The organism is Cryptosporangium minutisporangium, assembly GCF_039536245.1.
GTDB classification, from domain to species: Bacteria; Actinomycetota; Actinomycetes; order Mycobacteriales; family Cryptosporangiaceae; genus Cryptosporangium; species Cryptosporangium minutisporangium.
Genome location: NZ_BAAAYN010000043.1, coordinates 56,976 through 114,646 on the forward strand (window position 1 = coordinate 56,976; position 57,671 = coordinate 114,646).

At 71.8% G+C, this 57,671-nt stretch carries 45 protein-coding genes, 3 pseudogenes and 1 riboswitch (1 of these 49 only partly in view); of the genes and pseudogenes, 35 read left to right on the forward strand and 13 right to left on the reverse strand.

The genetic code is table 11. The annotated features are described in order from the left end of the window. Positions 1–8 precede the first annotated feature (8 nt). Complete coding sequence (locus ABEB28_RS29610) at positions 9–731, forward strand: ATP-dependent Clp protease proteolytic subunit (protein WP_345731531.1); 723 nt, start codon at positions 9–11, stop codon at positions 729–731. A gap of 126 nt (positions 732–857) precedes the next feature. Here ABEB28_RS29610 and ABEB28_RS29615 read toward each other — a convergent pair whose 3' ends face one another. Then, the gene (locus ABEB28_RS29615; protein WP_345731532.1) at positions 858–1,067 is read right to left on the reverse strand and encodes a hypothetical protein; all 210 of its coding nucleotides are present in this window, start codon (positions 1,065–1,067) and stop codon (positions 858–860) included. A gap of 263 nt (positions 1,068–1,330) precedes the next feature. Between ABEB28_RS29615 and ABEB28_RS29620 the strand changes: the two genes are divergently transcribed. The 8 genes and pseudogenes from ABEB28_RS29620 to ABEB28_RS29655 all read left to right on the forward strand — a co-directional run bounded on the left by ABEB28_RS29620 (position 1,331) and on the right by ABEB28_RS29655 (position 14,565). Further along, a complete protein-coding gene (locus ABEB28_RS29620) occupies positions 1,331–1,990 on the forward strand; it encodes a TetR/AcrR family transcriptional regulator (RefSeq protein WP_345731533.1) in 660 nt (219 codons plus the stop codon). Beyond that, the gene (locus ABEB28_RS29625; protein ID WP_345731534.1) at positions 1,975–3,663 is read left to right on the forward strand and encodes an acyl-CoA dehydrogenase family protein; all 1,689 of its coding nucleotides are present in this window, start codon (positions 1,975–1,977) and stop codon (positions 3,661–3,663) included. Before ABEB28_RS29620 ends, ABEB28_RS29625 begins: the two co-directional genes overlap by 16 nt. 207 nt (positions 3,664–3,870) lie before the next feature. Next, entirely contained in the window at positions 3,871–4,482 is a 612-nt protein-coding gene (locus ABEB28_RS29630; RefSeq protein WP_345731535.1) for a GNAT family N-acetyltransferase, read from the forward strand. Positions 4,483–4,686: 204 nt separating this feature from the next. Then, positions 4,687–6,294, forward strand: a complete 1,608-nt coding sequence (locus tag ABEB28_RS29635) for an HNH endonuclease signature motif containing protein (protein WP_345731536.1) — start codon at positions 4,687–4,689, stop codon at positions 6,292–6,294. A gap of 273 nt (positions 6,295–6,567) precedes the next feature. Further along, positions 6,568–7,281, forward strand: coding sequence for a single-stranded DNA-binding protein (locus tag ABEB28_RS29640; protein WP_345731537.1), 714 nt, complete (start codon positions 6,568–6,570; stop codon positions 7,279–7,281). A gap of 253 nt (positions 7,282–7,534) precedes the next feature. After that, positions 7,535–8,476: pseudogene (locus tag ABEB28_RS29645) on the forward strand (cobalamin biosynthesis protein); the annotation flags it as partial. A gap of 254 nt (positions 8,477–8,730) precedes the next feature. Then, the gene (locus tag ABEB28_RS29650) at positions 8,731–10,269 is read left to right on the forward strand and encodes a cobyric acid synthase (RefSeq protein ID WP_345731538.1); all 1,539 of its coding nucleotides are present in this window, start codon (positions 8,731–8,733) and stop codon (positions 10,267–10,269) included. A gap of 297 nt (positions 10,270–10,566) precedes the next feature. Beyond that, entirely contained in the window at positions 10,567–14,565 is a 3,999-nt protein-coding gene (locus ABEB28_RS29655) for a hypothetical protein (protein ID WP_345731539.1), read from the forward strand. A 59-nt stretch (positions 14,566–14,624) separates the two neighbouring features. On the opposite strand, the gene ABEB28_RS29660 is transcribed toward ABEB28_RS29655, so the two are convergent. Genes ABEB28_RS29660 through ABEB28_RS29670 form a run of 3 tightly spaced genes read right to left on the reverse strand, consistent with a single transcriptional unit; the run spans position 14,625 to position 17,232 of the window. Next, positions 14,625–15,419 (reverse strand): dienelactone hydrolase family protein, encoded by a 795-nt coding sequence (locus tag ABEB28_RS29660; protein ID WP_345731540.1) that lies wholly within the window; start codon positions 15,417–15,419, stop codon positions 14,625–14,627. Positions 15,420–15,428: 9 nt separating this feature from the next. Further along, the gene (locus ABEB28_RS29665) at positions 15,429–16,232 is read right to left on the reverse strand and encodes an SURF1 family cytochrome oxidase biogenesis protein (RefSeq protein WP_345731541.1); all 804 of its coding nucleotides are present in this window, start codon (positions 16,230–16,232) and stop codon (positions 15,429–15,431) included. Positions 16,233–16,263: 31 nt separating this feature from the next. Continuing rightward, on the reverse strand, positions 16,264–17,232 hold the full coding sequence (locus tag ABEB28_RS29670; RefSeq protein WP_345731542.1) for an alpha/beta hydrolase: 969 nt from the start codon (positions 17,230–17,232) through the stop codon (positions 16,264–16,266). A 204-nt stretch (positions 17,233–17,436) separates the two neighbouring features. Here ABEB28_RS29670 and ABEB28_RS29675 point away from each other — a divergent pair, with 204 nt between their 5' ends. The 13 genes and pseudogenes from ABEB28_RS29675 to ABEB28_RS29735 all read left to right on the forward strand — a co-directional run bounded on the left by ABEB28_RS29675 (position 17,437) and on the right by ABEB28_RS29735 (position 33,340). Next, positions 17,437–18,135, forward strand: coding sequence for a hypothetical protein (locus ABEB28_RS29675; RefSeq protein WP_345731543.1), 699 nt, complete (start codon positions 17,437–17,439; stop codon positions 18,133–18,135). Between the two features lie 182 nt (positions 18,136–18,317). Then, positions 18,318–20,498 carry a sensor histidine kinase gene (locus ABEB28_RS29680; protein WP_345731544.1) on the forward strand — a complete coding sequence of 727 codons (2,181 nt, stop codon included), beginning with the start codon at positions 18,318–18,320 and terminating at the stop codon, positions 20,496–20,498. After that, positions 20,495–21,139, forward strand: a complete 645-nt coding sequence (locus tag ABEB28_RS29685; protein WP_345731545.1) for a response regulator — start codon at positions 20,495–20,497, stop codon at positions 21,137–21,139. The genes ABEB28_RS29680 and ABEB28_RS29685 overlap by 4 nt, the downstream gene beginning before the upstream one ends. A gap of 61 nt (positions 21,140–21,200) precedes the next feature. Beyond that, complete coding sequence (locus tag ABEB28_RS29690) at positions 21,201–21,875, forward strand: phosphoribosyltransferase (RefSeq protein WP_345731546.1); 675 nt, start codon at positions 21,201–21,203, stop codon at positions 21,873–21,875. Between the two features lie 390 nt (positions 21,876–22,265). After that, a riboswitch (cobalamin riboswitch) is annotated at positions 22,266–22,392 on the forward strand. A gap of 95 nt (positions 22,393–22,487) precedes the next feature. Further along, positions 22,488–24,608: a putative cobaltochelatase gene (locus tag ABEB28_RS29695; RefSeq protein ID WP_345731656.1), complete on the forward strand. Its 2,121-nt coding sequence runs from the start codon at positions 22,488–22,490 to the stop codon at positions 24,606–24,608. Further along, positions 24,608–25,222: a cob(I)yrinic acid a,c-diamide adenosyltransferase gene (gene cobO / locus ABEB28_RS29700; protein ID WP_345731547.1), complete on the forward strand. Its 615-nt coding sequence runs from the start codon at positions 24,608–24,610 to the stop codon at positions 25,220–25,222. Before ABEB28_RS29695 ends, cobO begins: the two co-directional genes overlap by 1 nt. Beyond that, positions 25,219–26,559, forward strand: a pseudogene (locus ABEB28_RS29705) (cobyrinic acid a,c-diamide synthase CobB); the annotation flags it as partial. The gene cobO and the pseudogene ABEB28_RS29705, both read left to right, overlap by 4 nt. 640 nt (positions 26,560–27,199) lie before the next feature. Continuing rightward, the gene (cobI, locus tag ABEB28_RS29710; RefSeq protein WP_345731548.1) at positions 27,200–27,919 is read left to right on the forward strand and encodes a precorrin-2 C(20)-methyltransferase; all 720 of its coding nucleotides are present in this window, start codon (positions 27,200–27,202) and stop codon (positions 27,917–27,919) included. 13 nt (positions 27,920–27,932) lie between these two features. Continuing rightward, on the forward strand, positions 27,933–28,331 hold the full coding sequence (locus ABEB28_RS29715) for a cobalamin biosynthesis protein (protein WP_345731549.1): 399 nt from the start codon (positions 27,933–27,935) through the stop codon (positions 28,329–28,331). Further along, entirely contained in the window at positions 28,328–29,359 is a 1,032-nt protein-coding gene (gene cobC, locus ABEB28_RS29720; RefSeq protein WP_345731657.1) for an Rv2231c family histidinol phosphate aminotransferase CobC, read from the forward strand. Before ABEB28_RS29715 ends, cobC begins: the two co-directional genes overlap by 4 nt. Positions 29,360–29,491: 132 nt before the next feature. Next, positions 29,492–30,649, forward strand: a pseudogene (cobT, locus tag ABEB28_RS29725) (nicotinate-nucleotide--dimethylbenzimidazole phosphoribosyltransferase); the annotation flags it as partial. Continuing rightward, positions 30,646–31,893: a uroporphyrinogen-III C-methyltransferase gene (cobA, locus tag ABEB28_RS29730; RefSeq protein ID WP_345731550.1), complete on the forward strand. Its 1,248-nt coding sequence runs from the start codon at positions 30,646–30,648 to the stop codon at positions 31,891–31,893. The pseudogene cobT and the gene cobA, both read left to right, overlap by 4 nt. A 1,117-nt stretch (positions 31,894–33,010) precedes the next feature. Next, the gene (locus ABEB28_RS29735) at positions 33,011–33,340 is read left to right on the forward strand and encodes a hypothetical protein (protein ID WP_345731551.1); all 330 of its coding nucleotides are present in this window, start codon (positions 33,011–33,013) and stop codon (positions 33,338–33,340) included. 185 nt (positions 33,341–33,525) lie between these two features. Here ABEB28_RS29735 and otsB read toward each other — a convergent pair whose 3' ends face one another. Both otsB and ABEB28_RS29745 read right to left on the reverse strand, forming a co-directional pair. Next, the gene (gene otsB / locus ABEB28_RS29740) at positions 33,526–34,296 is read right to left on the reverse strand and encodes a trehalose-phosphatase (protein WP_345731552.1); all 771 of its coding nucleotides are present in this window, start codon (positions 34,294–34,296) and stop codon (positions 33,526–33,528) included. Further along, the gene (locus ABEB28_RS29745) at positions 34,293–35,684 is read right to left on the reverse strand and encodes an alpha,alpha-trehalose-phosphate synthase (UDP-forming) (RefSeq protein ID WP_345731553.1); all 1,392 of its coding nucleotides are present in this window, start codon (positions 35,682–35,684) and stop codon (positions 34,293–34,295) included. Before ABEB28_RS29745 ends, otsB begins: the two co-directional genes overlap by 4 nt. A 391-nt stretch (positions 35,685–36,075) precedes the next feature. On the opposite strand from ABEB28_RS29745, the gene ABEB28_RS29750 reads away from it, so the two are divergent. From ABEB28_RS29750 to ABEB28_RS29775, 6 genes are all read left to right on the forward strand, one after another. Continuing rightward, entirely contained in the window at positions 36,076–37,422 is a 1,347-nt protein-coding gene (locus ABEB28_RS29750) for an ABC transporter substrate-binding protein (RefSeq protein ID WP_345731554.1), read from the forward strand. 208 nt (positions 37,423–37,630) lie between these two features. Next, positions 37,631–38,602, forward strand: a complete 972-nt coding sequence (locus ABEB28_RS29755) for a carbohydrate ABC transporter permease (RefSeq protein WP_345731555.1) — start codon at positions 37,631–37,633, stop codon at positions 38,600–38,602. Continuing rightward, positions 38,599–39,552 (forward strand): carbohydrate ABC transporter permease, encoded by a 954-nt coding sequence (locus tag ABEB28_RS29760; RefSeq protein ID WP_376980957.1) that lies wholly within the window; start codon positions 38,599–38,601, stop codon positions 39,550–39,552. The genes ABEB28_RS29755 and ABEB28_RS29760 overlap by 4 nt, the downstream gene beginning before the upstream one ends. 146 nt (positions 39,553–39,698) lie before the next feature. After that, positions 39,699–41,369 carry an energy-dependent translational throttle protein EttA gene (gene ettA, locus ABEB28_RS29765; RefSeq protein ID WP_345731556.1) on the forward strand — a complete coding sequence of 557 codons (1,671 nt, stop codon included), beginning with the start codon at positions 39,699–39,701 and terminating at the stop codon, positions 41,367–41,369. Positions 41,370–41,412: 43 nt separating this feature from the next. After that, positions 41,413–41,820 carry an acyl-CoA thioesterase gene (locus ABEB28_RS29770; RefSeq protein ID WP_345731557.1) on the forward strand — a complete coding sequence of 136 codons (408 nt, stop codon included), beginning with the start codon at positions 41,413–41,415 and terminating at the stop codon, positions 41,818–41,820. Then, the gene (locus ABEB28_RS29775) at positions 41,817–42,449 is read left to right on the forward strand and encodes a DUF8185 domain-containing protein (RefSeq protein ID WP_345731558.1); all 633 of its coding nucleotides are present in this window, start codon (positions 41,817–41,819) and stop codon (positions 42,447–42,449) included. Before ABEB28_RS29770 ends, ABEB28_RS29775 begins: the two co-directional genes overlap by 4 nt. A gap of 54 nt (positions 42,450–42,503) precedes the next feature. Here ABEB28_RS29775 and ABEB28_RS29780 read toward each other — a convergent pair whose 3' ends face one another. From ABEB28_RS29780 to ABEB28_RS29790, 3 genes are all read right to left on the reverse strand, one after another. Then, complete coding sequence (locus ABEB28_RS29780) at positions 42,504–44,066, reverse strand: glycoside hydrolase family 13 protein (protein ID WP_376980971.1); 1,563 nt, start codon at positions 44,064–44,066, stop codon at positions 42,504–42,506. Positions 44,067–44,215: 149 nt separating this feature from the next. After that, positions 44,216–44,641: a globin gene (locus ABEB28_RS29785; protein ID WP_345731560.1), complete on the reverse strand. Its 426-nt coding sequence runs from the start codon at positions 44,639–44,641 to the stop codon at positions 44,216–44,218. 30 nt (positions 44,642–44,671) lie between these two features. Beyond that, on the reverse strand, positions 44,672–45,733 hold the full coding sequence (locus ABEB28_RS29790; protein ID WP_345731561.1) for a mechanosensitive ion channel family protein: 1,062 nt from the start codon (positions 45,731–45,733) through the stop codon (positions 44,672–44,674). Positions 45,734–45,921: 188 nt separating this feature from the next. Here ABEB28_RS29790 and ABEB28_RS29795 point away from each other — a divergent pair, with 188 nt between their 5' ends. Together ABEB28_RS29795 and ABEB28_RS29800 are read left to right on the forward strand one after the other, a co-directional pair. After that, positions 45,922–46,440, forward strand: coding sequence for an HNH endonuclease (locus tag ABEB28_RS29795; RefSeq protein ID WP_345731562.1), 519 nt, complete (start codon positions 45,922–45,924; stop codon positions 46,438–46,440). A gap of 110 nt (positions 46,441–46,550) precedes the next feature. After that, positions 46,551–48,383, forward strand: a complete 1,833-nt coding sequence (locus ABEB28_RS29800; RefSeq protein WP_345731563.1) for a protein kinase domain-containing protein — start codon at positions 46,551–46,553, stop codon at positions 48,381–48,383. A 37-nt stretch (positions 48,384–48,420) separates the two neighbouring features. Here the strand turns inward: ABEB28_RS29800 and ABEB28_RS29805 are convergent, their stop codons facing one another. Together ABEB28_RS29805 and kynU are read right to left on the reverse strand one after the other, a co-directional pair. Continuing rightward, positions 48,421–48,759 (reverse strand): cupin domain-containing protein, encoded by a 339-nt coding sequence (locus ABEB28_RS29805; protein ID WP_345731564.1) that lies wholly within the window; start codon positions 48,757–48,759, stop codon positions 48,421–48,423. A gap of 241 nt (positions 48,760–49,000) precedes the next feature. After that, complete coding sequence (gene kynU, locus ABEB28_RS29810) at positions 49,001–50,245, reverse strand: kynureninase (protein ID WP_345731565.1); 1,245 nt, start codon at positions 50,243–50,245, stop codon at positions 49,001–49,003. 180 nt (positions 50,246–50,425) lie between these two features. Here kynU and ctaJ point away from each other — a divergent pair, with 180 nt between their 5' ends. Then, entirely contained in the window at positions 50,426–50,740 is a 315-nt protein-coding gene (gene ctaJ, locus ABEB28_RS29815) for an aa3-type cytochrome oxidase subunit CtaJ (RefSeq protein WP_345731566.1), read from the forward strand. A 25-nt stretch (positions 50,741–50,765) separates the two neighbouring features. Beyond that, positions 50,766–51,179, forward strand: a complete 414-nt coding sequence (locus ABEB28_RS29820) for a DUF5130 family protein (RefSeq protein WP_345731659.1) — start codon at positions 50,766–50,768, stop codon at positions 51,177–51,179. A gap of 208 nt (positions 51,180–51,387) precedes the next feature. Here the strand turns inward: ABEB28_RS29820 and pepN are convergent, their stop codons facing one another. Next, complete coding sequence (pepN, locus tag ABEB28_RS29825) at positions 51,388–53,931, reverse strand: aminopeptidase N (protein WP_345731567.1); 2,544 nt, start codon at positions 53,929–53,931, stop codon at positions 51,388–51,390. Positions 53,932–54,223: 292 nt separating this feature from the next. Between pepN and ABEB28_RS29830 the strand changes: the two genes are divergently transcribed. Then, the gene (locus ABEB28_RS29830) at positions 54,224–54,853 is read left to right on the forward strand and encodes a mycothiol-dependent nitroreductase Rv2466c family protein (protein WP_345731568.1); all 630 of its coding nucleotides are present in this window, start codon (positions 54,224–54,226) and stop codon (positions 54,851–54,853) included. Positions 54,854–54,917: 64 nt separating this feature from the next. Here the strand turns inward: ABEB28_RS29830 and ABEB28_RS29835 are convergent, their stop codons facing one another. Beyond that, entirely contained in the window at positions 54,918–55,562 is a 645-nt protein-coding gene (locus ABEB28_RS29835; RefSeq protein ID WP_345731569.1) for a hypothetical protein, read from the reverse strand. Between the two features lie 200 nt (positions 55,563–55,762). Here ABEB28_RS29835 and ABEB28_RS29840 point away from each other — a divergent pair, with 200 nt between their 5' ends. Together ABEB28_RS29840 and ABEB28_RS29845 are read left to right on the forward strand one after the other, a co-directional pair. Continuing rightward, positions 55,763–57,055, forward strand: a complete 1,293-nt coding sequence (locus ABEB28_RS29840; RefSeq protein ID WP_345731570.1) for a DUF1015 family protein — start codon at positions 55,763–55,765, stop codon at positions 57,053–57,055. Continuing rightward, positions 57,052–57,671: the 5' portion of an alpha/beta hydrolase gene (locus ABEB28_RS29845; protein WP_345731571.1), read on the forward strand. Its footprint extends 334 nt past the window's final position; only the first 620 of its 954 coding nucleotides appear in the window; it begins with the start codon at positions 57,052–57,054; its stop codon lies beyond the right edge, outside the window. Before ABEB28_RS29840 ends, ABEB28_RS29845 begins: the two co-directional genes overlap by 4 nt.

Sequence of the window (57,671 nt, forward strand, 5' to 3'; positions counted from 1 at the left end):
TCAACGATATGAAAAAGACAAATATTCGGACGCCGGACGCGAGGCGCGCGGCGGCGCCCGACCGGGCGTTGGACACCGTGCCGCACTGGTCGTCCGCGCCGGTGATCGGACCGGTCGTCCGGGCCGGGATCGCTCCGGACACCTGGGCGTCCTCGCCGGTTCCGAGCGGCGGCGGGGGCCTGGACGACCAGGTCTTCTCGCGCCTGCTGCGGGACCGGATCGTCTTTCTCGGCAGCGAGGTCACCGACGCGGTGGCGAATGCGCTCTGTGCGCAATTGCTACTACTCAACGCGGAGGATCCGGAGCGGGACATCTGGCTCTACATCAATTCGCCGGGCGGCTCGGTGACCGCGGGCATGGGAATCTACGACACCATGCAGTGGGTGAGTAACGACGTCTGCACGGTGGCCCTCGGATTCGCGGCTTCGATGGGCCAGTTCCTGCTTTGTTCCGGCGCGCCAGGAAAGCGGTACGCCTTACCGCACTCCCGAGTCGTCATGCACCAGCCGCACGGTGGATTCGGCGGCACCGAGACCGAAATTCGGATCCAGGCCGAGCAGATGCTGCACACCAAGAAGACGATGGCCGAGCTCATCGCCTTCCACACCGGTCAGTCGCTGGAGACGGTGGAGCGCGACTCCGATCGGGATCGCTGGTTCACCGCGGACGAGGCGCGGGAGTACGGCTTCGTCGACCAGGTCGTCCGGACGCTCGACACGGTCACGGCCTGAGTAGCTAGGGCGGTGGAGCCCGCTGCGGGCGTCGCCGGCGGTCGAGCGAGGCCGTCGTGACCTGTGCCGGGTCTCAAGGCCGCCGCAGCTGCCTGCCGGCGGCGTCAGCAGCAGCAGGCCTTGCGATCAAGCCGCGTTGCCGGTGTCTCCGGGGTGCTGGTTCGCTCGCCTCGGGGCGCCGGTGCTGTGGCAGCGGGAGGCGGTCGGCTCGGCCGACCGGTCGTGTTCCGCGGCGGTCTGCTGACGAGTCGCCGCGGTAGCGAGCAGGCGGATCCGGAGCTGGTCGAGCACGCGGTCGAGTGCGTCGCCGTCGGCACCGGATAGGGGCGCGATCATGGCCAAAATTCTACGCGGCGTAGACGAGAAAATCCACGAGACGAAGGCCGGGCATCGGCGCGCGAGTTCCCCGAGAAGTGTCGTGACTGATCGTGGTTCTGGCAACGGAACCGAGCGCATTTTCTTTATCGATACCGGGGTGATGCGCCTTTCGGGGTTATTTGTCGCCGGCGCTCCCGCTCGTCGGGTGACGCTGTGAACGTCCTCACGTCGGGCTCTCCGAGGTGCTGTACGGAAGCTTTGAACTCTGGTTCACTACTTCCGTGCCGTACCGCCAACCCCCTCGGGTCGCGCGCCGCCGCGCCGCGGTGCGCGAGCGGCTCGTGGCCGAGGCGACCGGGATCGTCGCCGCCCAGGGCTGGGCCGGCGCGACGGTCGCGGCCGTCGCCGCAGCGACGGGAATCTCCACCGGCGCGGTCTACCAGCACTTCCCGAACAAGGGCGCGCTCGCGGCCGAGGTGTTCCGCCGCGCCACTCAGCGGGAGCTGGAGGTACTCGCCACCGTCCTGGCGGCGCCCACCCCCGCCTCTTCGGCGGACCGGCTCGCGCAGGGTGTCGGGCTGTTCGCGCAGCGAGCCATCCTGGGCCGCCAGCTGGCGTACGCGCTGATCGCCGAACCCGCGGACCCGCTGGTCGTGACCGAGCGACTGGCCTACCGGCGGCGCTACCACGAGGTTTTTGCGGCGCTGATCGTCGAGGGCGTCCGGGCGGGGGAGATGGCGCAGCAGGACCCGGCCGTCACCGCGACGGCGCTCACCGGCGGCGTCGCCGAAGTGCTGATCGGTCAGCTCTCCGCGCCGGTGGACGGGCCCGCCGCCCGCTCGCTGGTCGCGGAGCTCACGGCGCTCGTGCTCCGGTGTGTCGGGGTGCCCGCGACGCAGTTCGCCCCACCCGCACTGGAGGCAGCATGTCCGAGCTCGTGACGTCCCACTCCCCGGCCCTCCCGGCAACCGTCCCGGCCTCCGGCGCGGCGACGCACGAGGTCACCAACCAGCCTCCGCCGCTGGTCGGCCACGACGTGGCGGACGATCCGGTGCTGCTCGCCGGGGTCGTGCGGGAGGGCGCCTCCTGGTTCCTGCCCGAGCTGCACGAGCTGGGACGTCTCGCCGGTAGTGCCGAGGCGCAGACCTGGGCCGACGAGGCGAACCGCTACGAGCCGGTGCTGTGCACCCACGACCGGTACGGCCACCGGGTCGACGAGGTGGAGTTCCACCCGTCCTGGCACCGGCTGCTGGAGGTCTCGGTCGGTGCCGGGCTCGGTGGCACGCCGTGGGCCGACGACCGCGTCGGCGCGCACGTGGCCCGAGCCGCCGGGTTGCTCGTGCAGGGGCAGCTGGAGGCGGGGCACCTGTGCCCGCTCTCGATGACCTACGCCGCGGTGCCTGCGCTGCGCGCGACGCCCGATCTCGCTGCGCTCTACGAGCCGCTGCTCACCAGCCGGGTCTACGACTTCGGCCTGCGGGTGCCGACGACCAAGCGCGGACTGCTCGCCGGCATGGGCATGACCGAGAAGCAAGGCGGGTCCGACGTCCGCTCGAACACGACGACGGCCCGCCCGGCAGGCGACGGCACCTGGCGGCTGCGCGGGCACAAGTGGTTCACCAGCGCGCCGATGAACGACCTGTTCCTCGTCCTGGCGCAGGCGCCGGACGGGCTGTCCTGCTTCCTGGTGCCGCGGGTGCTGCCGGACGGGACCCGCAACACGTTCCGAATCCAGCGGCTGAAGGACAAGCTCGGCAACCGGAGCAACGCCAGCTCCGAGCCGGAGTTCGACAACACAGTCGCCTGGCTGGTCGGGCCCGAGGGGCGAGGGGTTCGGACGATCATCGAGATGGTGTCGCTGACTCGCCTGGACAACGTCGTGGGCTCCGCGGCCGGAATGCGCGCCGCGCTGACCCAGGCACTGCACCACACCCGCCACCGGTCGGCGTTCGGGCGCCGGCTGGTCGACCAGCCGCTGATGGGCAACGTGCTAGCCGACCTGGCCCTGGAGTCGGAAGCGGCGACCACGCTGGCACTCCGGCTCGCCGGCGCGGTGGACCGGTCTTTCGCCGGCGACGAGCAGGAGCGGGCGTTCAGTCGGCTGGCGACGGCGATCGGCAAGTACTGGGTGTGCAAACGGCAGCCCGCGTTCGTGGCCGAAGCGCTCGAATGCCTCGGCGGCAACGGCTACGTCGAAGAGAGCGGCATGCCTCGGCTCTACCGGGAGGCGCCGCTGAACGGCATCTGGGAAGGGTCCGGCAACGTCAACGCGCTCGACGTCCTGCGGGCGCTGGGGCGCGAGCCAGCCGCGTTCGACGCATTCACCGAGGAGATCGAGCAGGTGCTCGGCGCCGACAGCCGCCTGGACGCGGCGTGGGCGGCGCTGCGCCGCGAGCTGTCCGACACGCACGAGTGGGAGTACCGGGCCCGTCGGCTGGTGGAGCGGTTCGCGCTCGTCCTCCAGGGCGCGTTGCTCGTGCGGCACGCGCCGGACGAGGTCGCGAGCGCGTTCTGCGGCTCCCGGCTCGGCGGGGAGAGCGGCTACGCGTTCGGGACGCTGCCGCGCGGAACCGCGATCGAGGTGTTGCTGGCCCGCGCCGCGGCCTCCGAGTGAGCTACTTCTCATTGTGGACTCACCGGAGGTGAATTCGCAGGTACCGGCCGTGGTCGAGACGATGGACGGATCGGCCGGATCGTACTTATCACCCACGTGTGACGCCCCTGAAACACCCGCCACGGACGCTGACGTCGACCCCCCATGACGCGGAGGTGACACCCCGTGGCAAGCGACCGGGCGCGCCGGCCATCCGGAGCGGCAGGCATGGCCCCAGTGGCCCGTACGGTCGCGCATGCGGCGCTGGTGGGGGGTGCGGTCGTCGCGATCAGACCGGCCCGGCCCCGGGACGCCGCGGCAGTCGCCGACCTGCACCAGCGCTCGACGCCCGGGTCGCTGCGAGATCGGTACCCCGGCGCGCTGCCGCCCGCGCTGACCGATCCGGATCAGTGCCTCGCCGCCGCGCCCGGTAGTTGCACGCTGGTGGCGTTCAGCGGTTTCCGGTTGGTCGGGATCGCGCAGATCACCGGGCACGTGCCGGTCGCCGACTTCGGCGTGCTGGTGCGCGAGGACCATCGGCGCCGCGGGCTGGGCGCGATCCTGGTCAAGCACGCGCTTCTCGTCGCACACGAGCTGGGGCATCGGGAGGCGGTCTCGTTCGGCGGGCCGGAGAACCGCGCGCTCCGGGCGATGCTGCACCGGCTCGGGTTGGAGCGCCGTACCCGGTACACCGGCGATCTCCTGGTGACGCGGATCCCGTTGCCGTACGAGGGTGAGCCCGCGCTCGCCGAGCCCGGCGTGGACGACAGCTCGCTGGTCGAGCCGGCCGTCCGGATGCCGTACCCGGCCGTCGCCCGCCCCCGCATCGCCACCGTCTGAGCCCGTAGTCCGTTACCGCAGGTCCGGTACTTCCCGCGCCCGTTCGGTTGGGCCAGCGGGCAGCAGCGCCTTCCGCCGCGTCACGGCCCACGGTGGCGGTCATCTAGTCCGAACGGTGTAGGGATCCGCACGTCACAGGTGCCACGGCCTGGTACGCCGCTTACCCTATTCCTGAACATACGTTCGATGATTAGGTTCGTTGGCATGGAGACGGGTCTGGGACGGCTGACCGCAGCGGCGGACGAAGTAGTCACCGCTGCAGATTTGGCCGGGTGCTCGGACGCGGCACTGCTCGAGCGGCTGCGATCGCTGGCGCGGATCCGGTCGCAGGTGGACGCGGCACTGGTCGCTGCAGTGGGGATGGTGCATCAGCGGGGCGCGGTGGAGTACGACGGGGCGTTGTCGACGAAGTCCTGGCTCCAGGCCCGGCTACGCCTGGCGCCGGTGGAGTCCTCCGACCTGGTGGAGGTGGCCCGGCACTTGGCCGATCATCCGACCTTCGCCGACGATTTCCGGGCCGGCCGGGTGTCGCTCGCGCATGTGCGGGTCGCGGCGCGGCTGGCGAAGAAGATCGGCCCGGACCACGCCGCGGACGCGCTCGAGGCGCTGCTGGGCCCGGCGTTGAGCATGGACCCGGCGGCGTTGAAGCACGTCGCGAAACGCATCCACGTATACCTGCGCCCTGAAGACGACGATGACCCCGCGCCGGATGAGGCCGACCGAGCGCTGTACAACGCGCAGACTTTCGACGGCACGTGGGATCTGGCCGGGACCCTCACCCCCGAAGTCGGCGCACTGGCGCAGACCTACCTGACCGCCGCCGCGGCCAAACGTGGCCCCGAGGATGACCGCGCGCCGTGCCAGCGTCGTCACGACGCGATCGCGGAGTTGTTCCGGGCCGGCCTGGACGCTGGGCACCTACCGACCCACGGCGGTGAACGACCCCACCTCGCCGTCCTGGTCCACGCCCACGATCTCCAGCAGCAGAACACCCCGCACCGCAAGCGGCGACGGCTGGCCCCGATTCGGTTCGACGGCGACGACGCCCTGACCGCGCTGCACGCCTACCCCGACGACGACCCCACCCCGATACCCCCGGACTGGGCTACCGACCCCGACCCCGGTCTCGACACCGCCGCCGTCGACTGGGATGCCCTACTGGCGATCTGGGCCGACGACGCCGACCACAACACCGCACCCGACGCTGGATTCCCACCAGACACCGGTCTGCCAGACACCGGCCTGCCGGGCACGGGCCTGCCGGGTACGGGCCTGCACGGTGCCGCGCTGCCGGAGTCTGGGCTCGCACCGGGCCCCGCGCTGCCGGAGTCTGGGCTCGCACCGGGCCCCGCGCTCGGCGAAGCGATAGCCGCTGCAGTTGCCGGGACCGGCCGCCGATCCCACTTACCCACCCCCGGCATGGGCGGCCTCACCGAATACGGCGGCTTCCTGTCTTCCGAGGCTGTCCGGCGGCTGGCCTGCGACGCCGGCATCAACCGCGTCGTTCTGGATCCCCACGACATCCCGATCAACGCCGGACACCGCAACCGCCTTCCCAGCCCCGGTCTCCGCCGGATTCTCGCCGCCCGCGACGGCGGGTGCCGCTTCCACGGCTGCGATCGGCCACCCGCTTGGACCCAGGCGCATCACGTCGTGCACTGGGCCGACGGCGGACCCACCAACCTCGACAATCTGATCCTCGTCTGCGGCTACCACCACCACCTCGTCCACGACCACCACTGGTCACTCACCTTCAACGGACGAGAACTCACCATCCGTCGCCCCGACGGCACCACCCTCGACCCACCCTGACACCGATCACGCCGAACCACCCGGAGTGCCCCGGCGCTCCGGGCGATCGGCATACCCTTGGCGCCAGGTCCTCTGACCAGCCAAGGCGTTGCGGCCGGCACCGAGCAAATCGTGGGGCCATAACACGGGCGGGATCGGGCCGAGCCGAATCCACAACAGGACCACTTCTCCACAGCCGGGTCGGCAGGCGCTGCTCGGCGACGGCAATCGCCGGGACCTTGGAGGTGCGCCCGGGTATCCGGGCAGACGATTCGCGGAAGCAGGGATCTTCAGATGAACGAGACGATCACCACCATCGTGGGGAACGTCGTCGACACGCCCGGGCTACGAACCCTCGACTCCGGTGTGAGCGTGACGTCCTTCCGAGTGGCCTCGACCGCCCGCCGATTCGACCGGGTGACCAACCGCTGGGTCGACGGCGATTCGCTCTACCTCAAGGTGACGTGCTGGCGTGCCCTCGCCGAGAACACCGCCGCGTCGGTGGTGAAGGGCGATCCGGTGGTGGTCACCGGCCGGCTGTACACCCGCCTCTACGAGGTGGCGGAATCCCGCCGCGCCGCCTACGAGCTGGAGGCGACGGCCATCGGCTTCGACCTCAACCGTGGACGTGCGCAGTTCAAGCGGATCTCGCCGTCGCGGGCGGCGACGGTCGACGAAGTCGGCCCGGACGGGATTCCGACCGGTGGTGCGGTCGAGGCTCACCTGGACACGGGGATCGCCGAGGGCGCTCCGCTGGACGAGGAGAGCACCGACTCCGTGGTGACCGACCTGGGCGACGCCGAAAATACGTCCGACCCGGCGAGCAGCGACGGGCACGAGCCGCTTACGGCCGAATCGATGGCAGGAGCCGCTCCGGACGCCGCGAGCAGCGGGGACCGAGCCGCGGATCACGCTACCGCTGAGCAGGAGAGCGCGGCTCCGGACACCGAGGCGGCCACGCCACGCCCCAGCGGACGCCGCCGCGGCGCGACGCCGGTGCCAGCCTGACGCGGTGATCCGGGGCCGGTCTGGTCGGCGCCCCGGCGTCGGCCAGACCGCCCCGCCGGCCGCACGGCGTCCGAATTCACGGTGCACCGATCCGACTGAACACCGAAAGTAATCACCCAGTGCACGTCCGGCAGCGCAGCGCAGCGCGGTGTGAGGGTTGCCACCGGGCGCCCCCGGGCGACGTCGACGGTTAGGGCCGGTGGTCGCGGTGGCTGGCTAGGCTCGGGCGGTGCCTGCCGCGACCCGCTCCGACCTGCTCGCCACGGCCGCCGGGCTGGCCCTCGGGGCACTGCTCGACCACGTCGTCCCGGACCCGCGCCGGGGCCACCCGGTCGCCGGTTACGGACGGTTCGCCGCCGCCCTCGAGAAGCGCCTGTTCGCACCGACCCGGCCGCGAGGCGCCGTGTTCACCACGCTGGCGGTCGGAGCGCCAGTGGCGGCGGGCGTCGTCGTCAACCGGCTGACCCGCGGCCACCCGATCCGGCGCGCCGCGGTGACCGCCGCGGTCACCTGGGCCGTGGTCGGCGGCGCGTCGCTGCATCGGGAGGCCGGTGCGATGCACCAGCTGCTCGCCGCGGGCGACCTGCCGGGCGCTCGGGGGCGCCTGTCCCACCTGTGCGGACGCGATCCGGCCGGGCTGCAGCCGCCGGCGCTGGCCAGGGCGGTGGTCGAGTCGGTGGCGGAGAACACCGCCGACGCCGTGGTGGCCCCGCTGTTCTGGGGTGCGGTGGCTGGGGTTCCGGGCTTGCTCGGGTACCGCGCGGTGAACACGCTGGACGCCATGGTCGGGCACCGCTCGGAGCGGTACGCCCGGTTCGGCTGGGCGTCGGCTCGGCTCGACGACCTACTGAACCTCGCGCCGTCCCGGCTGACCGCCCTGCTTACGGTCGGCGCGGCACCGTTGGTGCGCCGGGGCGCCGCCGGGGAGGCCTGGCGCACCTGGCGTCGGGACGGCGGTGCGCACCCGAGCCCGAACGCCGGCCAGTGCGAGGCGGCGACCGCAGGCGCGCTCGGCATCCGGTTGGGTGGCCGCAACACCTACGGCGGCACCGTTGACGAGCGTCCCGTTCTCGGTGACGGTCGGGACGCCCTCCCGGCCGACATCCTGCCTGCGGCTCGGCTCTCCCGGCTGGTCGGTGCGGGAGCCGCCGCACTCGGCGCCGGCTCCCTGCTGCTCCGCGCCGCGCGCTCGGCCCCGCGCCTCCGCGCCGCGCGCTCGGCCCCGCGCTTCCGCGCTGCAAGTCCGGCGCCGCGCTTCCGCGCTGCAAGTCCGGCGCCGCGCTTCCGCGCTGCAAGTCCGGCCCCGCGGTCCCGCGCTGCAAGTCCGGCGCCGCGCTTCCGCGCTGCAAGTCCGGCCCCGCGGTCCCGCGCTATACCTCCGGCCCCGCGCTTCCGCGCCGCGCGCCCGGCCTCGCGCGCCGCCCGCTCGGTACGGCGGGGGGCGGCGGCGTGAAGGGCGCCCTACTGGTCGCCGGGGCCAGCTCGGACGCCGGGAAGAGCCTGGTCACCGCCGGTATCTGCCGCTGGCTCGCGCGCCAGGGCGTCCGCGTCGCACCGTTCAAGGCGCAGAACATGAGCAACAACGCGGTGGTCACCCCGGACGGCGGCGAGATCGGCCGCGCCCAGGCACTCCAGGCCGAGGCGTGCGGGCTGGCGCCGAGCGTCCGGTTCAATCCGGTGCTGCTGAAGCCGGGCAGCGACCGTCGGTCGCACCTGGTGGTGCAGGGGCGCGCGGCCGGCGAGGTGACCGCACTGTCCTACCGGGAGGTCAAGCCGCGGCTGCTCGGTCTGGTGCTGGACGCGTTGGCCGACCTCCGGCGGGACTACGACGTGGTGATCTGCGAGGGCGCCGGTAGCCCGACCGAGATCAACCTCCGCGCGACCGACATCGCCAACATGGGACTAGCCCGACCGGCCGGGCTACCGACGATCGTGGTCGGTGACATCGATCGTGGTGGGGTGTTCGCGTCACTGTTCGGGACGGTCGCCCTGCTCTCCACCGAGGACCAGGCGCTGATCAGCGGCTTCGTGATCAACAAGTTCCGTGGCGACGCCCGCCTGCTGGCCCCGGGGATCGATCAGCTCACCGCGGTCACCGGCCGCCCGGTGCTGGGCACGTTGCCCTGGGTGGACGGTCTCTGGCTGGACGCCGAGGACTCCCTGTCGTACAGCCCGGACGGCGTCATCGGCCGAGGCGCGCCGCCGCTGGGGAACAGCTGGCTGCGGGTCGTGGTGCCGCGCCTGCCCCGGATGTCGAACGTCACCGACGTCGACGCGCTGGCCGCGGAGCCCGGCGTCCAGGTTCGGCTGGTGCGGCACCCGGCTGCGCTGGCCGACGCCGACCTGGTGGTGCTCCCGGGAACCCGGGAGACCGTCGACGACCTGGCTTGGCTCCGCCGCACCGGGCTCGCCGACGCGGTGCTCGCCCACCACGCCGCCGGTCGGCCGGTCGTCGGTATCTGTGGCGGTTTCCAGATGCTCGCCCGGACGATCACCGACACGGTGGAGAGCGGCGTCGGCACCGTCGGCGGCCTCGGACTCGCTCCGGTCGAGATCACGTTCGCCGCGGAGAAGACGCTCGGCCGACCGATCGGTACGAGCGACGGAGAGAAGGTGACCGGTTATGAGATCCACCACGGCCAGGTGAGCGATCGCCAGGAGGGTCTTCCCGGGTGGATCACCACCGCGTCCGGTACCGACGAGGGTGTCCGGTATGCGGGAGGCCCCGGCGTGGTGTACGGCACGCACTGGCACGGGACGCTGGAGTCCGACGGGTTCCGCCGGGCGCTCCTGGCGGAGGTGGCCCGCCAGCGCGGGCTGGCCGGTTTCGTGGTGCCTCCCGACACTGACTACCTGCAGGTCAGAGCCGAAGCTTTGGACGTTTTGGCAGATCTCGTCGCCGACCACCTGGACACCGCCGCACTGATCAGACTGATCGACGAGGGGGCACCAGCCGGGCAGCCATTCCTTGCACCGGGAGCACCATAGACACCGGGAGTGTGGCAGGCTGCGAAAGCGGCCTCTAGTACGGCACATCGGAAGTTCAGCGGAGGGGATGCGTGATGACGGCCCTTGGCAGGGCGGGCGCACGCCCCAGGCTGGATCTCCGGACGTGGGTACTAGCAGAACGGGTCGCCGGGTAACGACCCGAACACAGACGTCCGGGGCTTACCAGTGGTCATCCGGCGAACCTCGTCCGGAGGGCCCGAAACCCGGACGCGGTGCGGCACGACGACCACCCGGGCGGACCGTCGGTGTCGAACCGATGTAGGAGGTTAGGACTTCATGCCGCTCTTCGAGGTCGGGCCCGATGGCCTGGTCCCGCTTCAGCGACTGGACCAAGCGGTCGGTGACTTCGACCGGCAGATCGAGGACGCGTTATGGCGCGATCCGGATCCGGTCTACGGCAGCCGATTACTCCGGATCCAGCAGCGTCCGGCGATCAGCGGTGGCGGACGCCCCACATTGATCGCCGTCGACGGCGACGGACGACTCGTTGTCATTCACGCACGGCAGCGTATTGACCGCAACGAGTTAGCGGAATGCCTTGAGTACTTCGGTTGGGCACGCGCTGCCAGCCTCGAGGAACTCGCGTCGCTCTACTGGCGAGGCGAGGACGTTTTCTGGACCGATTGGAAGCGGTTCTCCGACGACGAGGGCATCAGCAAGCTGGCGGGTAACCCCAAGCTCGTGCTGGTCGCCGGCGAGATGGCCGACCGTACGACCGCGACGTTCCAGCTACTGGTGGAGAACGGTCTGCCGCTGAGCGTCGCCATGCTCGGCGTCTGGCGCTCCTCGGTCGGCACGCTCCTGCTCGACATCGGCGACCAGGGCCACGGCTTCGCCCGGTCGTCCGGCCGGACCGAGCCCGACGCCGCCAGCAGTGCCGACGCGGCGGCCAGCCGTCCTTACTCGGCGGTCCCGTTCCCGTCCGGGAGCGAGGGGTCGGTGCCGCTCTCGAGCGCCGTCGACGCGGACGCCTCCCGGAAGCCGGCGGCGACCGAGCCGGTGTCTCCGGCCGCGAAGCCGGGCCCGCACCCGCCTGCCGCCCGGGTCCTGGCACCCACGCCGCCTGCCGAGCCGGTGACCCCCAAGCCGACCCCGGCAACCCCGCCCGCGCCTGCCCCGGTTGCTCCGTCGCCGGCGGCCGCGTCGAGCCCCGCCGAACCACCCGCGCCGTCCAAGTCGCCGGCCCCGACGTCCGCGCCCGCCGAGGAATCGGGGCGCCCGACGCTGGCACCGGTTGCGCGGGGCGGTCGCGCGGCGCGGCGTACCGGCGCGGAGCCGGTGAGCCCGGCCCGCACTCCCGGCCTGACCGTGGTCGGTGGCGACGGCCCGGACCGCGCGGATACACCGCGGCCGGTCTCGGCCTCCGCCGGCCTGAGCGTCGTCGGCGACAAGAGTTCTCCCGCCCGTCCGGAGCCTGGTCGCCCTGAGTCGGGTCGCCCGGAGCCCGGTCGGCCTGAGTCGGGTCGCTCGGAGTCGGGTCGGCCTGAGTCGGGTCGCCCGGAGTCGGGTCGCTCGGAGCCGGGCCGCCCTGAGTCGGGTCGCCCGGAGCCGGGCCGCCCTGAGTCGGGTCGCCCGGAGCCGGGCCGCCATGAGCCGGGACGTCCAGAGGGCGGACGCTCCGAGCCAGTACGGGCCGAGACGCCCCGTCCCGAGCCCGGTCGGCGCGGACCTGCCGACGGTGGACTTGTTCGGCGTCCGGGCGCGCCGACTTCGCACGCCGCGAACGACGACGTGCCGAACCAGCGACCGACCGAGATCCGCGCCGCCGATCCGCTCAACGACCCGATCGCAACGCTGACCGGCGGCGACGCCGATCCGTTCCCGCCCCGCCCGTCCGTCGGCAGGCACGGGCAGCCACCCGCCGAGCCGTCGGCCGACCCCGGTGTCCGGCTCGGGCAGCCGCGCCGCCCGCTGCCGTCGGGCAGCGAGCGGGAGCGGTCCGCGCGTCCCGGCCCGGAGAAGCCCCGCCGGACGTCGTTCCCGGTCGGCACCGGTCCGGCCGGTCCCGACGCGTCAGGGGTTGGTCCGTCACCGACCGGCCCGGGTGGGCCGAGCATGCCGCCGCCGCCCGGTCCGAGCCGTCCGGAGCCGGATGCTCCGGCAGCGCAGCTGGGCGCTCGGCCGGCGCCCGGTGCTCCGACGGACGATTCGGCAGTCGGCGAGCCGCCGGTGATCGGTGGTCCGCCGCCGACCACGGTGTTGGGTGTACCGCCAGAGTTCGGTCCGCCCCCGGGCAGCCCGCGCGACGCGGGTCCCCGCGAACCCGGTGCCCGCGAACCCGGTGCCCGCGAGCCCGGTGCCCGCGAGCCCGGTGCCCGCGAACCCGGTCCTCGTGAGCTTGGCCCCCGTGACAGCGGCCGGGACGACTCCGGTCGTCGCGGACTGATCGAGGAACTCGGCGGACGTCGCGGTCCCGGTGGCCCGAACGGCCCCGGTGGCCCGAACGGTCCTGGCGCCTTCGGTGGGCCTGCCGTCGAGCGCGGTCCCGGAGTACCCGGCGGCGAGCGTGGACTCGGCGGGCCTGTCGAACGTGGACTCGGCGGTCCCGGTGCTGAGCGCGGCCTCAGCGGCGACCGTGGCCCCGGTCTCGAGCGTGGCTCCGGTCCCGAGCGCGGACCGCGTCCCGAGCAGTTGGGCCCCGAGCCCCGGCGTCCCCAGGGACCGGATCAGTTCCGCCGGTTCCCGGACGAGTTCCCTCCTGACGGCCGTCCCGGTCAGCCGATGGCGGTGCCGCCGGAGGCGTCCGACCAGCTCGCCGGTTGGGTCCAGGACCTGCGCGAGCCGCGTGATCTCGGCGACCAGCCGCCGTTCCCGGACCCGCGGTTCGGCCGCGACCGGGACGCTGCGCCCCGCTCGTTCGAGCGCCCGACCGGAGAGCTTCCCGGGCTCGGTGGTCCGATCAGTGGCCCGCCGATGTCCCCGCGTTCCGGTCCGCCGGCCCCCCGTCCGCAGCCGTACGACGAGATGGACGACGCGACCAGCGAGATCCCGGTCGCTCGACCGCCGCGCAACGGCCGTCCGGCGAACACCGGCCGGGTGAGCGTCACCGGGTCGCACCCGGTGCCGTCGTTCTCCCCGGGCGATTCTCCGTTCACGACGCCGTCCGACCGGCCGTTCGGTGCGAGCGGTGGCCCAGGCGGTCCCAACGGCCCGAACGGTTTTGACGGCCCGAACGGATTTGACGGCCCGAACGGTCCGGGTGGGCCCGGTCCCAACGGTCCGGTCCCGAACGGCCTCCGCCCGGTGAGCCCCGGTCCGGTCGACGCCGGGCCGAGCGGTCCCGGCATGGGCGGTGGCCCGGGTCCGAACGGCCCCGGACTGGCCGGTCCCGGCATGGGTGGCCAGGGCCCCAACGGCCCAGGAATGGCAGGCCCCGGTATGGCAGGCCCCGGTATGGCGGGTCCCGGCCCGAACGGCCCCGGACCCGTCCCCGGCGGCCCTCCTGCTGGGACGCCCGGAAGCCCGGTCGGTCTCGGCCCGAACTCCAGCGGCCCGATCCCGCGCCCTGCCGACTTCGGCGGGCACCGGGAAGGACCGGATCCGGACGCGCCGTTCCGCCGTCCGGACGGGTTCGGCGGAAGCGAGTGGGACGTCCCGCCGCCTCCGCCGCCCGCCGACTGGGATCGCGGCGAGCGTCCGGATCGCCGCCGGAGCTTCGACGAGCGGCGGGGCGGTCCGAGCGGTCCGGGCGGTCCGAGCGGTCCGGGTGGTCCGAGTGGGCTGGCTGGTCCGAGTGGGCTGGGTGGTCCCGGTGGGCTGGGCGGCCCGGGCGGCCCTGGGCCGGTGCCGGGTGGTCCGCCCTCCGGCGGTCCGATGCCGGGTGGCCCCAACCCGTACGGGGAGCCGTCCGGCCCGCCGCCGCTGACCGGTGGCTGGCCGGGCACGCCCGAGTGGCCGATGGAGCCCGGAGACCCGCGGGACCCCCGCGAGCCCCGGGATGCCCGTGACCCCCGGGAGTTCCGCGACCCCCGCGACCGCGACCTCCGCGACCCCCGCGACCGCGACCCGCGTGATCGGGACCCGCGTGATCGGGACCCGCGTGATCGGGACCCGCGTGACCGGGACCCGCGTGACCGGGACCCGCGTGACCGGGACCCGCGTGACCGGGATCCGCGCGGCGACTGGGACGCCCGCGATCCGTACGACAATCGTGAGCCGTACGACGACCGGGAGCCGGACGACCAGCCGACGGTGCTCCGGGCCGGGCCGACCCTCGTTTGGGACGCCCGGGCGCACGGCGACGTGATGCACGAGAACGGCAACGGCGGCCGCTGAGACCGCGCCCGAGTCGGGCGCTCACCTCCGGGTGGGCGCCCCTCGCGTCTCCGGAGGGTTCAGGAGAGCAAGCGGTCGCGGAAGAGCTGCAGCACCTGGTCCAGGGCGGCGCGGGTCGGATGGCCCGGCTCGTCCACCAGGTCCTCGGTGAGCACCGAGTGCGCCATTCCGCCCGGCTGTGAACCGTTCGGCACCGACGAGGACGGAATCTCCACCCCTACGAACCCGTCGCCGAGCTCACGCCGCAGCCGGGCGAATCGCTCGGCCGGCACGAACTTGTCGTCGGTGAACCGCAGCCCGAGCACGCAGAGGCCCTCGTCGGCGCAGCGCTCCTTCACGCGTGCCAGCGACGCGGTGTCCAGCCCGACGTCCGCCTTTCGGGCGGCACCGACGGCGAACGGCAGCGACGGCTGGGCGAGCACCGGGGCGAGCATCCGCCGGTCCACCGCCATCGCTAGGGCGAACCCGCCGGTGAAGCACATCCCGACCGCCCCGACGCCGGGACCACCGCACTCCTCGTGGGCCTGCTTCGCCAGCGCACGCAGCCAGGCCGTCACCGGCGACGCCTTCCCGCGGGCGAACATCGTGAACTCGCGGGAGACGCAGACGTTCCGCATCGCGGTGCGCACCGCCTTGCCGTCGATCTCACGGCCGGGGATCCCGAACAGCGAGGGCAGGAACACCGTGCAGCCGAGGTCGGACACCCGCCGCGCGAACGCGATCACCTTCGGCGTGATGCCGGGTATCTCGGAGATCACGATGACGGCGGGGCCGGTGCCTGTCCGATACACCGGATGGGTCGTCCGGTGGTGGGTGAAGTCGAACTGGGTGAATCCCTCGATCGTCCGCGCCATGGGGAAAGCCTAGGGGGCGTCCGACCTCACGACGTCTGGTTCCTCGTCGACGGTGGCGCGCGGATCGTCGTCCCGATGTGCGTAGTTGCGGGCGAGGAGCCCGTACCCGACGAGGAACATCCCCGCGAACAGGTACCACTGAACGGCGTAGGCCAGGTGCGGGCCCTCATCGAGGTCGTCGGGCGCAGGCAGGGCCGACAGGGCCGGCAGTGATGCGTCGTCTTTGGCCGCGGGTTGCTGGGAGACCAGCTCGACGAACGCGTCGTAGGCCGGCTCGCCGTCGGCCCGCAGGACCTCCGGTGTGATCCGCGTGATCAGGTTCCGCCCGCTGACCTGCACCGCGCCGGTCGATCCGCTCTCCGGCTCCCGGACGCGGCCCACGACGCTGACCGTGCCGCCCGGTGCCGCGCTGTAGGTGGGGAGCTGCGTCGCGCCGCCCGAGGTCGCGGCCACCCAGCCACGGACCACCCACAGCACCGGGCCGTCGGTCGTCCGCAGAGGAGTCAGCACGTAGTAGCCCAGCGTGTTGTCCTGGGTGCGGTTGCGGACCAGCACCTCACCGGCGGTGTCGTACTGCCCGCTCGCCTCGACCCGGGCGTACTCGCGTCGGTCACCGGGGTCCGAGGCCGTGCTGAGTGCCTGGTCGGCCGGGACCGGCGGGGCGCTGCGAGCCGCCGTGATCGCCGCGTTGATCGTGCGCTTCTGGTCGAGCCGGTCGAGCTGCCAGTGCGCCAACCGTACGCAGACCACAGCGGCCACGACACAGAGCAGGAACGAGGCAACCCACTTCGGGCTCAGCAGGAAGCGGTACACGATCCGACGCTACTCCGCCGGAGCGCGACGGTCAGACATAGGTCTCTACCCAGCGTAGAAGTTCCTGGAGATACCGCTCCCGCACCGGTTCGGCGGAGAGCGCCAGGTCGTGCACACCGTTCTCGATCCGGACCAGCGTCACCTGTCGGCCCAGCCGGTGCGCCCGGCTCGCGATGTGCTCGACGTCGAGCACGGCGTCGGTCCGCAGCACCGACTCGTCCCAGCGCGGCGACCGGAACGTCGATGTGGAGCAGGCGACGAAGATCGGGACCTCGATCGCGAGACCGGCCTCGATCCGGCGGTGGCCGTTGCGGATCGCTCGCAGCCACCCGGCGTGGATCTGGACCCCGGACAGCGGCTTCCAGGCCAGGTCGTAGTCCCACTCGCCGGCGTGGTCGCGGTGCAGGCTGCGCCCGTAGAAGTTCGACGACGGCGCCGGCATGACCTGATACGGCCGGATCGCGCCCACCTTGGTCGCGAACCTGTCGATCGCGTTCCGAACCAGCCACGGCTGGTTCATGTCGAAGAACGGGCTGTTCAACGCCAGCCCGTCGACGAGTCGCTCGGTGCGGTGGCGGTGCACCCAGAGCGGCGTGATCAGGCCGCCGGTGGAGTGGGCGTGGACGAGCACGGTGTCGTGCTCGTCCTGCTCCCGGATGACCCGAACGGCGGTGTCCAGGTCGGCGTAGTACTCGCTCAAGCTGCGGCAGAAGTACGGCGTCTGGTGCGGGCGCAGGCTACGGCCGTACTTGCGCAGGTCGATCGCGTAGAAGTCGAACCCCGCCTCGACCAGCCGGTCGGCCAGGTGGGTCTGGAAGAAGTAGTCGACGAAGCCGTGAACGTGGAGCACGGCCCGCCCGGTGGGCTGGTCGGCACGGCGGCGGACCAGGGTGGCGACGACCTCACCTTGATCGTCGCGGCCGAGTGGGATCGTGCATTGTTCGTAGGGTGCGCCCAGGACGTCGGTCGTCCAGGTGTACGCCGTGGTCGCCGTGGTCATGCCCGAAGGTTAACGCCCGTCGCGGGAGCCCCGGGTGTGGCGTTGGCGGCACGGTCCGCGGCGTCCTCGGCGGGCGCCCGAGGAGTTGGGCGCTACGCCCTCGAACCCGGGACGCCGGGCGCGGCACCGTGATCTCCGGTTAGCCCCGCCGTCGGGGCGGGCGCCCCGGCGACCGGGGCCGGAGATGAGAGCAGGAAGCGCACGATGAGTACGTACACAAGTCACGCGTCAACGCCGCCGCGCGAGCAGCGCCAGAGCGTCGGCAACAGCACGGCATGGGCCGTGACCGGTCTCGTCGCCGGTGTCACCGGTCTGGCGGCGATCGTGCTCAGCCTGGAGATCGACGCCGCGTACCGACCGGAGACCATCGGCAAGCCCGAGAAGGTCGTCGAGGCGCTGGCGGACCAGACGCCGATCATCCTGGCGACCCACACGCTCGGCCTCCTCACCACGGTGCTGCTCGTCGTGTTCGGAGCCGGTCTGAAGCGGCGGCTGGAGGCGCAGGCGCCGGTCGGCAGCCTGCTGCCCGCGGTGGCCGCCTCCGGGCTCGGGCTGGTCTCCGTCGCCCTGCTGCTCGGCACCGGTCTGACGACGGAGTTCGTGTTCGGCGTCCACGCCCCGAAGGGCGAGCTCGTGCCGGAGAGCGCCGACTTCTACGCCCACTGGATCGCCACGATCCCGTGGCTGTGGATGGGCGCGGGCCTCGCCGGCGTCGCGGTGGCCGTGGCTGCGCTGCGGCACTCGGCCGCGCCGCGCTGGATCGGCTGGGTGGGCGCGGTGCTCGGTGGGCTCACGCTGCTCGTCGGCATCTCGCCGGTGCAGTACATGGCCGGTTTCACCGGCCCGATCTGGCTGCTCGTCACCGCGCTCGGGTTCCTGCTCGCCGATCGGCGCCGCGCCTGACCCGCGCCGGGCGGTAGTACGAGCTGACCCACCGCGGCGCATTCCTCCCGCGCCGCGGCGGGTCCTGGATCGCCGGTCGGATGCGTCTCCCCCGTGGCGCGTCCGACCGGCCACTTCGCCTCGTCGAACGGTCTGATTCCTGACTTCGCGCCGGGCTTGCCGACCGTAAAGTCGGCGAGCACATGAAGCGAACGACCACCTCTCCGCAGAGCGCTCCCACCAGCCACAACGGCGGTGCGGGCGCTTTCGCCGTGCCGCCGGACGGCGCACCGACGCGGCCGGTGCAGGCCGCGGCCACGCAGCTCGCGGCGGCACCCGGCCGCCCTAACGGCGGCGCGGCGGCACCTGGCCGCCTGAACGGCGGCGCGGCGGCGCCCGGTCGCCCGAACGACGGCGCGGCGGCGTCGGGCCTCCCCGCGACCCCGCCGAACGACGGCCTGCCGCGGACCGCTGCGACGATCGCGGTCGTCTCCTGGTTGATCACCGGCGTCGCGATCGTCGTGCTGATCGCGTCCCGGCCACCGGTCACCGACAACCTCTGGTTCTTCCTGGTCGACGTCGCCGTGGCCGCCATCTACGGCACGGTGGCCGGGTTGACGCTCTCCCGGCGTCGGCACCCGGTGCCGTGGCTGGTCGCCGTGATGGCGATCGGCGGAGCGCTGGCCGCGTTCGGCTACGCGTACGAATCGCTCGCCGAGCATCGGCCGTTACCGGCGATGGCGGTCCTGAGCTACCTGCAGACCCTCGCCTGGGTACCGGGAACGCTCGCCAGCTTCCTGGTCGTGCCGTGGCTGATCCGGGACCACCGGCTCGGCTGGACGGCGCGAGCCGGCATCGTCGCCGGGGCGCTCGCGACCGCCGGGTTCGTCGGTGTGCAGCTGCTGAACATGCTGGTGCCGTTCATGGCGGCCGCTGCCGTGGTCGTGACCGTCGGCCTGGTGACCGCGGCCGAGGTCACCTGGCGGTGGCGGCGGGGGCCGGTGGACGAGCGCATCGGCCTGGGCTGGCTGGCCATCGGTACGGCGGTCATGGCGCTGTCGTTCCTCCCGCTGGCGCTCTACGGGCTGGTCGAGCTGCCGATCTGGGTGACGCCGGTGCTGCACCTGGTCGCGCAGGCGGTGTTCCCGGCGGCGATCCTCGTGTCGGTGCTGCGGCAGCGGATGTGGGGTCTCGACCTGGCGATCAGCCGGACCGTGCTGGGCGGCTTGCTCACGGTGGGCCTGGTCGTCCTCTACACGGCGGTGACCGCCGTACTCACGCGATTCCTGCCGGGCGACGGCATCGCGCAGATCGTGGCGGCCGCGGTGGTCGCGGTGGCGGTGCAGCCCTCCCGCCTCTGGCTGCAGCGCTACGTCCGCCGCCTGGTCTACGGTGACGCCGCCGAGCCGGAGCGGGCCGTCCGCCGCCTGGGCCGGCACCTCGGTGGTGCGCAGAGCGCCGAGGAACTGCTCAGCGGACTGGTCGAGAGCGTCGGGCACGCACTGCGTCTGGAGTCGGTGACTCTCGAGGTCGAGGGTGTGCGCGCCGCCGCGTGGGGGATTCCGACGTCACCCGCGACCGTTGTGCCGCTGCGGCACCGCGGTGACGAGGTCGGCGTGCTCGGGGTGACGGCGCCGCCGGGGGAGGCACTCGACGCTCGCGCGCTGCGCTCGCTCGACGAACTCGTCTCGGTCGTCGCGGCCGGCGTCGTGCTGGCCCGCGCGTCCCAAGACTTGGCGGACGCCCGGCAGCGGCTGACGTCGGTCCGGCTGGAGGAGCGGCGGGTCATCCGGCGCGAGCTGCACGACGGGCTCGGGCCGTCGCTCGCCGGCATCCGGCTCGGACTGCAAGGCGCTCAGAACCTGATCGGCCGCGATCCGCACGCCGCAGGCACGTTGCTCGCCGCGCTCCAGGACGAGCTGGACGGCCGCGTGAACGACGTCCGGACGCTCTCCCGCAGCCTGCTGCCGCCGATCCTCGACGAACTGGGCTTGGAGCCGGCGCTGGTCGAGCTCTCCGCACGCCACCGCGAGGGCGGCCTCGACGTGCGGGTGCGGTGCGACGGCACCGAAGGGCTCGTACCGCACCTGGCCACCGCCGTCTACGGCATCGTGGTGGAGGCCGTCATGAACGTCGCCCGTCACGCCGGGGCGTCGCGGTGTGACGTCGAGGTAGCCGTCGGCGAGTTGCCGGACGTCGCCCAGCAGGGTGTTTGGGTGGTCGTCGAAGACGACGGGACCGGGTTCCGGGCGGATGCGGTCGCCGGTGTCGGCACCCAGTCGATGCGGGAGCGGGCCGAGGAGCAGGGCGGAGCACTGGAGATCGGACCGGCCGCGGCCGGGGGCACCCGAGTGGCGGCGGTCCTGCCGATGGTGCCGCAGTGACGCTCCGGGTCGCGGTCGTCGACGACCATCCGGTGTTCAGGTTGGGGATGGTCGCGCTGCTCAGCAGCCTCGACGGGGTGGACGTGGTGGCGCAGGCCGCGTCCCGCGCCGAGGCGCTCGCCACGATCGGGCCGGACGCGGACGTGGTGATCATGGACCTGCACCTGGGCGCGGACTCCGGTGTCGAGACCACCCGGGAGCTGCTGCGGCGGCTTCCGGAGGCCCGGGTGCTCGTCGTGACGATGCTGGAGGACGACGAGTCGGTGGTCGCCTCGGTGCGGGCCGGTGCGCGTGGTTACCTGCTGAAGGGCGCGACGCCGACCGAGGTCGAGCGGGCGGTACGGGCGGTCGCGAACGGCGAGGTGATCCTGGGACCGCAGGTGGCGGCCCGGGCGATGAACTACCTGTCCGGGGCGCGGACCACCGGGCCGGTGCCGTTTCCCGAGCTCACCGACCGGGAGCGGGAGGTCCTCGACCTGGTCGCGCGGGGGTACGACAACACGACGATCTCGCGTCGGCTGGTGCTGAGCCCCAAGACGGTGCGGAACCACGTGGCGAACGTGCTGACGAAGCTCGGTGTGCCGAACCGTTCCGAAGCCCTGGTTCTTGCCAGGGAACGAGGATTGGGGGCGGCCACCTGAGTGTCAGCGTCTCGGGCTGGGGTAACCGGGAGTAACGGTTGCCGGGCGCTGGGGGTGTCTGATGTTCTTCGCCGACCGGACGGAAGCAGGCCGGGCGTTGGCCACTGCGGTGAGTGAGCACCTCGTCGACCATGGCGATGCGCACCACGTGCCGTTGGTCCTCGGGCTGCCGCGCGGTGGTGTTCCGATCGCGCGTGCGGTGGCCGCCGCGGTCCACGGTGAGCTGGACGTCGTGGTCGCGCGGAAAATCGGCGTGCCGTGGCACCGCGAGCTCGCCCTGGGCGCGGTGACCATCGACGGGCCCGCGCTGTTCGACCAAGGGCTACTCGGACAGGTCGGTCTCCGGCTGGAGGACCTCGACGCGGACGTCGAGCGGGAGCGGGCCGAGGCGCGCCGCCGCACCGAGCGGTACCGGACCGGGCGGTCGGCGCCGGTGGTGGCCGGGCGGACCGTGGTGGTCGTCGACGACGGGTTGGCGACCGGCGCGACCGCGCGGGCCGCGCTCCGGCGGGTGCGGGCCGAGAACCCGGGGCATCTCGTGTTCGCCGCGCCCGTCTGCGCGCCGCAGGCGGTGGCCATACTCCGCACCGAGACCGACGCGGTGGTGTGCGTGAGCGCGCCGCCGGAGTTCCGTGCGGTGGGGTTCCACTACCGAGACTTTCCGCAGCTCACCGACGAGCAGGTCGAAGAGGAGCTGCGCGTCGCCCGCCACGAGAGCGCCGCACTCCGCCTCTGAGCCCGGTGCTTCGGCGCGTGGGGTGGTTTTCGGGAAGACAACCTCGGCGCGGCGAGGTGGCGGGTGGTTTCCCGAAAGGCCACCTCCGGGGCGCCGCTGAGGGGTGGTCTTCCCGAAAAGTCGGGCCGGGGCTCGCAGGGGGTGGGTGCTCTTCCCGAAAAGGCGCCGCCCCCGTGCCCCGCGCACCGCGCCCCGTGCCCCGCGCACCGCGCCCCGTGCCCCGCGCCCCGCGCGCCCGCCCGCGCCCTCACGCACCGCGCACCGAGGGCTGCGCCGCGGGGCCGCGCGACTGCGTGCGCAGGGTGGGTCTTGCGTGACTCGTGTCTCGCGGGGTGGGTGCCCTTTGACGGCAGGCCACGCGGTGAGTCACAGTGTCGCCTGAGCGGAGGGCAGGAAGACCGGTGAGAATCCGGCGCGGTCCCGCCACTGTCACCGGGGAGCCGACCTCACCCAACGGTCACGGCCAGACACGGCTGGAAGGCCGAGGAAACGCGTCGATCCGGGAGCCAGGACACTGCGTCCGCTCCCTGCGAGCATGCTCGCAGGTCACCCACACGCGGGCGTGGACACCCGCGGGAAGGACCCTGGCATGCGCTCGTGCGTGACCGGCGGGTGACCCCGCCGTACCCGTTCTCCGCCGTCGTCGGCCTCGACGACCTCCGCCTGGCGTTGACGCTCAACGCCGTCTCGCCCGCCATCGGTGGCGTCCTGGCCCGGGGCGAGAAAGGCACCGCCAAATCCACCGTCGTCCGGGCGCTGCACGCGTTGCTGCCCGCGATCACGGTTGTTCCCGGGTGCCGGTTCGCCTGCGATCCGGCCGCCCCCGACCCGCTCTGCCCGGACGGGCCGCACGTCGACGTGGTCGCCGAGACCCGTCCGGCGCGGCTGGTCGAGCTGCCGGTCGGCGCGACCGAGGACCGGCTGGTGGGCGCGCTGGACCTGGAGCGCGCGCTCACCGAGGGCGTCCGCGCCTACCAGCCGGGTCTGCTCGCCGCCGCGCACCGGGGCGTCCTCTACGTCGACGAGGTGAACCTGCTCGCCGACCACCTGGTCGACACGCTCCTGGACGCGGCCGGGATGGGCAGCGCCTACGTCGAGCGGGACGGCGTCTCGGTGCGGCACGCCGCCCGGTTCCTGCTGGTCGGAACGATGAACCCGGAGGAGGGCGAGCTCCGCCCGCAGTTGCTCGACCGGTTCGGCCTCACCGTCGAGGTCACCGCCAGTCGAAAGCCGGCCGAGCGCGCGGAGGTCGTGCGGCGCCGGCTGGCCTATGAGGCCGATCCGGAGGGGTTCGCGGCGCGCTGGGCCGCCGCCGACACCGAGCTCGCGGCCCGCATCGTCGACGCCCGCGACCGGCTCTCGGCCGTCGAGCTGAGCGACGCCGCTCTGCGGCGGATCACCGCGGTGTGCGCCGCTTTCGACGTGGACGGGTTGCGCGCCGACCTGGTCACGGCCCGCACGGCGGTCGCGCTCGCGGCGTGGCACGGGCGGGACCACGTCACCGACGAGGACATCCGGCGGGCGGCGGAGTTGGCGTTGCCGCACCGCCGTCGCCGCAATCCGTTCGACGCGCCCGGCCTCGACCAGGACAAGCTCGACGAAGCGCTGCGCGAGGCCGCCGAGAACGACCCGGACGACGATCCGGACGACCCGGGCGACGGTGGCCCCGACGGCGGTGGCTCTGACGACGAGGGCCCTGACGACGGTGGCGGGAGCGACGGTGGCCCGGGTGACGGTGGCCCGGACGGCGGCGCCCCGGACGGTGGTGAGGGGGCGGACGGATCGAGCCCGCCACCTTCCGATACCGACGGCACCGCACCGGAAGCGCCGCCGGCCCCCGCGCCGCAGCCGCGCACCGCGCCCACCGGTGAGGCGCCGGACGGTGTCCCCGGGCTGCCCGGTGCGCCCGCCGAGCAACCAGCCGTGCGGGCGGCGTCCCCCTACCGGACGAGACTGCTCACGGTTCCGGGCATCGGCCGCAGTCAGTCCGACGCCACCGGCCGGCGCTCGGCCGCCGAGTCCCGCCGCGGCCGGGTGGTGCGCGCGACCCGCACGGACGGTCCGGTGACCGACGTCCACCTGACCGCGACGCTGCTGGCCGCGGCGCCGCACCAAAAGGCTCGTGGCCGTATCGCGGGGCTGCTCGTCGACCGCGCCGATCTGCGTCAGGCCGTCCGCCGCGGCCGGGAGTCCAACACGATCCTGTTCTGCGTCGACGCGTCCGGTTCGATGGCCGCTCGGCAGCGGATGACCGCGGTCAAGGGCGCGGTGCTCTCCCTGCTGCTCGACGCGTACCAGCGGCGCGACACCGTCGGGCTGGTCACGTTCCGGCGGGACGGCGCGACGCTCGCGCTGCCGCCCACCGGCAGCATCGAGGTGGCGGCCCGCCGCCTGGACGAGTTGCCCACCGGCGGACGCACGCCGCTCGCCGCCGGGCTGGCGAAGTCCGCCGAGGTGATCCGGCTGGAGCGGCGACGCAACCCGCACCGGCGCCCGCTGCTGGTCGTGGTGACCGACGGTCGTGCGACGCACGGCCGCGATGCCCGCGGGGAGGCTCGCCGCGCGGCGGCGCACCTCGCCGCGGAGGGGATCGCCGCGGTGGTGGTCGACTGCGAGCACGGCCCGATCCGTCTCGGACTGGCCCAGGAACTCGCCGTCCACCTCGGTGCCACCGCACTCCGGCTGGACGAGGTGTCCGCTGACGGACTGGCAATGATTGCGAGGGCTGCCTGATGCCACAGGGAAAACCAACCACTGTTCCGGCCGACGGCCTCACCACCCGGCAGCGTCGTCGCCGTCCGATCCTCGCCGTCCACACCGGGCCGGGGAAGGGCAAGTCCACCGCCGCGTTCGGCCTCGCGCTGCGCGCCTGGAACGCCGGCTGGCCGATCGGCGTCTTCCAGTTCGTGAAGAGCGCGAAATGGCGGGTGGGGGAGGAGGACGCCCTCACCGCGCTCGGCGAGTACCACGCGCAGACCGGCAAGGGTGCGCCCGTGACCTGGCACAAGATGGGTGAGGGCTGGTCCTGGATCCAGCGGCCGGGCACCGAGGCCGACCATGCACGGGACGCCGCCGAGGGCTGGGAGCAGATCAAACGGGACCTGGCGGCCGAGTCGTACGGGCTTTATGTCCTGGATGAGTTCACTTACCCCATGAAGTGGGGTTGGGTCGACGTCGATGATGTGGTGGAGACGCTGGGGAACCGCCCCGGCAGCCAACACGTCGTGATCACCGGCCGGAATGCCCACCCGTCCCTCCTCTCCGCTGCTGATCTGGTCACCGAGATGACCAAGGTCAAGCATCCGATGGACGCCGGGCAGAAGGGCCAGAAGGGAATCGAGTGGTGACCGTCGTCCCCCGCCTCGTCATCGCCGCCCCGGCGTCCGGCCACGGCAAGACCACCGTGACGACCGGTCTGCTCGCGGCCTACGCCTCGCGCGGGCTCCGCGTCAGCCCGCACAAGGTCGGCCCGGACTACATCGACCCGGGTTACCACGCGCTCGCGTCCGGGCGTCCCGGGCGCAACCTCGACCCGTACCTGGTCGGCCCGCACCTGGTCGGTCCGCTGTTCGCGCACGGTGCTGCCGGTGCGGACCTGGCGATCGTCGAGGGCGTGATGGGCCTCTACGACGGCGCGATCGGCCACGGCGACCTGGGATCGACCGCACAGGTCGCGGCCGCGCTGCGCGCGCCGGTCGTCCTGGTGGTCGACGCCGCCGCGCAGGGTCGGTCGGTGGCCGCGCTGGTCCACGGATTCCGCACCTACGAGCCGAGCGTCTGGCTCGGCGGGGTGATCCTCAACCGGGTCGGGTCCGACCGGCACGAGCAGATCCTCCGCGAGGCCTGCGAGGAGATCGGCACGCCGGTGTTCGGCGCGCTGCGGCGGCGGGACACGATCAAAACGCCCTCCCGGCACCTGGGACTGGTGCCGGTGGCCGAGCGCAGCCCGGAGGCGACCGAGGCGGTCGCGAAGATGGGCGCGGTCGTCGCCGAGAGCGTGGACCTGGACCGGCTGCTCTGGCTCGCGCGCTCGGCGCCGCCGGTCTCGGCTGACCCGTGGTCGCCGTCGGACGCGGTCGGCGGCGCGGTCTCGGGCCGACCGGTGATCGCGGTCGCGTCCGGTGCGGCGTTCACGTTCGGCTACGCGGAGACGGTCGAGCTGCTGGAGGCGACCGGTGCGGCGGTGGCGCGGTTCGACCCGCTGCACGACGAGGCCCTCCCGGAGGGGACTGCCGGTCTGGTCGTCGGCGGTGGGTTCCCGGAGGTGCACGCCGAGAAGCTGGCCGCCAACGAGCCGTTGAAGAAGGCGGTACGGGACCTGGCGGCGTCCGGCGCGCCGATCGCCGCCGAGTGCGCCGGCCTGCTCTGGCTGACGAAATCGCTGGACGGCAAGCCGATGTGCGGCGTGCTCGACGCCGAGGCGGGCATGACCCCGAACCTCACGCTCGGCTACCGCAGCGCGGTCGCGATCTCCGACTCGCAGCTGCTACCCGAGGGCACTCGCGTCCACGGCCACGTCTTCCACCGCACTCAGGTGGAGCCGCGCGCGGGCGTCCGGCCGGCGTGGCAGTGGCAGGGCCGTCCGCCCGAGGGGTTCGTGCAGGACGGCGTCCACGCGTCCTACCTGCACCTGCATTGGGCGGCGCACCCGGGTATCGCCAGGCGGCTGGTCGACGCGGCGGCCCGGCTGCAGCGCCGGACGGCGCCGGCCACTCCGGACGGGTCCGCCGTCGCCGTCGATCCGATTCCGACCTTGGTGGACGTCCCCCGCGAGACGCCGATGGCCGGTGGCACGACGGCGCCGGCCGCCGACGACACTCCGACCGCCGTGGTGGTGGGTGACGCCGCGCGGCCGACCGCCGGCGACGCACCGACCGCCGTGGTGGTGGGAGGCGGCGCACGGCCGGCGGCCGACGACACTCCGACCGCGGTGGTCGCCGTCGACGGAGCCGCGGTGACCTCCGCCCCGGCGGACGAGCGCGCGGAGGCGGACGAGCGCGCGGAGGCGGACGCTGCCGCGGCGAAAGCGCGCGCGGAGGCCGACGCTGCCGCGGCGAAGGCACGTGCGGAGGCGGACGCCGCCATCGTGAACGCACGATCGGAGGCCGGGGCCTCCGCACACGAGGGCGCGTCCGCCGAAGACGGCGCGGGCGGCCACGTCGCACCGGTGAAGGACGAAAACGCAGAAAAGGGAAGTTCGCCCCGCGTGTCGCAGACCGACGCTCCGGGGTCTGCGCCGGATCGCGACGGATCATGAGCTTTCAGCGGCGGGTGGTCGAGCCGGGCTGGGTGGGCCGGCCCCGACCGCCGGCGGAGGAGCGCGCATGAAGCTGATCGGCGTCGGGGTGGGCCCGGGCGACCCGGAGCTGGTCACGGTGAAGGCGGTGCGGATGATGCGCGCCGCCGACCGGGTCTACGTGCCGGTGCTGTCCGCCGACGAAACCGGCTACGCCGAGATCACCGTCCGGACGCACGTCGACCACGACCGGATCGAGCGGCTGATCTTCGCGCCGCCGGCCGCTCCGGACGAGCCCGACGCGGCGAGCGAGGCGGTGGCCCGGTACCTGCACGCGAAGGGACCCGGCGGTTCGGTGGTGTTCGCGACGATCGGCGACCCCAACGTCTACTCGGCGTTCACCACGCTGGCCCAGTCCGTGCGCGCGCTGCTCCCGGACGTCACGATCGAGACCGTTCCCGGCGTCACCGCGGCCCAAGACCTGGCTAGCCGCTCCCGGGTGCCGCTGGTCGAGGGCGGCGATCTGCTGACGCTGCTGCCGCTCGGCGCCGGGGTCGGTGGCCTCTCCGACGTGCTGGACCGTCCGGGCAGCGTCGTGGTCTACAAGAGCGGCCGACACCTGATCGGGGTCAAGGAGGCGGTCCGGCGGGCCGGACGCCTCCACGGCGCGCTGTACGGGGCGCGGCTCGGCCTGCCGGGAGAGGTGGTCCGTCCGCTGGCGTCCGCGGACGGCAACATCGCCCCGTACCTGTCATCGGTGCTGGTCCCGGCTCGCCGGAGCAGCCTCGTGCGGAGTGGGGCCCAGTGAGGACCGAGGGACTGTGAGTCGGTTAACGATGTACGTCGTGGGGGTCGGGGCGCGGCAGGGGGCGTCCGCCGCCGAGGTCGGTGCCCTGGTGGACCAGGCGCTCGCCGACGCGCGCATCCCCGCGCACGCGGTGGCGCACCTGGCGACGCTGGAGGCGAAGGGCACCGAGGCGGGTATCCGCACGGTGGCCGCCGACCGGGGTTGGCCGATCGTCATCTGGCCGGCGGCCCGGTTGTCGCAGGTGCTGGTGCCGACGCCGTCCGCGCTGGTGGGCGAGGTGGCCGGCACGGCGAGCGTCGCCGAGGCCGCGGCGCTGCTGGACGCGAGCGGACGGCCGACCGGCACGCTGATCGTCCCGAAGCGGACGTCCCCGACCGTGACCGTCGCGATCGCCCAGCACGGCGGCGGCTGAGCACCGTGCTTGATCTACGCCACCACGGAGACGCTGAGGTACGGGACGCAGGTCTTGTCGATCTCGCGGTGAACGTCCGTCCGGGACCGATGCCGGACTGGCTGGCCGACCCGGTGCGGGCCTCGTTGGACGCGCTCGCCGCCTACCCCGACCAGACGCGCGCCCGCGCGGCCGTCGCCGGGCGGCACCAGCGCCCGCCGGAGGAGGTCCTGCTCACCGCGGGCGCGGCTGAGGCGTTCGTACTGCTGGCGCGCGTGCTGCGCCCGCGGCGTCCGGTCGTGGTGCACCCGCAGTTCACCGAACCCGAGGCGGCGCTGCGTGCGGCCGGTCACCAGGTCGACCGGGCGCTGCTCGCCGCGGCCGACGGGTTCGTCCTCGATCCCGAGGCGGTGCCGGACGCCGCCGACCTGGTCGTGCTCGGCAACCCGACGAACCCCACGTCGGTGCTGCACCCCGCGGAGACCGTCGCGGCACTGGCCCGCCCCGGCCGGACGCTCGTCGTCGACGAGGCGTTCGCGGACACGGTCGCGGGGGAGCCTGCGTCGGTGGCGTCCCGTCGGGATCTGCCCGGCCTGGTCGTCGTCCGCAGCCTGACCAAGACCTGGGGGCTGGCCGGCCTCCGGGTCGGCTACCTGCTCGCCGAAGCCGCGACCATCGAGGCGCTGGCCGCCGCGCAGCCGCTCTGGGGCGTCTCCACGCCGGCGCTGGTCGCCGCCGAGGCCTGCAGCACCGATCTGGCCCGCCGGACCGCCGACGCCTACGCCGAGCAGCTCGCCGACGATCGCGCCCACCTGCTGGCCGGGCTGCGGGCACTGCCGTGGATCCGGGTCCACGGGGTAGCGGCGTCGTCCTTCGTCCTGGTCGAGACCGAGGGCGCCACCGCACTCCGGGAAGAGCTGCGCGCCCACGGCTGGGCGGTCCGCCGCGGTGACACGTTCCCCGGCCTGGGCCCCGACTGGCTCCGCATCGCAGTCCGTGATCGTGCGACCACCGACGCCTTCCTGTCCACCCTGCGCACGCTGCGGTAGCCGTGCGGGCGGATTTCGGGAAGGCCACCGCGCAGACCCGCATCCCGTGACATGCGCCGCCCGGATCCCGGACACGGGGTGGGGCGGCAACGGTCACTCAGCGAAGCAGTGCACGATTAACACAGGGCGACCGCCCAGCCTGGGAGGAAACCGATGAGCCTGTTGAACGAGACCCTCGCAGCGATCAACCCGGCCGACGCCGCGGCCGCCGCGCAGGCGCGCGACCGGCAGGCCCGGATGACGAAGCCGACCGGCTCCCTCGGCGTGCTCGAAGACCTGTCCGTGCAGCTGGCCGGGCTGGCCGGCGAGTGCCCGCCGCCGGTACCCGAGCCGGCCGCGGTCGCGGTGTTCGCTGGTGACCACGGTGTCCACGCCCAGAGCGTCACGCCGTGGCCGCAGGAGGTCACCGGCCAGATGGTGGCGAACTTCCTGGCGGGTGGGGCGGTCGTGAACGCGTTCGCCGCGCAGCTCGGGGCGTCGGTCACGGTCGTGGACGTCGGCGTCGGCACGGTGCTGCCGGTCGGAGAGGGCCCGCATGCCGGCGAGGGGCTGCTCGACCGGAACGTCCGGCGGGGCACCCGGGACATGACCGAAGAACCGGCGATGACCCGGGACGAGGCGCTCGCCGCGATCGAGGTCGGGATCACGGTCGCCCGCGACCTGGTGGCCGCGGGGAACCGGGCCCTGCTCACCGGCGACATGGGCATCGCGAACACCACCGCCTCGGCCGCGCTGACCGCCGCGTTCACCGGCGCGGACGCTGCCGCGGTGACGGGTGCCGGAACCGGTGTCGACGCGGAGACGCTGCGGCACAAGACCGACGTCGTCCGCCGCGCGCTGGCGCTGCACGGACTCGACGCGGCGCCGGCGTCTGCCCCGGTCGTCGACACGCCCGGCCGGGGGCTCGCCGGGCCCGGCGCGGCCGACCCGATCGGTGCGCTGGCCGCCGTCGGTGGCCTGGAGCACGCCGCGATCGCCGGGTTCGTTCTCGGGGCGGCCGCCGCGCGGGTGCCGGTCGTCCTCGATGGCGTGATCGCGGGCTCGGCGGCGCTCGTCGCGGCGTCGCTCGCCCCGGCCTGCCTGGACGCTGCGGTCGCCGGTCACCGCTCGACGGAGCCGGGGCACGGCGTCGCACTGGCGCACCTGGGGCTGACCCCGCTCGTCGACCTCTCGCTGCGGCTGGGTGAGGGCACCGGTGCGGTGCTCGCGCTGCCGCTGGTCCAGGCCTCGGTCCGCGCGCTGCGGGACGTGGCGACGTTCGACTCGGCTGGTGTGACGGAGAAGCAGTGACGTATCCGGTCGGGTTGCGGCTGACGGGACGACGGGTCCTGGTCGTCGGCGGTGGCACCGTGGCACAACGCCGGGTGTCCGGCCTGCTCGACGCCGGCGCGCAGATCGTCCTGGTGGCGCCGGAGGCGACGCCGGCGCTGGACGCGCTGGCCGCAGCCGGGCGCCTGCGCTGGGAGCGGCGTGGGTACGCCGAGGGCGACGTGGAGGGCGCGTGGTACGTGGTGGCCGCCACCGACGTACCCGAGGTGAACGCAACGGTCGCGGAGGCAGCGGAGCGGGCGCACACGTTCTGCGCCCGGGCCGACGACGGGAGCGACGCGTCGGCGTGGACGCCCGCGGTCGGGCGGCACGGCCAGTTGACCGTCGCCGTGCACGCCGACCGGGACCCGCGCCGGGCCGCACTGCTCCGGGACGCGGTGGTCGACCGGCTCTCCGACGGTTCGCTGGACGCCGCACCGCACCGCAATCGCGGCCCGGTGCCCGGCGTCGCGCTGGTCGGAGCCGGACCGGGGGATCCGGAGCTGATCACGGTCCGCGGCCGACGGTTGCTCTCCCAAGCCGACGTGGTGGTCGCCGACCGGCTCGCCCCGCAGCTACTGCTGGACGAGCTGCCGTCGCACGTCGAGGTCGTGGACGCGTCGAAGGTGCCGTACGGGCGGGCGATGGCCCAGGAGGCGATCAACGAGACGCTGGTGTCGCGGGCGAAGGCCGGGCAGTTCGTGGTGCGGCTCAAGGGCGGCGACCCGTTCGTGTTCGGCCGCGGCAGCGAGGAGCTGGAGGCCTGCCTGGCCGCCGGAGTGCCGGTGGAGGTGGTGCCGGGCGTGACGTCGGCGGTGTCGGTGCCGTCCGCCGCGTGGATCCCGGTGACGCACCGGGGAATCGCGCACGAGCTCGTGGTGGTGTCCGGACACGTCGCTCCGGAGGATCCGCGCTCGCTGGTCGACTGGGCTGCGTTGGCTCGGTTGCGCGGGACGCTGGTGATCCTGATGGGCGTGGAACGGTTGCCGGCGATCACCGCGGCTCTGATCGCGCACGGGCGCTCGGCCGACACCCCGGCCGCCGTGATCCAGGAGGGGACGACCGGCTCGCAGCGCCAGGTTGTGGCGACGCTCGGGACGGTGGCGGCGAACGCGCTCGCCGCCGGGCTGTCGCATCCGGCGATCTGTGTCGTGGGCGAGGTGGTCACGATCGCCGAGCGGTTGACCGCCCTGGCATCGGCGTTGCCGGCCGGAACGCGAACCTGACTGCCCAATAGTCCGGTTTGTTGTATTAGCTTTACTTTATCCTTTTCGCGTGGACATACTACGGGCGCACGACCTCGGCAGATGCCGTCGACGGCCCGGTGGTCCCGCGGATCGTTCCGCGCTCCCGGCGCCCTCATGACTACGTCGCTGGGCTCCCGCGGCGCCTCGAGCGTGTCCGGAGTGGAGCGAGCTGATCGGCCACGGCCGAGCGACGGTCGCCCGAAGGTCGGTGCTCTTCTCTCGTCTCTGGAAGGCAACCGATGACGAAATCTTCGAAGCTCCGCGCCGGCCTGGCCGCCGGTGTGATCGGAGCCGGTTTGGTGCTGACCGCTTCTCCGGCCGGCGCAGCCGTACCTGCCGCACCGGCGGTGGCGGCACCGGCCGAAGCCAGCGCGACAACTGCGTCCACGTCGAGATGGTGTCCGCACGGAGACCGGTGGTGCCAGCGGCATTCACGCTGGTGCTGGGACCGGCGTTGGCATCATGACCGGTGGCGCTGGGACCGGTCGTGTCACTGGCGGGACCGTGACCGCTGGGGCGGCGGCCACCACCACGACCGCTGGGGGGACGGCCACCGCCGGGACCGCTGGGACGGTGACCGGCACCGTGACCGCCGGGACGGCGACGGGCGCCGGGACCGCGGTCGGGATCGGGATGACGACCGCCGCGACTGGGACGGTCGTCGAGGCCGCGGATAAACGGATGGCTGCTCGCAATTCCGTATCGTTTACGCGTCCCGGTTCAAGTAGCCGGCGACAGTCCGTGCTACCCGTCTGAGCGCCACTGCCGACCATTTCTGGACACAATCAAGCCGCGCGCGAGTAGGGGCGTTTTACGTTGCTTTGTCCCTTTCGGCCGTGCATACTCTGAGGAGCACGAACTCACGGTCACGCTGCCGTCCAGTGTGGTGGTGGCCGTTGGGTAGATCGCTCACCCAGTGCGGAAATCCCCGGTCAGAGGCCGGCCTCGGGTGTTCCCGGCATGCTGGCGATAGTCGCTCTTCGATCAGGGAGACCTAACTCCGGAATTCGATCGGGACCGTCGCTCGATGTGCTTTACATCCGTTTTCCGCGCGCACTCTGATAATTGCCATCCAGTCGAAAGGAGGTCTTTCGCCTTGTCTTCCAAGTTCATTCGTGGAGTCATTCTCGCAGGCGTCGCGACCACCAGTTTTGCCAGCGCGGCTGCCCCCGCGTCGGCCGCCGCGCCGAACACCGCTCCGGTGCAGAAGAAGGCCGAAATCGTCATCATCTGTAACGGGATTGATGCGATCCTCGGATGTGAGTACCCGGACTACCTGGACTACCCCTTCGCCGGTCACCGGTACTGGGGTGGCGATTACTACTTCTACGGTCGTCCCGGCTTCTTCTGGGGACGTGACCGCTGGGGTTGGGGTCACCACCACCACCGCCACTGGCGGCACCACCGCCACCACAACTGGCGCTGATCCTCGACGGCTCAGCCGTCGCTCACGCGTAGGCGTGACGCCGTAACTTCGGGACTAGGCCGGGCCGCCACCCGGGCTCCCACAGGTACGGCACCAACCTGCCCTGCTCCGCCGCCCGCGGAGCAGGGCAGTCGGCTTTGCCGGAGCCGTGGTCACCGTGGCGGCCCGCTGCCGGCCGGCACGGATCAGGTGCCGACGTGCAGGCGACGCTCCTCCGCCAGCAACGCGAACGCCCCGACGATCTGCTCGGGATCGTCCACTCGGTACTCGGCGGCGGTCTCACCCGGACCGACCTTGACGCCGACGTCCCCGGCGCGCAGCACGGCGAACGCCTTCTCGTCGGTCACGTCGTCGCCCGCGAACAGCACCGCGTCCGCGCCGGTTCGTTCCCGCAGGACGTCGAGCGCCGTGCCCTTGCTGGTCTTCACGACGGCCAGTTCCAGCACTTTCTTGCCGGCGGTCGAGTGCACACCCGGCCAGCTTCCCGGCCCGTCCGTAACGCCCGCGAGTAGCTTCTCCCCGGCGTCCGGATCGGCGTTGCGGATGTGTACCGCGACGCTCGCGATCTTCTCCTCGAGGGCCGCGCCGGGCACCGCCGCGACCATCGGTCGCAGTTCGTCGAGCAGTCGCGCGCGCAGTGCGGCGGCCTCCGGTGGAATTGCGAACCCGTCGTCGAATTCGACGCCGTGCGTTCCGACCAGCAGCGCCTCACCGCCCAGACCGGACAGTCGGGCGAGGTCGACGAGCGCGCGGCCGGAGAGCAGCGCGATCGAGGTGCGGGGGAGCGTCGCCAGCTCCTGGAGCGCGTCGATCGCGGCCGGCAGCGGGAACGCCTTCGCCGGGTCGTTGACGATCGGTGCCAGCACCCCGTCGTAGTCGGAGGCGACCAACAGCGTCCCGGTGGCCGCCAGTCGGCCGACCGCCGCGCGGAGGTCCGGAGGGAGAGCCACGGTCACGTTTCGATCCCCATCGCCGCGAGGAAGTCGGCGGCCCACCGCGACACGTCGTGCTCCGCGACCTGCTTGCGCATCCGACGCATCCGCCGCCGGGCGTCGGCGGGGTCGGCGTGGATCGCCTGGAGCAGCCGCTCCTTCACCCCGTCGACGTCGTGCGGATTGACCAGGTAGGCCTGCTTGAGTTCGGCTGCCGCTCCGGTGAACTCGCTCAGGATCAGCGTTCCGCCGTGGTCGACGCGGGCTGCGACGTACTCCTTGGCGACCAGGTTCATCCCGTCCCGCAACGGCGTCACGAGCATGACGTCCGCCGCGCGGTAGAACGCGGTCAGCTCCTCGCGGCTGAACGACTGGTGCAGGTAGTGCACGGCCGGCTGACCGACGTTCCCGTAGTCACCGTTGATCCGGCCGACCTGGAGCTCGATCTCGTCCCGGAGCACTTTGTAGTGTTCGACCCGCTCCCGGCTGGGAGTCGCGATCTGCACCAGCACCACCTCCGGCACCGTGACCGACCCGTCCTCCAGCAACTCGGAGAACGTCTTGAGCCGGATGCCGATGCCCTTGGTGTAGTCGAGCCGGTCGACGCCGAGCAAGATCGCCCTCGGGTTGCCCAGCTCGTCGCGGATCTCTGCGGCTCGCTTGGCGATCCGGTCCTCGCGGGCGATCGAGTCGATGCTGGTGAAGTCGATCGAGATCGGGAACGCCCGGGCCTGGACCGTCCGGCCCTCGAACTCGACCTCGCTACCGCGTGGCTTCAGGTCGACCAGCCGGCGGGCCAGCCGCAGGAAATTCGCGGCGCCGCCGGGCAGCTGGAACCCGATCAGGTCCGCGCCCAGTAGCCCGCGGACGACCTGCGTACGCCACGGCAGCTGCATGAACAGTTCCTGCGGCGGGAACGGGATGTGCAGGAAGAACCCGATCCGCAGGTCGGGACGCCGCTCGCGCAGCATCTGCGGAACCAGCTGGAGCTGGTAATCCTGCACCCACACCACCGAGCCGTCCGGTGCGGCCTCGGCCGCGGCGTCGGCGAATCGCCGGTTCACCGTGACATACGTGTCCCACCAGCTGCGGTGGTACTCCGGCTCGGCGATCACGTCGTGGTACAGCGGCCAGAGCGTCGCGTTCGAGAAGCCCTCGTAGTACGCGTCCACCTCGCGGGCCGACAGTGGGACCGGATGGATCTGGATGCCACTGGCCTCGAACGGCTCCGGCGCGTCTCCGGCGTCGCCCGACCAGCCGACCCACACCCCCTGGCGGCTGCGCATCACCGGCTCGAGCGCGGTGACCAGGCCTCCGGGGCTAGGACGCCAGTGGACGGAACCGTCGGGTCTCACCTCGCGATCGACGGGCAATCGGTTGGCGACGACGACGATCGAGCTGCGGTCCGACACGGGCGGAACCCCCTCGGGTTGTCCGTACGGCCGTCATCCTATCGGGCCTCCGACGAGGGCGAACCACCGCCACGGTCAAGACCGACCGGTCCGGACCATTCGGTGACGGTCCGTGCATGCCTGGCGTGACGAATGGGGATATACCCCGTAAAGAGAGGCCATTCCCTCTATCGATTCAGTTGGCGACCGACCTAACCCCCGGTTCGGGGGTTGGGGGGTTCTTCGCTTCCTGATCGTTACCTGTTTGATTCCCAACCATGTTGCGCCAGAGTTAAGAAAGCGCTTTCATCGCTCTACCGCCCGGGGGATTTCGAGGCGTAGCTCACAGGGCGGCCGGTGGAGCGGCCGTCGTGCGACACGCCATCCCTCGTTAAGAAGGAGGTTACAGACGATGGTGTTTGGTGTGCCGCGCAAACGAGTCGTAACACGGCTCGTCGCGTCGGTGGGAGCGGTGCTCCTCCTCGCAAGCTGCAGCGGCGGCGGCTCCGGGGCGGACAAGGACTCCGCCGAGTGCGAGCCCTACAAGAAGTGGGCGGTCGACGGCGACGCGACGGTGACGGCGTACTCGTCGATCCGTGACGTCGAAGCCGATCGGCTCGAGGAGTCCTGGAAGCAGTTCGAGGACTGCACGGGTATCACCATCGAGCACGAGGGCTCCGGTGAGTTCGAGGCTCAGCTGAACGTTCGCGTCGACGGTGGCAACGCGCCTGACCTGGCGTTCTTCCCCCAGCCCGGCCTGTTGGCCTCGCTGGCCAAGGAGGGCAAGGTCAAGCCGGCTCCGGCCGCGGTGAAGACCAGCGCGGACAAGAACTACTCGCCCGACTGGATCAAGTACGGCACGGTGGACGGCAAGTTCTACGCCGCGCCGCTGGGTGCCAACGTGAAGTCGTTCGTCTGGTACTCGCCGACGGCCTTCAAGGAGAAGAACTACACGGTCCCCACCACGTGGGCCGAGATGATCACCCTCTCCGACAAGATCGCCGCCTCCGGTGAGAAGCCGTGGTGCGCGGGTGTCGAGTCCGGTGACGCCACGGGCTGGCCGGCCACCGACTGGCTGGAGGACGTCCTGCTCCGCACCGGTACGCCGGAGGAGTACGACCAGTGGGTCAACCACCAGACCCCGTTCAACGCGCCGAACGTGGTGGAGGGCCTGGACCAGGTCGGCAAGATCCTGAAGAACCCGAAGTACGTCAACGGTGGCTACGGCGACCCGAAGAGCATCGTGACCACCTCGTTCCAGGAGGGTGGCCTGCCCATCCTGGAGAAGAAGTGCTCGATGCACCGTCAGGCCTCCTTCTACGGCAACCAGTGGCCGGAAGGCACCACGGTCGCCGAGGACGGTGACGTCTTCGCGTTCTACCTGCCGCCGGTCGACGCGGCGAAGGGCAAGCCGGTGCTCGGTGCCGGTGAGTTCGTCGGTGCCTTCGCCGACCGTCCCGAGGTGCAGGCGGTGCAGGAGTACCTCTCCACGCCGGAGTGGGCCAACAGCCGCGCCAAGATCGGCGAGGGTGGCTGGATCAGCGCCAACAAGGGTCTCGACAAGGCCAACCTGAAGAGCCCGATCGACGTTCTGTCGGTGGAGCTGCTCCAGGACCCGAAGACGGTCTTCCGTTTCGACGGTTCGGACCAGATGCCGGGTTCGGTCGGTGCCGGTTCGTTCTGGAAGGCGATGGTCGCCTGGCTGAACGGTGGCAGCACGAAGTCCGCGCTCGACTCGGTCGAGAAGAGCTGGAAGTGATCCACGGGGTCGGCTGACGCCGACCGGCCCGGGGGGTGTACAAACACCTCCCGGGCTCCCGGCTGTCCTCGATAAGGGGGCCGTCATTCAGCGGTGGCACGACCCGACCGGGCGTGCGCGCCGGAGAAACCCTGAGCGGGTCGGATGCCCGGCGGTGTCCCACGGTCCTCGTGGGCAGCCGGGCATCCGGCATCGGAAGGAGTGGGCCGTGGATTTCGTCGACTGGGGCCCGAAAATTTTCAACGCCCTGCTGGCCGTCGCCGTATTCGGTGGGGTCGTCGGGTTGCTCCTGATCGTGGTCGATCGCGCTCCCAAGCGCGGCCACGAGAAGTACCAGCTGGCAGTGTTCCTGCTGCCGGCTTTGTTCATGCTCGGCGTCGGGCTGCTGATCCCGGCGGTGCGTACGACGATCCTGTCGTTCACCAACGCTGCCGGTGACTTCGTCGGGTTCGACAACTACACGTGGATGTTCACCGAGGACGAAGCCCTCGTGACGATCCGCAACACGGTCATCTGGACCGTGCTGACGCCGATCCTGGCGACCGGCATCGGCCTGATCTACGCGATCCTGATCGACAAGGCCAAGACCGAGTCGGTCTCGAAGACGCTGATGTTCATGCCGATGGCGATCTCGTTCGTCGGCGCCGGCATCATCTGGAAGTTCATGTACGCCTACCGGGGCGGCGACAACGAACAGATCGGCCTCGTCAACCAGATGATCGTGTGGTTCGGCGGCGAGCCCAAGTCGTTGCTGCTCGACCCGCCGCTCAACACGCTGCTGCTGATCGTCGTCATGGTCTGGATCCAGGCCGGCTTCGCGATGGTCGTGCTGTCAGCGGCGATCAAGGGCATCCCGGCGGACATCGTCGAGGCAGCCCGGATCGACGGGGCGAACGCCTGGAGCATGTTCTGGCAGGTCACGATGCCCTCGATCCGGGGATCGCTGATCGTCGTTCTCTCGACGATCACGATCTCGGTGCTGAAGGTCTTCGACATCGTCCGGACGATGACCGCAGGCAACTTCGACACCAGCGTGATCGCGAACGAGATGTACACGCAGGCGTTCCGGTTCCGGGAGCCCGGACGTGGCGCCGCGCTCGCGGTGCTCCTGTTCGTCCTGGTCATCCCGCTGGTGGTCTACCAGATCCGGGTTCTGCGGCAGCGGGAGGAGACCCGATGAGCACAGTTGCTGCTGCGTCCACTACCCAGACGCCGCCGGTGGCGGTCGTCGACACGATGTCCGGCCGGGTGAAGAAGCGGCTGACGTCGCGGACCGCGACGGTCGTCTCGCTGCTGATCGCGGTGCTGTGGACGATTCCGACGTTCGGGCTGCTGCTCTCGTCGTTCCGTCCGGAGCGGGAGATCAAGACGACCGGCTGGTGGACGGCGTTCACCAACCCGTCGTTCACGCTGGAGAACTACGAGAACGTCCTGTTCGGGACGTCGTCCACCCAGCTGCTCAGCTACTTCGTCAACTCGATCGTGATCGCCGTCCCGGCGACGATCTTCGCGTTGACGCTGGCGGCCCTGGCCGCGTACGCGTTGGCCTGGATCGATTTCAAGGGCCGCAACTGGGTGTTCATCGGCATCTTCGCGCTGCAGATCGTGCCGCTGCAGATGGCGCTGATCCCGCTGCTCCAGCTGTTCTCGAACGGCGCGCACATCGGCAGCATCACGATCGTCCCGGACCTGAACCTGACCGGTTCGTTCGTGACGGTCTGGCTGGCGCACACCGCGTTCGGTCTGCCGCTCGGCGTGTTCCTGCTGCACAACTTCATCTCCGAGATCCCCAAGGAGATGGTGGAGGCGGCACGGGTGGACGGTGCCGGGCACGGCGCGATCTTCCGGAAGCTGATGCTGCCGCTGATCACGCCCGCGCTGGCGTCGTTCGGCATCTTCGAGTTCCTCTGGATCTGGAACGACCTGCTGGTCGCTCTGACGTTCACCGGAGGAACGAAGGACGTCGCACCGCTCACCGTGCGATTGGCGGAGATGGCGGGTTCACGTGGTGACCGATGGGAACGGCTCACCGCGGGTGCGTTCGTCTCGCTGATCATCCCGCTGATCGTCTTCCTGTCGTTGCAGAAGTACTTCGTCCGCGGTCTGTTGGCGGGTGGCCTGAAGGGTTAGCACCCTTTCCGATCGAGGCGCCGGGCCCCACCCCTTCGGGCCCGGCGCTTCGTCGTCGGTAAGGCGCACGGCGCGGATTTCGCAGCACGCTCCCACACCTGGGAGGATGGAAGGACGTACGCGATCTGCGGAGGAACGACCCCCTGATGGCTCAGTACATCTACACGATGCGCAAGGTGCGCAAAGCGCACGGCGACAAGGTGATTCTCGACGACGTCACGCTGTCGTTCCTGCCCGGCGCGAAGATCGGCGTGGTCGGGCCCAACGGCGCCGGTAAATCGACGGTCCTGAAGATCATGGCCGGCATGGAGAACGCCTCGAACGGCGACGCTCTGCTCGCACCGGATGCGACCGTCGGCATCCTGCTGCAGGAGCCGCCGCTCAACGAGGATCTGAACGTCCGGGAGAACGTCGAAGAGGGCGTCGCCGACATCCGCGCCATCCTCAAGCGGTACGACGCGGTCAACGAGGCGATGGCCGACCCGGACGCCGACTTCGACAAGCTGCTGGCCGAGCAGGCCGAGCTGATGGACAAGATCGAGGCAGCCAACGCCTGGGAGCTCGACAGCCAGATCGAGCAGGCCATGGACGCGCTGCGCTGCCCGCCCGGCGACGCCGACGTCCGGGTGCTCTCCGGCGGTGAGCGCCGCCGCGTCGCCCTGTGCAAGTTGCTGTTGCAGGCACCCGACCTGCTGCTGCTCGACGAGCCCACCAACCACCTGGACGCCGAGAGCGTGCTCTGGCTGGAGCAGCACCTGGCGAAGTACCCCGGTGCAGTCCTCGCCGTCACACACGACCGGTACTTCCTCGACAACGTCGCGGAGTGGATCCTCGAGATCGACCGCGGCCGCACCTATCCGTACGAGGGCAACTACTCCACCTACCTGGAGAAGAAGGCCGAGCGGATGAAGGTGGAGGGCCAGAAGGACGCCAAGCGCGCCAAGCGCCTGCGGGAAGAGCTCGAGTGGGTGCGGTCCAACGCGAAGGCCCGCCAGGCCAAGAGCAAGTCCCGGCTGGCCCGGTACGAGGAGATGGCGGCCGAGGCCGACCGGCACCGCAAGCTCGACTTCGAGGAGATCCAGATCCCGCCGGGCCCGCGTCTGGGCAACGTCGTGATCGAGACCGACAAGCTCACCAAGGGCTTCGGCGACCGGGTCCTGATCGACAACCTGAGCTTCACGCTGCCGCGTAACGGCATCGTCGGCATCATCGGCCCGAACGGCGCCGGTAAGACGACGCTGTTCCGCACGCTGATGGGCGAGGAGAAGCCGGACAGCGGCGCGGTGAAGATCGGCGAGACGGTCCAGATCTCCTACGTCGACCAGGGCCGCGGCGGCATCGACCCGAAGAAGACGCTGTGGGAGGTCGTCTCCGACGGCCTGGACTACATCAACGTCGGCAAGGTCGAGATGCCCTCGCGCGCGTACGTCAGCGCGTTCGGCTTCAAGGGCCCGGACCAGCAGAAGCCGGCCGGCGTGCTGTCCGGTGGTGAGCGCAACCGGCTGAACCTGGCGCTCACGCTCAAGCAGGGCGGCAACCTGCTGCTCCTGGACGAGCCGACCAACGACCTCGACGTCGAGACGCTCTCCTCGCTGGAGAACGCGTTGCTGGAGTTCCCGGGCTGCGCCGTGGTCATCACGCACGACCGGTGGTTCCTCGACCGCGTCGCGACGCACATCCTCGCCTACGAGGGTGAGTCGCAGTGGTACTGGTTCGAGGGCAACTTCGAGTCGTACGAGAAGAACAAGATCGAGCGGCTCGGTGCCGAGGCGGCTCGGCCCCACCGGGTGACCTACCGGAAGCTCACGCGCGACTGATCGCGCCGGTCCGTCAGGTCGCGCAACGCGAAGGAGACATCGGGTGCCGCGGCACACCATGCGGTGCCAAGTTCGTTGGTCGGACATGGACGCGTTCGGTCACGTCAACAACGCGCGCTTCCTGACGCTGTTCGAAGAGGCCCGGACCGCGCTCATCCTCGACGGGGGTGAGGCGCTGTCCGGGCTGCTCGACGGGTGCGTGGTCATCCGGCACGAGATCGACTACCTGCGTCCGGTGACGTACCGCCGCGACCCGGTCCGGGTCGACTGCTGGGTCACCGACGTGCGGCACGCGAGCTTCGGCGTCGGCTACGAGATGTTCGACCACGAGGGGAAGCCGGCGGCGCGGGCGATCAGCCGGCTCAGCCCGATCTCGCTGCCGGCCGGGCGTCCGCGGCGATTGTTGCCCGAGGAGCGTGAGTTCCTCGACGCCTGGCGGGTGGAGTCGTGAGCGGTCCGGCGTTCTCCGACGACCAGCGGCGTGACCTGGGAGTGTTCCTGGGCCGCGTGGTGCGCCTCGACTCCGGTGCGTTGGTGCGGCTGCGCCCGTCCGGGACGGAGTACCTGACGTTCTGGACGCAACTGCCGTTCGACGTCCTCGCCGCCCGGACGGTGCCCGGCACCTGGCCGGACGACGTCACGGTGGCCGCGGCGGCGTTGCTGGACGCGACCTCGCTGGCGCCGGTGGGGGCGGGCGGGGCGGCGACGCTCGAGCTCCCGCCCCGGTGCGATGCCGCGTGGCGCGGATCCCTACCGCCGGAACGGGGCTGGCAGCCGCTCGACACGGTGCCGGCCGACGTCGTCCGTCGACTGATCACCGCAGGGGAGCAGGCCTTCCGGGCAGCAGGCAGCCGCGCGGCCGGTGAAGCGTTGCTCGACCACGAGACGTTGCGGGTCCGCGGTGAGGAGGCCGGCGCCCCGGAGACGGCCGTGCCCTTCCGGCTGCTGATGGCGCTGGCGAGGATGGCGTTCCTGGGGGAGCAGCCGGTGAGCGTCGCGGTCGCGGGTCCCTGGCTCCGGCTCACAGCCACCCACGGCACCGTCTACCGCCGCCGCGCCACCGCACTCCTCGTGCACTGAAGCGATGCACGTTCGGGGACGCTATCGGGTCCCCGAACGTGCATCGCTCCGACCTCAGACCAGCCAGACCGCGGCGTCGCCGGGGAGCTTGCCGTCCACCAGCGGGACGCTGGTGAGCAGCACCTCGCGGTGCGGCGGTAGGGCCACCGGGTGGTTGGTGAAGTTCACCAGGCAGGTGAGCCCACCGTCACGCTGGAACGCGATGCAGCCGGTGGGCGCCTCGACCCAGGTCATGTCGCCGGAGAACGCGTCGTGCGACTTCCGCAGGGCGATCGCTTCCTTGTACAGCGTGTGGGTAGAGCCCTCGACGCCGACCTGCGATTCCGCCGCGAGCGGCGACCAACCGGCCGGCTGCGGCAGCCAGGTGTCCACCGGCTCCGGTGAGAACCCGTACGGCGGCTCGCCGGCCGTCCACGGCATCGGGATCCGGCACGCGTCCCGGCCCCGCACGGTGTGCTCGGACCGCTTCCAGGTGGGGTCCTGCAGCACCTCGTCCGGTAGCTCGACGTTGGGCATCCCCAGCTCGTCGCCGTAGTAGACGTAGACGACCCCCGGCAGCGCGAACGTCAGCATCGCCGCGGCGCGGGCGCGCCGGTCACCGACCAGGCCCTCGCCGAAACGCGAGACGTGCCGCACGATGTCGTGGTTCGACCACACCCAGCAGGGCGGTGCCGGGGTGCCGCGGACGGTCTCGAGCGAGTCGTCGATCGCCTGACGCAGCTCGTCGGCGCGCCACCGCGCCTGGACGATGACGAAGTTGAACGCCAGGTGCAGCTCGTCGGCGCGCAGGTACAGCTTGAGGCGCTCGACGTCCTGCACCCAGATCTCGCCGACGGCCATCGCGTCCGGGTACTCGTCGAGCACCTTGCGGATCCGCCGGTGGATCTCGTGGACGCCGTCGAAGTCGAAGCGCGGGTGCCCGTCGCCGGAGAGCGTCTCCCGGATCTCCGGCATGTCCGGCAGACCCGGCGGCTTCGCCAGCCCGTGGGCGACGTCGATCCGGAACCCGTCGGCGCCGCGGTCGAGCCAGAACCGGAGCGTCTTCTCCAGGTCGGCCATGACCTCGGGGTTGTCCCAGTTCAGGTCCGGCTGTTCCGGCGCGAACAGGTGCAGGTACCACTGGCCGGGCTTGCCGTCGGACTCGACGACTCGGTGCCAGGCCGGTCCGCCGAAGACCGACGTCCAGTTGTTCGGCGGCTCGCTGCCGTCCGGCCCCTGCCCGTCGCGGAAGATGTACCGCTCGCGCTCCGGGCTGCCCGGCTCGGCGGCCAGCGCCTCCTTGAACCAGACGTGCTGATCGGAGCTGTGGTTGGGGACCAGGTCGACGGTGACCTTGATGCCCAGCGCGTGCGCCTCGGCCACCATCTCGTCGAAGTCAGCGAGCGTGCCGAACACCGGGTCGACGTCGCGCGGGTCGGCGACGTCGTAGCCGTGGTCGGCCATCGGCGAGCGGTAGAACGGGTTCAGCCACAGGGCGTCGATACCGAGGTCGGCCAGGTACGGCAGCCGGGACCGGATGCCGGCGAGGTCACCCACTCCGTCGCCGTTGGAGTCGGCGAAACTCCGTACGTAGACCTGGTAGAACACGGCATCGCGCCACCACGTGCCAGCCAAGATGTACCCCCGGGATTCCGGAATCGGTTCAGAGGCCCACCATGCTGCCAGAGGTTCACCAGGGCGCACAGCGGAAACCTGCTCTTAACGAGAGCGCACCTCGCGTTGTCTACCCGCGGTGACCGGGCGCTATACGTCGGATCGGGAGCGGCTCAGATCTGTGGGGCGCGGCCCTGCTGCAGGTCCTCGACGTTGTTCACCATGAAGTCGGCGGCCCGCACGAAGTAGTCCCACATCGCGGCGTCGTACTCGGGCGCCAGCGCGATCTCGTCCATCGCGTCGCGCATCCGGCGCAGCCAGGCGTCCCGCTCGGCGAGGCCGACCCGGAACGGGGCGTGGCGCATCCGCAGCCGGGGGTGGCCACGCTGCTCGGAGTAGGTGCGGGGGCCGCCCCAGTACTGCTGGAGGAAGAGCCGGAACCGCTCCTCGGCCGGGCCGAGGTCCTCTTCCGGATAGAGCGGGCGGAGCACCTGGTCCTCGGCGACGCCGCGGTAGAACGCGGCCACCAAACGGCGGAACGTCTCGCCCCCGCCGACGGCCTCGTAGAAGTCCACCGAGGGTTCAGGTGCAGCACTCATGGCACCAATCCTGCCAGGCGCCCGCGCCGCTCACTGGGGAGCAGGTGCCGGGGTGGGGGTGATGCCGGAGGTGATGCCGGCGGCGTCGAGGTCGGCGCTGATGCGGGCCCGCAGCTCGCGGGCCACCCGCCACTGCGCCGCGGTCGTCGTTCGCACGGTGACCCGCAGCATCATTCCGGTCGCGGTCATCTGCTCGACCCCGAGCACCTCGGGCGGCGCGAGCAGGTCGTCCTTGAAGTCGTCCTCCTCGGTGAGTCGCGCCGCCGACTCGGTCATCACCTCGTGCGCCTTCTCCAGATCGGTGCCGAACGGCAGCGGGACGTCGATCACCACCTGGGCCCAGCCCTGGCTCTTGTTGCCGACCCGGAGGATCTCGCCGTTGCGGATGTACCAGACCACGCCGCGGACGTCGCGCACCGTCGTCACCCGCAGCCCGACGTTCTCCACCGTGCCGCCGGCCTCACCGAGATCGACGATGTCGCCGACGCCGTACTGGTCCTCCAGGATCATGAAGATCCCGGACAGGTAGTCCCGCACGAGCGACTGGGCGCCGAACCCGAGCGCCACACCGGCGATTCCGGCGCTCGCGACCAGCGGCGCCAGGTTGATGTTGAACAGCCCGAGGATCGTCGAGCCCGCGACGATGAAGATGATGATCGAGGTGACGCTGCGGAGCACCGAACCCAGCGTGCTGGCCCGCTGCGCCCTCCGTTCGCTCATCAGGCCGCTGGCCAGCAACGCCGACTCGGCCTTCTCTCGGAACGGCCGCAGGATCTTCGGCTTCTTCTTGGCGGGTGCGTCGTCGGTCTTCTCGTCGGTCTCGGAGTTCCCGACCGACGTCAGACTGTTGATGAACCGGTGCAGGACCCACCGGATGATCATCGCGGTGACGACGATCAGCAGCACCAAGATCGGCTTCGCGAGCAGCCACTCGACGGCGTTGGAGAGCCAGCGGCTGCCGGTCTCCTCCCACACCCACGCGCAGACCGACCCCTCGTTGGCAGCGCCCTTGGCGCAGTTCGGGGTCACGTCATCGCGGAGGAAGGTGGGCCACTCCTCGAACCAGGAGGGCACGGCGGTGGTGATGCGCATGCTCACGCGTCCTTGGTACCGCACCCGGCTGGGTGGCGTACCGACCCCCCTCTCTGATAGCGCCGTACGAAGCGGGACGAACTGCTCCGCACGCCCTTGTGTGACGAAGTCGGGACCCGAGTACCTCCCGGATCATGCGTGCAGAACCGCGTCTGGTAAGCGATCATTGCCGCAGCGGAGGTGATCCGATGCCCGGTACAGCCGTATCGCTCGTACTCAACGCCACGTACGAACCATTGTGCGTGGTACCAGTACGGCGTGCTGCCGTCCTGGTGCTCACCGACAAGGCCGTCCCCGTCACCGAGGGGGACGGCCTTCTTCGTAGTACGACCACCGTCGTGATCGCGCCGGCAGTTGTCCGGCTCACGCGTTTCGTCAAGGTTCCGTTCCGCGGCCAGGTCTCGCTGACCCGGCGTGCGGTGTTCGCCCGCGACGGCGGGCGCTGCGTGTACTGCACCGCGCCGGCCACCACCATCGACCACGTGATCCCGCGGAGTCGCGGCGGGCGGCACGTGTGGGAGAACGTCGTCGCGGCGTGCACGCGGTGCAACCACATCAAGGCCGACCGGTCGCTCTCCGAGCTGGGCTGGCGTCTCCGCCGCCGCCCGCAAGCGCCGACCGGCGTGGCCTGGCGAGTTCTCGGTCACCGCACGCCCGATCCCCTGTGGCTCGACTGGCTGGGTATCCCCGAACAGGCCTCCGCATAGGCAAGGTCAGGGTTTCCCCTGAGCTTGAGACCTACCGGGCGGTTGTGACCGCGAGTGGTGGGAGGCCCCGGGTACCTTGAGAGGAACCTGGCGACCTAGAGGACGGCAACATGACGAGTGTGGGAGCGGACACCGTCGACCTGGTCTGCGGGCCGGACGGGCCGCTTCCCGAAGGTCGTCAGCGGTATCGGCTGACCGGGCGGTTGGGCTCCGGTGGCCAGGCGGACGTCTTCCGCGGCGTCCGGCTCTCCAGCGGCGTCCGCTCGGCACCGGTCACCGTGAAGGTGTTCCGTGCCGACCACCGTCGTCCGGTGCTCGACCAGATGCGGTCGTGGGACAAGGGCGACGCGGTCCTGATGGACCTCAACACGCGCGACGTTCCCGGCATCTGCCTCCGCGTCGACGGGTTCTACGGCGCCCCACCGGTGCGTCCGGACGCGACGTCGGTTCTCGGCGCCGACACCGACCGCCGGATCCCGTACCAGGTGCTCGACTACCTGCCCGGGCACACGCTGCTGCAGCACGTCGCGAAGCAGGCCGGTGGCGAGAACGTCCCGCGGCTGAACGGGGCGACGGTGCTCACCGGGCTGGCCCGCACCATCGCGCTGCTCCACCACCCGGCCGAGCGTGGTGAGAGCGCCGTCCTGCACATGGACGTGAAGCCCGCGAACGTCCTCGTCCTGCCCAGCGGTGAGGTTCGCCTGATCGACTTCACCGCGGCCCGCTACCACGACCCGCAGCACATCACGACGATCGCGCACACGCCGGAGTCGGCGGGCCCGGAGGCTTTCACCGGCGTCGTCGGCCCGTCGTACGACGTGCACGGCTTCGGCTCGGTCGCCTACCACCTGCTGACCGGCTGGCTGCCGCGCGCAGACCGCGCGACCTCCCACTACGACGGTGCGCTGGTCGCGCCCGGTGCGCTCCGCAGGCACCCGCTGCTGGACGCTCATCCCGCGCTGGCCGCGCACCTGCTCGCACCGCTCGACGACAGCCCGGCCAACCGCCCGCTCAGCTCGGAGCTGGTGGGCTGGGTCGCGACGCTGGCCCGGCTGGCGGCTGCGGTGCCGGCGGCGAGCGCGCACGTCGACTGGGCGGCCGCCGGAGTGCCGCTCGACCGGACCCGGGTGGCGACCCCGACCAGGGTGGAGCGAGTACCCCCCGCCGCGCCGGTGGCGCGGGCGTCCGTCCCGGCAGCGAAGGGCGCGGCCAAGGTCGGCGCGGCCGCCGCTGCGGTACCCGCCTCTGCGCCCCCCGCTCCCTCCGGGGCCAACCGCTCGGCTCCGCCTGGGCGGCCCTCCGTGCCGAATCCGACGGCGCCGCTGCCCGACTACCGAGCGGCCGGGGAGAGCGCGCCGCGGTCCGGCCCGCCCGCGGCGCCGCAGTCCGGCCCGCCGGTCGGACCGAAGATTCCCAGCGGAGTAGCCAAGGTCGGTCCTCGGCAGCCGCGGAACGAGGACGGCGACGGACGCTACGGCTACCCGCCCCAGGCGCCCAGCGCACCACCGCAGCAGCGGGACGACCCGTACGGTGGTCAGCGGCCCCACGGCGGTGACCAGGCGCCCGCCGGCCCGCTCCGTCGTCAGGGCAAGGCGTACACCACGTTCTCCGTGGTCATCGCGGCGGCGTCCTGGCTGCTGTGGCTCGCCACGGTGGCGATCATCAGCGGCGCCGACACCAGCGAGCCGATCACCGCGCTGGTGCTCGTGGTCGCCGGCGCGTTCGGGGTGTGGTGGCTGATACGGCTCGGCGGTCACCTGATCCGTACGACGCTCGACCGGGGATCACGCCGCAGCACGCTCGTGCAGAACCTCGCGACGGGCACGTTCATCCTGCTTTGCGCGACCGTGTTCCTCACCCGCGCGACCGGCAACTTCTCCGACGTCGGCGAGATGATCAGCGAGTGGTGGTCGAACCTCTGGGACAGCATCTGGCCGTTCTGAGCACGGTCGGGGCACCGCCCCGGCCCGGCTCGGCCGGTCAGCCCAGGGCGACCGTGTAGACCTTGCGCAGCGTCTCGTGCACGACCCAGCGCGTGTGGTCGCCGGCGTGCAGGACCGCGACGTCGCCCGGCCCGACGTCGTACGTGGGGCCGCCGTCGACGTGGATCGTTGCGCGGCCGTGGATCACCGTGAACACCTCGTCGGCCTCGGTGTCGGTCACCTCGCCCGGCGTGATCTGCCAGACGCCGGTGGCCGTACCACCGTCCGGGGAGCGCCAGAGTTCCCGCTGGGACACCACCGGCGCGCCGGCGACGATCTGCCCGGGGTCGAGCGGGGACGGTTCGAGCTGCAACGACGCGACGGCGACTGGGTTCACACCCCGACGCTAAACAGCCCGTCAATACCGTTGACGTAAGGGGGTGCCGCCCTCGCCAACCGCCGCTACGCCCGGCTGGGCGGCGGGATTTCCCGAAAATCAACCTCTCCGCCCGTCCGGAGAGGTTGCTGTCCCGAAAATCAACCTCCACGCCGCGCGCGAGAGGTGGCCTTCCCGAAATGCGCCCACCCAGCGCACGGCGCGCACGGTGGGCGGCGGGGTGGGCGGCTCGGTGGTTCGGTCAGGTCACTCGGGTTGGCGTCGCGTCGAAAGTCAGGTGCTCCTCCGCCGCGACCAGGTCGCGCAGCCGTTCGAAGCCGGTCCACACGTCCGCGAAGCTCGTCGTCAGCGGGGAGAAGCCCAACCGCAGCCGGTCCGGCGTCCGGTAGTCGGGGACGACGTGCCGGGCGATCAACGCCTGGCAGATACGCCACGCGTCCGGGTGGTACAGGCTCACGTGTCCGCCCCGCCGCTCGGCGTCCCGCGGCGACGCCAGCCGGAACCCGAGCGGCGCCAGCCACGCGTCGTGGAGCTCCACCGCGTACGACGTCAGCGCCATGCCCTTCGCGCGGATCGCGTCGATGCCGGCCTCGGTCACCGGCCGGATGCCCTCCTCCACCGCGTACAGGCCGAGCACCGGCGGCGTCCCCACCGCGAAGCGCTCGATGCCGGCGACCGGCTGGTACGTCGGCCCCATCGCGAACTGGTCCTGCTGCCCGAACCAACCCCAGATCGGCTGCCGGAGCGTCGCCTGCAACTCCTCCCGGACGTACAGGAACGCGGGCGCCCCCGGGCCGCCGTTGAGGTACTTGTAGGTGCACCCGACGGCGAGGTCCGCCCCGCTCTCGGTCAGCGGCACCGGAACGCTCCCGGCGGCGTGCGAGAGATCCCAGAGCGCCAGCGCGCCGACCCGATGGGCGGCGTCCGTGATCGTCGACATCTCGGCCAGCGCGCCGGAGCGGTAGGCCACGTGCGACAGGCAGAGCAGGGCGACGTCCTCGTCGAGTGCGGCCCGGATCGTGTCGACGTCGAGCCCGGCGTCGATGTCGGCCCGAACGACCCGCAACTCGAAATTCCGCGCGGCCGCGAGCCCCTGCAGTACGTACAGGTCGGTCGGGAAGTTGTCGTCGTCGAGGACGATCACCCGGCGATCGGGGCGAGCGTCCAGGGCCGCGGCGGCGAGCTTGTAGAGGTTGACGGTCGTCGAGTCGCCGACCAGCACCTCCCCGGGCCGCGCCGAGACCACCCCGGTCGCGATCTGGTCACCGACGGCACGCGCGAGGTCGATCCAGTGCGACCACGACCGGATCAGGCCGCGGCCCCACTCCTCGGCGATCGCGGTGGCGACCCGGTCCGCGGTGGTGCGGGGAAGGCGGCCGAGCGAATTACCGTCGAGATAGATCAAATCGGGATCGGCGTGTACGAACCCGGCGCGGAATCGGGCGAGCGGGTCCTGATCGTCCAGGATGGTCGGCGAGGTGAGCACAGCTCCATGGTTACCCGGTGCTGGAGAAATGTTCGGGAGCGCCTCGGATTCCGGTACGAGAAGTGCAACAGCGGCTTCACGGGGTACAAGGGCGGACACCCTGACATGCGGCGGGGCAGTGCTCCGCTACCGTAAGCGGCGTCCACACGTCCGCTCGCTCTAAGAGAGTGAGAGCTCCCGATGTCCGTGCTGGAGACCACACTCGTCTTCGTCCTCATCCCCCTGGCGGTGGCGGGCGTCCTCGCGATGCTGACGCTCGGTGCCGGCAGCAACCGCACCCCGCGCTACCGGCCGGGGATGCCGTTCGAGTTCACCCCCGTGTGGTTCCTGGCGGCTCCGCCGACCAGCCTGTCCGTCGACGGTCAGCGCCCGGCTCTCGAACGGACCGCGGCGCGCGGCGTGTTGCAGTCCGGCGCGGCGCCCGAGGGCGTTGCCGACCAGACGGTGACGATCCCCAACTCCGGTCCGAAGGGAGGCGCTCGTGGCACGTGGTGACTCCCCGGAGATCCCGGCCTCGCAGCTGTCGGCCAGCCAGCTCACGTCGATCGCGAACGGTGCCGCTGCGGCGGGTCCGTTCAGCTCGCGGCAGCTGTTCCGGATCGACGAGGCGCTCACCGCCGCTGACCGGGAGACCGGGCTGACGTTCAGCGTCTACGTGGGTGCACTCGACGAGCCGCTGCGCGAGTCCGCCGAGGCGCTGCTGGACACGTTGCCCGCGCCGGCGGACTCGGTGCTGCTCGCGGTGTCGCCGAACCAGCGGGCGCTGGAGATCGTCACCGGGCACCGGGCCGCGAAGCGCATCCCCGACCGGGCGTGCGAGCTCGCCGGAATGTCCATGCGCGCCGCGTTCCAAGGCGGCGACCTGGCCGGCGGCATCGTGACCGGCCTCCGCATGCTCGCCGACCGCGCCGCCCGCCAAGGCCTTCGCCGCTAGCTGGGGCGCAGCGGCGTCGAGGCGTTGTGCACTTCGGCCGCGTATACGCCGCCGAAACGCACAACGCCCAGCCGGAGCGCGCGCCCTGCACACCCCCAGCAACCCGAGGGTGGGCGCGCAACCACCTACGGCGCGGCGGGACGACTCGGCGGAAAGCAAACGAAGGCCGGTCGCGGAAGCGACCGGCCTTCGCCCTGCAGGCGTAGATCTAGCTCGCAGCGGACGCGTCGCAGGCGCGAGCCCGGAGCGCGCGCACCAGGCGATCCTTACCTTCCACCACCAGGCGACGCAGCGCCGGCGGGTGATCGGCGGACGCGAGCCACGCGTCGGTTCGCTCCACCGTCTCCTGGGTCACCGCCCAGGCGGGGTAGAGCAGCACCGCGACGTTCTGCGCCACCTCACTGGTGCGCCGGGCCCAGACGTCGGCCACGACCGCGAAGAAGCGGTCCGTGTACGGCTCCAGGAGCGCGGCCTGGTTCGGGTGCCCGAAGCCGCGGATCACCGCGAGCCCGACCTGGTTCGGGATCGTGTCGTCCTCGGTCGCGAGGTGCCAGGCCTGCGCCTTCGCCTCGGCGGTCGGCACCAGCGCCCGCGCGGTAGCGGCCTCCTTGTTGCCCTGGTCGGTGGGGTCGCGCTCGAGCTCGGCGGCGATCTCCGCCTCACCCGCCGCGCCCATGCCGACCAGCGACTGCAGGAAGTCCCAGCGCAGCTCGGTGTCGACGTCCAGCCCGGTGACCTGCTCGGTGCCGTCGAGCAGCGCACGCAGGTAGGCCAGGTGCGCCTCGGTACGGGCGGTGCCGGCGAACGTGCGGGCCCAGACCAGCTGGACGTCGCTGCCGGGCTCGGCGGTGCGCAGCCGCTCCAGCGCGGCCTCGGCGACCAACTCGTAACCGGAAGGGGCCCAGGCCGGGTCGGCGTAGGACGCGAGCGCGGCCCGGACCTGCCGCAGCTGGGTCTCGACGACGCTGATCGTGGACTCGGCCGCCAGCCCGTTGAGCACCAGCCGGACGTAGTCGCGGGTGGGCAGCTCGGCGTCGCGGCACATGTCCCAGGCGGTGGCCCAGAGCAGCGAGCGGGGGAGCGCCTCGGTGAAGCCGCCGATGTGGTCGACGACGGTCGCCAGCGACTGCTCGTCGAGGCGGATCTTCGCGTACGTGAGGTCGTCGTCGTTGAGCAGCACGACCGCGGGCGGTTGCTCGCCGACCAGCTCGGCGACCTCGGTGCGCGGACCGTGGATGTCGGTCTCGACCCGGCGCCGCCGGATCAGCCGCCCGGTCGACTCCGACAGGTCGTAGAGGCCGATCGCGATCCGGTGCGAGCGCAGCGTGGCGTGGTCCGGCGGAGCGTCCTGGGTCACCGCGAACGACGCGTAGGTGCCGTCGGGCGCGAGCGCGAAGTCGGGCCGCAGCGTGTTGACGCCGGCCGTCTCCAGCCACTGCGCCGACCAGTTCGACAGGTCGCGGCCGCTGGCCTCGGTGAGCGCGGTCAGCAGGTCGGCGAGCGTCGTGTTGCCGAACGCATGTGCCTTGAAGTACGACCGCAGGCCGGAGACGAAGTCGTCCTCGCCGACGTAGGCCACCAGCTGCTTGAGGACGCTGGCGCCCTTGGCGTAGGTGATGCCGTCGAAGTTGACCTCGACGGCCTGCATGTCCGGGATGTCGCAGGCGATCGGGTGGGTGGAGGACAGCTGGTCCTGCCGGTAACCCCAGCCCTTGCGGTCGGTGCAGAACGCCGCCCACGAGTCGGTGAAGCGGGTGCCTCCCGCCGCGGCCCAGTGTGCTGCCCACTCGGCGAACGACTCGTTCAGCCAGAGGTCGTCCCACCAGCGCATCGTGACGAGATCGCCGAACCACATGTGGGCCATCTCGTGCAGGATCGTGTTCGCCCGGTTCTCCCGGACGTAGTCGGTGACCTTGCCGCGGAAGACGTAGCTCTCGGAGATCGTGACGCAGCCGGCGTTCTCCATCGCGCCGGCGTTGAACTCCGGCACGAAGAGCTGGTCGTACTTCCCGAACGGGTAGCGGACCCCGAAGTGCTCGTGGAAGAAGTCGAAGCCCTGCTTGGTGATCTCGAAGATCTCGGCCGGGTCGAGGAAGGTCTTCAGCGACTGCCGGCAGTACAGGCCCAGCGGGATGTCGTCGTGGACGTCGGTGACCTTGTGGTACGGCCCGGCGACCAGCGCGGTGATGTAGGTGCTCATCCGCGGGGTCGGCGCGAACTTCACCACCGCGCCGACCTTCTCGGCCACGCTGTTGGAGACGACCTCCCAGTGCTCCGGCGCGGTGACCTCGAGCGTGAACGTCGCCTTCAGATCGGGCTGGTCGAAGCAGGCGTAGACGCGCTTGGCGTCGCCGGTCTCGAACTGCGAGTAGAGGTAGACCTCGTCGTCGACCGGGTCGACGAAACGGTGCAGGCCCTCGCCGGTGTTCATGTACCGGCAGTCGGCGTCGACGACCAGGACGTTGTCGGCGTTCAGGCCCTCCAGGCGCAGGCCGACTTCCGGGTCGTAGTTCGAGACGTCGAGCGGCGTGCCGTTGAGCGTGGCGGCACGGACGTCGGCCGCGATCAGGTCGATGAACGTGCTCGCGCCCGGGGTCTTCGCGCTGAACTTGACCTCGGTGACCGAGCGGAACGTGTCGGTGCCGGGGTTACCCGCGCCGTCGGTCAGGTCGAGCGCGATGTGGTACGACGCGACGTCGAGAAGATCTCCGCGTTCCCTGGCTTCGCCGAGGGTGAGATTGGTACCGGCCAACTGTCGGGTACTCCTTCGCCGCTCCGAGTCGCGGGGGACGCTTCCCGGCGTCCTCCCCTGGCTTCTTCGAGCCGTGCCGACCAGTCTCCCACGCGGGGGGATCGCCGAGGATGCGCTGCTGACCGGATGGACGGGCCACAGCGGTCCCCGTGCTCCCAGGCGTTTACGGAGGTCTCAACGGGCTCACCCGGACCCTACCCACCGCGGTCCGGACGGCTTTTCCCGCGACCGGGAATTTCCTGGGGCGGACGCCGTGCTGGCACGAAGGAGCGCTTTTCTTCGGGAGGTACTGATGAGTGACCAGAGGACGCCGGTCGGGTTCTGGTTCGATCCGCTGTGTCCGTGGGCGTGGATGACGTCCCGGTGGGTGCTGGAGGCGGCGAAGCTCCGGCCGCTGGACGTCACGTTCCACGTGATGAGCCTGGCGGTGCTCAACGAGGGCCGGGAGCTGCCCGAGGAGTACCGGGAGATGATGACGAAGGCGTGGGGGCCGGTACGGGTCGTCATCGCCGCCGAGCAGGCGCACGGTAACGAGGTCGTGCTGCCGCTGTACACCGCGCTCGGGAACCGGATCCACCTGCAGCAGGTGGGGCTCGACGACCCGTCGCTGCTGGTCGACGCCCTGCGCGAGGTCGGGCTGCCGGAGTCGCTGGCCGACGCAGCGACGTCGACCGAGTACGACAAGGCGCTACGCAAGAGTCACCACGACGGCATGGACCTGGTCGGGATGGACGTCGGCACGCCGGTGATCCACGTGCCGGGGCCCGAGGGGGAGACCGTCGCGTTCTTCGGACCGGTCGTGACGCCGGCACCGAAGGGCGAGGCCGCGGCGCGCCTCTGGGACGGCGCGGTGCTGGTGGCGTCCACCCCAGGCTTCTACGAGCTGAAGCGCACCCGCACGTCCGGCCCGATCTTCGACTGACGCTGTCGAGGCGTTGCACGTTTCTGGGCCCTATCGCGGACCAAAACGGGCAACGCCTCGACGGTCAGCGGAGGCCTAGGCGGGTGAGTTCCAGGCGGGCCAGGGCTTGGACGGCTTCGGGGTGGCCGTTGCGCCAGGCCTCGCCGGGGTCCACCTCCAGGCGCCGGGCGATCCGGGTCACCTCGGAGAGCGGCTGGTGGGCCAACGCCCGGAGCGCGAAGAACGACGCGTCCGCTCCGCCGCGCACCAGTCGCCGGGCCGCGGTGGCCTCCCGGACCCAGCGCCACCGCCGCAGCGCCCACCAGAGCACGATCAGCAGTGGAATCGCCGCCGCCAGCAGGCCCATGACCGTGGCGGTGCGCTCGACCGTGTCGTGCAGCGTCCGCCCGGCCTCGGCGACCTGGTCACCCGCGCCGGCCGCTCGGTCGAACGGCTCGCGGAGGTCGTCGCCCACGCCGGGAAGGCGTCCGACCTTGTCACCGGCGCTGGACAGCCCGCCGCTGAACCCGTTCCCGGCCTCCTGCAGCGTCTGGCCCGGAGCAGCCAGCTTGGAGATCTGCTCGTCGACCCAACCCTGCAGCCGAACGGCCCACCACACCAGCCCGACCGCGAGCAGATCGCCGAGGAGTTGCCGAAGGCCGTGCACGGTGCGGGCCGAGTAGAGCACCGGCGCCGTCCGCGGAGCGACTGACGTCGTCCTGTCACCCATCGGGATCCTCCCCAGATTGAGCCATGGATGTCGGGGTAAGCCATAGCGCACGTCCCCCGCGTACGGCGCGCCCATACCCAAGGTCGCGCCTTCCGAGAGCGAGGCGCCGTGAAGCACGACCTACCGGGGAGCTACGCGTGCGCACGACGCGCCGCCCCCGCGACGATGTCCCTGCTGATCAGCGCGGTAGCGTGGGGGCAATGAGCGCACTACACCCCATACCGGTCGGATGGGCTTCCACCGGCAAAACTGGCGCACAGAACTACGACGAATTCGCTGACGACGCGGAGATCACGGCGTTGGTGGCCGCGAACCCCGACTCGATGCTCGGGGTGGAGATGCCGCACCGCACGCCGGAGGCTGCCGCCGCCGGACTCGACTTCGCCGCCGCGCTGCCCGCTGCGTCCGCTCGGCTGGACGGGCTGGTCGAGCGTGGTCAGCTGACGCCGTTCGCGGACGCGATCGCCGTCTACCGGATCGGCGACCGGTTCCTGGGTGTCTTCTGCCTCGTCGACACCGCGGAGATCGCCGCCGGGCCGGGTGCGCCGGGTCGGGTGATCCGCAACGAAGAAGTGTTCGCCGCGAAGGTCGCCGAGCGGACCGCGCTGATCCGGACGCTCGGCGTCCTGACCAGCCCGGTGCTGCTCGTCCAGGCCGACGGCGACGCGCTTCGCGACGCGCTCGCGGACGTCGTCGGAAGGCTGGGGGAGCCGACCGCGACCGACGTCGACCAGCACGGGCTGACCCACGAGGTGTGGCTGGTGGGCCCGGGAGCCGATCGCGACGCCCTGCTCGCGGCGGCGGACGCCGGGGAGTTGGTCGTCGCCGACGGCAACCACCGCAGCCTCGCCGCGCAGGAGGCCGGGCTTTCCCGCTTCCTGGCCGTCGTGGCGCCGGCGTCCTCGGCGACGATCCAGCCCTACCAGCGACTGCTGCGGCAGCTGCCGATCCCGCTGCCGGACGCCCTCGACCGGTTGCGCGCTTCGGGCGCTGGTGTGCGCGCGGTGGACGGACGCCCGAGCACACCGGCCCGCGGCACCGTCGTGCTCTACGCCGACGGCCGGACGTACGAGGTGACGCTCCCGCCCGCCGTCGGTGGCGTCGTCGACCGCCTCGACCACACGATCGTCGAGCAGCTCTTGGTCCGGCAGGTGCTCGGCCTCACGCCGGATCACCCCTCGATCTCCTACATCGGCGGCGACTACCCAGCCGGCTGGCTGGCCGCCGAGGTGGACGCCGGGCGGGCCGCGCTCGCCGTGCTGCTCGCCCCGGTGACGGTCGAGGACTTCGTCGACGTCAACCTGGCCCGCGCCACGATGCCGCGGAAGAGCACGTGGTTCACCCCGAAGGCGAGGACCGGTCTGGTTCTCGCCGACGTTCACGCCGACCTCGGCGCTGCAGGCCCAGCTGCTCCTCCCGGTCCCGACCGGGAGGCTTCACCATCAGGCGGCGAGCGGACCGCCGATGCTCAACCGGAGGCGTTGTCGCGATGAACCTGCACCCACAAGCTGTTGCAGACCTCGCCAGCGAAACCATTCCACCGGGCCCGGCGCCCGAGCCGACTCTCGCGGACATCGCCGCAGCACGCGCCGCGGAGAACGACAACGCGCTGGCCCTGGGCGGTCCGCCGGTGCCGGTGGCGATCGTCGTCGACCTGGAGGCCGACGGTGTTCCGATCCGGCTCTACAACCCCCGCGGCGGACGCGGCACGCCGGTCATGTTCTTCCTGCACGGCGGCGGCTGGGTCGGCGACAGCCTGATCACCCACGACGCGGCCTGCCGACGGCTGGCTCATCGGTCGCACTGCGCGGTAGTGGCGATCGACTACCGGCTCGCGCCGGAGTACCCGTGGCCCGCCCAGGTCGAGGACGCCGTGCACGCGCTGGCGTGGGTCCGTGACCACGCCGACGAACTCGGCCTGGACGTGACCCGGACCGCGGTCGTCGGGGACTCCGCCGGGGGGACGCTCGCCGCGATCCTTGCTCGCCGGGCCCGGGACGCCCACGTCCCGTTCGACTTCCAGGCGCTGATCTACCCGCCGGTCGAGCCGTTCCCCGAGCCGCCGCTCGGACCCGACCCGCAGACCGGCGTGGAGCACGGGCTGTCGGT

Excerpts from the sequence above, each read along its gene's own strand:
- ABEB28_RS29610 (WP_345731531.1), top strand. The coding sequence starts at position 9 with ATGAAAAAGACAAATATTCGGACGCCGGACGCGAGGCGCGCGGCGGCG.
- ABEB28_RS29615 (WP_345731532.1), bottom strand. The coding sequence starts at position 1,067 with ATGATCGCGCCCCTATCCGGTGCCGACGGCGACGCACTCGACCGCGTG.
- ABEB28_RS29625 (WP_345731534.1), top strand. The coding sequence starts at position 1,975 with ATGTCCGAGCTCGTGACGTCCCACTCCCCGGCCCTCCCGGCAACCGTC.
- ABEB28_RS29630 (WP_345731535.1), top strand. The coding sequence starts at position 3,871 with ATGGCCCCAGTGGCCCGTACGGTCGCGCATGCGGCGCTGGTGGGGGGT.
- ABEB28_RS29635 (WP_345731536.1), top strand. The coding sequence starts at position 4,687 with ATGGAGACGGGTCTGGGACGGCTGACCGCAGCGGCGGACGAAGTAGTC.
- ABEB28_RS29640 (WP_345731537.1), top strand. The coding sequence starts at position 6,568 with ATGAACGAGACGATCACCACCATCGTGGGGAACGTCGTCGACACGCCC.
- ABEB28_RS29655 (WP_345731539.1), top strand. The coding sequence starts at position 10,567 with ATGCCGCTCTTCGAGGTCGGGCCCGATGGCCTGGTCCCGCTTCAGCGA.
- ABEB28_RS29660 (WP_345731540.1), bottom strand. The coding sequence starts at position 15,419 with ATGGCGCGGACGATCGAGGGATTCACCCAGTTCGACTTCACCCACCAC.
- ABEB28_RS29670 (WP_345731542.1), bottom strand. The coding sequence starts at position 17,232 with ATGACCACGGCGACCACGGCGTACACCTGGACGACCGACGTCCTGGGC.
- ABEB28_RS29675 (WP_345731543.1), top strand. The coding sequence starts at position 17,437 with ATGAGTACGTACACAAGTCACGCGTCAACGCCGCCGCGCGAGCAGCGC.
- ABEB28_RS29680 (WP_345731544.1), top strand. The coding sequence starts at position 18,318 with ATGAAGCGAACGACCACCTCTCCGCAGAGCGCTCCCACCAGCCACAAC.
- ABEB28_RS29690 (WP_345731546.1), top strand. The coding sequence starts at position 21,201 with ATGTTCTTCGCCGACCGGACGGAAGCAGGCCGGGCGTTGGCCACTGCG.
- cobO (WP_345731547.1), top strand. The coding sequence starts at position 24,608 with ATGCCACAGGGAAAACCAACCACTGTTCCGGCCGACGGCCTCACCACC.
- cobI (WP_345731548.1), top strand. The coding sequence starts at position 27,200 with ATGAAGCTGATCGGCGTCGGGGTGGGCCCGGGCGACCCGGAGCTGGTC.
- ABEB28_RS29750 (WP_345731554.1), top strand. The coding sequence starts at position 36,076 with ATGGTGTTTGGTGTGCCGCGCAAACGAGTCGTAACACGGCTCGTCGCG.
- ABEB28_RS29760 (WP_376980957.1), top strand. The coding sequence starts at position 38,599 with ATGAGCACAGTTGCTGCTGCGTCCACTACCCAGACGCCGCCGGTGGCG.
- ettA (WP_345731556.1), top strand. The coding sequence starts at position 39,699 with ATGGCTCAGTACATCTACACGATGCGCAAGGTGCGCAAAGCGCACGGC.
- ABEB28_RS29785 (WP_345731560.1), bottom strand. The coding sequence starts at position 44,641 with ATGAGTGCTGCACCTGAACCCTCGGTGGACTTCTACGAGGCCGTCGGC.
- ABEB28_RS29790 (WP_345731561.1), bottom strand. The coding sequence starts at position 45,733 with ATGCGCATCACCACCGCCGTGCCCTCCTGGTTCGAGGAGTGGCCCACC.
- ABEB28_RS29795 (WP_345731562.1), top strand. The coding sequence starts at position 45,922 with ATGCCCGGTACAGCCGTATCGCTCGTACTCAACGCCACGTACGAACCA.
- ABEB28_RS29800 (WP_345731563.1), top strand. The coding sequence starts at position 46,551 with ATGACGAGTGTGGGAGCGGACACCGTCGACCTGGTCTGCGGGCCGGAC.
- ctaJ (WP_345731566.1), top strand. The coding sequence starts at position 50,426 with ATGTCCGTGCTGGAGACCACACTCGTCTTCGTCCTCATCCCCCTGGCG.
- ABEB28_RS29830 (WP_345731568.1), top strand. The coding sequence starts at position 54,224 with ATGAGTGACCAGAGGACGCCGGTCGGGTTCTGGTTCGATCCGCTGTGT.
- ABEB28_RS29835 (WP_345731569.1), bottom strand. The coding sequence starts at position 55,562 with ATGGGTGACAGGACGACGTCAGTCGCTCCGCGGACGGCGCCGGTGCTC.
- ABEB28_RS29840 (WP_345731570.1), top strand. The coding sequence starts at position 55,763 with ATGAGCGCACTACACCCCATACCGGTCGGATGGGCTTCCACCGGCAAA.